Here is a 56,394-nt window from a genome sequence, read left to right as displayed (position 1 = left end):
AGCTAAGCTTGCGGGTGTGCAGCCCGAATTAGCGAAAATGCTCAACGAGCCATTGAAAATCTGGTTTATTTCGGTGGATCCACAGCGTGATACACCTAAGCAAATTAACGAGTACGTCAATTATTTTCAGCAACCGGCATTGTTAGGTGTTACGGCAGGACACGATCAGCTGTTTCCGTTTGTTCGAAATATTGGTTTGATGTACGCCATGAGCAGTAATGCTGAAGGCAATTATCTGGTTGATCATAGTGCTTCGGTAGTGCTATTGAATCCACAAGGACAAGTGGTAGCTATGTTTAAACCCGAGATGGTGGTTGGGCAGCCGCCGGTGATTGATCCCGAACAGCTGCTTGCCGATTTCCCGTTGGTGTTAGCGCTACTTAAATAACGTTATTGAGCTTAGCCTGCGTTTAACCAAGGTTGCGAATACCAATAAAAGTAACCTTTTTTACTGAGCGATGGCGCAGTGCAGTTATAGCGACTGCGACCGCGATTCAGGGGTTTACTGGCTTTTACTTCAAAGGTAGTTTCATCTAACCAAAGTGGCTCAAGCACTTCACTGCCTGCATAGCAGCGCAGTTGTTGCCGACGAAAATCCTCTGTTTGCAGGGATAAGCGCAGTGAAGGCGGGTTAGCACTGACTTGCTGATCGGCCATCACATACTCTGTAATAGGAAAGGCCAGCGTACGTAATTTTTGACTGAGATCTTTGAGATCCGCATACTGACCCGCTGCAGGATAACGCGGGATCCGCGTTAATTTTGTTAAAGGGCCAATAGCCCCCGATTGCTGACCAATACCGATAAAGCCCAATTGCTGCACTAAATCTTCTAGTGCATTATTAAATTCGCCATAAGGGTAGGCTAACCATTTATGCTGTTGGCCCGTTTCTTCTTGAATGCGCTGCTCTGCTTGCAGAATACTTTGTTTCATCCGCTCTAACCAAGCCGCTTCTGTTTCATCTTTATTGCGCGTTGCCATATGCTCATGCCACATGGCGTGGTTAGCGATTAACACGCCATCTTCTGACATTTGTTTGATTTGCGGCCAAGTTAGCACCGGCCCGATACGCTGATCAATCGCGCCTGGGCTGATAAAAAGCGTATAGGGGTAGCCGAATTCCTGCAAAATAGGGTGGGCCGTGGTGAAATTGTTTTCATAACTATCATCAAAGGTGATTACCACGGCATTATCGGCAATCGGTTGTCCCGAGGTTAATTGTTGAATTAACACATCAAGGCCAATAACTTGAAAGTTGTTATCGCGAAAATAACTGAGATGGGCGCGAAGTTCATCTGGGGTAACACTGCTCACACGCGGCGTGTCGCTGGCAACATGATGATAAATCAACATTACGGCCGCTTGAGCCGGAGAAAGTATTAACGAAAGTAACAGAAGTATCAGCGCACGCATAAAAAAGCCCCAATAAGGATATCGAGGCTGTTATAGCATAGTTGGTAATAAAATGCTGCTAGCGCACTTAGTAATAAGAGTGTTCGCCGCGCTGGTGCTCTGTAATGTCTTTTACGCCAGACAACTCGCCTTCGAAACGTGCTAATAACTCTTTTTCAATGCCTTCTTTTAACGTTAAGTCGACTTGTGAGCAGCCATTACAGCCACCGCCAAATTGTAAGATTGCCACGCCAGTGGGTGTTAATTCCATCACGCTAACACGGCCACCATGGTTGGCTAATTGCGGATTGATTTCACTATCGATGACATATTGCACGCGTTCCATTAAAGGGGCGTTGTCACTCACCTTACGTACTTTGGCATTCGGCGCTTTTAATGTCAGCTGTGAACCCATCTGATCGGTCACAAAATCGATTTCTGCGTCCACTAAGTAAGGTTTACTTTCTTCATCAACCACCGCGTCAAAGCCGGTAAAGTTCAACGTGATATCGGTTTCTTCAACCGCATCGGGTGGACAATAAGACACGCCACATTCCGCCTGAGCCGTGCCAGGGTTGACCACAAACACCCGAATGTTGGTGCCAGCAGGTTGTTTTTCTAACAGCTTGGCAAAGTGGGTTTGAGCCTGTTCTGAAATTGCAATCATAGTAGTACCTGACTAAATTACTAGGTTATGCCTTATGATACTCTTCCTATTGCAGCGATGCCAGCCCTGCTTGAGTTTTGTGCTGCTTTCTGGCTAACTTGGCCAGGGCTTGTTGACGTTTGTTGTTTAGGTTTTGTTCGTTTGGCGGTGTTTTGCTCGCGAAACGAGAAGTGCAGTTTAGTTATTCTAAATAAACGACGAGAGACAAAGAGCAAAGCATCGCCAGACGAACCCTTCGGGCAGCGTGTGGCTGGCATTTCTACTACGTTATACGAAATATATCCTATATTTCGCTTTCGGCCAGCAGAGCTGTTTCCGTTTGTTCCAGACAAACGGGTCGCTTGTTTATGTAGAATAACTACACGGCACAAGCTCTGCCTTGTATAAATACCAGCCACTCAGCTGAAAAAACAACCAGCAAACGTCAACAAGCCCTAATACTCTAGAGGGAATATAATGAAAAAACTGGCTACAATTATTTTGTTTTTTGCAGTTTGGCAGGTACAGGCCAACTACTTCAACGAAAAAGTCATTAACGACGTGTCCGCACCTGAAGCGGTGTTAGGTTTCAAAGTGGGTGACTGGCATGCGCGACATGATCAAATTCAACGTTATTTTGAAGTGGTCGCAGCTCAATCGGATAGAGCACAACTGGAAGTTATCGGGAAAACTCATGAGCAGCGGCCGTTGCTACAATTGGTTGTTTCTTCTCCTGAAAATTTAGCTAATTTAGAACAAATTCGCTTGCAGCATTTAGCTCAGGTGCAAGGCAATGCTCGCATTACTGCAGATAGCCCAGTGGTCATTTGGTTGGGTTATAGTATCCATGGTAATGAAGCGAGTGGCGCCAACGCAGCCTTGGTTTTAGCGCATTATTTAACGGCAAGCACTAATCCAGAAGTACAGCAGTGGTTAAAGCAGGCAATCATTTTAATTCAGCCCAGTTTAAACCCTGATGGTAATGACCGCTTTGCAAGTTGGGTGAATATGCATCGAGGCAAAGTTGCGGTGACAGATCCACAACATCGTGAGCATATTGAACCCTGGCCGAACGGCCGACCGAATCATTATTGGTTTGATTTAAATCGGGATTGGTTATTACTGCAACATCCGGAAAGTCAGGCGCGTTTAGTGCAATTTCACAAATGGCAGCCGAATATTGTTGGCGATTATCATGAAATGGGTACCAACAGCACGTTTTTCTTCCAGCCCGGCATTCCGTCACGCAATTACCCATTAACACCTGAGCGCAACTTTGAGCTGACTAAAATGATGGCGGGTTTTCATGCGCAAGCCTTTAATCAACGAGGCGCACTGTATTACACGCAAGAAAGCTTCGATGATTTTTATATCGGTAAAGGCTCAACCTATCCGGATATCAATGGCAGTGTCGGCATCTTATTTGAACAAGCCAGTAGCCGTGGCCATGCCCAAGAGTCGATTAATGGTGTCTTAGCTTTTGCTGATGCGATTAAAAACCAGTTTGATGCCTCGTTATCAACTATTCGTGGTGCTGTAACCAATCGGCAACAGCTATTAACCTATCAACAAGCGTTTTTCGAGTCTGCCGCGCAGCAAGCCCGCAGTGATCGCGCTAAAGGCTATATCTTAACGGAATCGCAAGATCAAAGTCGTTTAACGGACTTATTGCGTTTATTAGCACAGCATCAGATCACGGTATATCCATTAGAGCAAGATTGGCAATATGAGCAACAACAGTTTAAAGCCGGTCAAAGTTATTATGTGCCATTACAACAGGCGCAGTATCGGTTATTAAAAGCGGCCTTTAGTACCGATAAGTCCTTTAATGACAACACGTTTTATGATGTGTCGGCTTGGACCCTGCCTTATGCTTATAACATTGATTTTGTTCAGGTCAACCGCGAGCCTGGCCGTGCCTTAGCTGAACAACCTTGGCAATGGCAGCCTCGGGCACCGCAACAAACGCCAGAAGCAGAAGGTTATGCCTACGTATTAAATTGGCAGGATCAGCAAGCCCCAGTAATGCTGCATGCGATGCTGGCTGAAGGTTTAGTGGTGCGTGCAGCGCTGGGTGATTTTACGGGGACTACCACCAAAGGTAATCGCGGCTTTAAAGCGGGTGCCATGGTTATCCCTGCGGGTTTACAGCCACATGCAGATTGGTTTTTCCGCTTACAAAAAATACAAGAGCGCTTTAATTTACCCATCTATACCCTCACCACAGGGCTAAACAGTCGTGGTAGTGATCTGGGTAGTAGTAATTTTACGCCTGTTACTTTACCGCAAGTGTTAGTGGTGGCAGGGCCAGGTGTCAATTCCACAGAAGCCGGTGAAGTGTGGTTTAACCTCGAGCGTTTAGCCGGTGTTTCACCCAGTATGATTGAGCCTGATCGCTTATCACGAGTTAATTTAAACCGTTATACCCATATTATTGTGCCAGATGGTAACTATCGCAGCTGGTCTGAGGCAGACATTAATCGTTTACGGCAATGGACCATGCAAGGCGGTATTTTGTGGGGTCATAAAGGTGGCGCCACTCTGTTAGCGCAAGCCAAACTGCTACAAGCTGCGGTGTGGACTGCAGATGATATGGCCGAGCTGATCCCTGCTAATGAATTAACCTATGCTGATAAAGAGGCTTTGGCCGGCAAACGTCGCATTGCTGGGGCTATTTTTAATGCTGAATTGGATTTATCACATCCGTTAACCTTTGGTCTCAATCGTAAAGATATGCCGCTGTTTAAAAACTCTAATGTGTTGTTACAGCCAAGCAAAGCACCCTTTGTTAATGTTGCTAAGTACAGTGCTGAACCCCACTTAGCCGGTTACACCGCAGCAGAATACATACCCCGCATAGCTGAAGGTGCGGCTCTTGTTGCGCATAATTTAGGTCGTGGTCGGGTCATTGGTATGACGGATAACCCGGTGTTCCGTGGCTATTTCCAAGGTTCAAGCCGTTTACTCGTCAACGCACTGTACTTAGGTCATGGTTTTAGCGCTAACGCGGAAGATGAAGAGGATGACGAGTAGTTAAACGCGGGAGTTACCGCCAGCGTCCAAACGCTAACTTGGCTAGCACCATGCTGTTTTAGCAGGCGCGTCAGCTGATTGGCTGTTGCGCCGGTTGTCACAACATCATCAATTAATGCTACATGTGCCGGTAATTTGCCGGCACATGTTATTTGAAACACCCCTTTTAAATTCTGCTGGCGCTGTTGTCGATTTAACCCCACTTGATGTGCGCTGTCTTTGCTGCGTTGTAAAATATCCAACAATGGCAACTGCAAGTTGTTGGCGGCAAGCTCAGCCAGTATTTTGGCTTGATTAAAGCCACGTTTCCGCTCTTTTTTACGCGTCATTGGCACATACACAATCGCGTCGGGCAAGGGATGGCCTGCAGCTTGATAGTGTTTCAGTAGTTGCACAAACTGCTGCTGTAATAATGCGGCCGAATAAGCATCGGCATGAAATTTCCAACGGCGGATCCAATGCTGAAAAGGTAATTGATACCAAGTTAAACTGAGTAAGCGATCAAATTGGCAATCTGTTAAACCATTGCTGACTGCCGGAAGCCAGAGCAGGTTATAATGGCAGAGGGCAAAAGGTAATTGCGGTAAAGCAGCTTGGCAATCAGGGCAAAGCAATTGCTGATGGTTGAGCACTGGCAGGGTGCACCACAAACAGGGAGACGGCAGAAGTTTTTGCCATAGCCAGCGCAGTGTGTCGAGTAGCTGCATAGTCATCAGTGGTTAGTGTAAATGGGATAAGCATGGCAGAAATGAGTAAAAATGCTAAGCCAACCTTGGTGCTATTGCACGGTTGGGGATTGAACAGCGGTGTCTGGCAGCAAGTTAAAGCCACCCTAGCAGAAGATTATCAGGTCGTTACGCCAGATTTACCCGGTTTTGGCATGAATCAACGTTTCCCAAGCGGCTATGCTTTTGACGACGTTGTAACGCAACTGGCGGCGATGGTCCCTGCACAAAGTTATCTATGCGGTTGGTCGTTGGGGGGGCTATTGGCTATTGCCATTGCCGCACGTTATCCCAATAAGGTTGCGCGATTAGGGTTAGTTGCCGCCTCACCGTGTTTTCTGGCGAACGCCAACTGGCCTGGTATGCAAGCGGCAGTACTCGAGCAATTTGCTCAAGCACTGACCCAGAATATTGCGCTGACTATTCAGCGTTTTCTGGCGATCCAGGCGATGGGATCAGAACATGCCCGCGCTGATATTCAACAGCTTAAACAGGCGATTGCCGCCGCACCTTTGCCTGCAGACGAGGCCGTACACGGGGCTTTACGTTTATTAACAGAGCAAGATTTAAGGCACACGTTTAGCACCTTAAGCCAGCCGGTGTATGGTTGCTTTGGTCGGCTTGATTCATTGGTGCCAGTTGCGGTAGTGCCTGAACTACAAACACTTTTGCCAAAAGCGCACTGCACGGTATTAAACAAAGCCTCGCATGCGCCCTTTATTTCTCATCCTAACGAGTTTGTCAGTTGGCTACAGAATGGGTTGTTGGCAAAGGAATAGCTTTCTTTTTCTGGCTTTATGGTTAATAATTAATCAATATAGATCTCATTACGGAAGTCACACTATGCAAATACAATCTGCTTATGCTGCAGGCATGCAAGGTTTGCAGCGCGCGAGTGCCGGGATTACGGAAGAAACCGTTAATATCAATCGGCAAACTCAGCAAAATCGTATTCAAGAGCAAGATGTTGCCGCACAAAACAATCGTGAAGCAACAGCTGCCACAGCATCTGAGCCGGTGCAAGACACAACGCAATCCATAGTTAAAATGGAGCAGCAACAAGTCGCGGCACAAGCGAACGTTCGTTCTTTGCGTACGGCAGATGAAATGCTCGGTAGTATCATCGATATTCGAGTGTAAACTCTATGCAAATCACATCCACCTATCCTAACGTCAGTATCAACACCGCGAATCCGGCAACGGAACAGGCGCGGCGTGATATGCAGCGTCGAGAGTTGGTGGAGCCTGTTCGTGACACTGAAAAGGGCAGTGCTGAACGTGCATTAAATTCAGATGATCGCACCCGTAATGGCAATGCGAACAGCAATGTCACTTTGTACGACCGTAATGGTAAAGAAACCGAAACCCAACAAGCGGTAGAAGGGCGGCAGCAACAGTCTTCCGATCAGCAATCTTCTGAACAACAGGCTTCAGAGCAAAAATCTTCCGAGCGGCAAGCCGCTGAACAGGCAGAACAACAAGCCCAAACCGAGCAAAATGAAGTGCGTGAGTTACAAGCGCGCGATCAAGAAGTGCGGGCACACGAGCAAGCGCATGCCACCATTGGCGGTCGTTATGCCGGTAGCCCCAGTTACGATTATCAACAAGGCCCTGATGGTCGTCGTTATGCTGTCGGTGGCGAAGTGCAAATTGATCTCAGTCCTGTGCCAGGTGATCCGCAAGAGACTATTCGTAAAATGCAGCAGGTTAAAGCGGCGGCATTAGCGCCTGCTGAACCTTCGGGGGCAGATCGCAGTATTGCGGCGGCAGCGAGTCAGCGTGCGCAACAGGCCCAGGCAGAATTAATAGCACAAAATGCCGAAAAGCTGATTGAAGCTGCGGCCAGTTCAACAGCTAATAGTGAAACAACTGCTTCGTTGAATGCTGCGACGGCAACAGACACCCCTCAGCAAGTAGAGTCGGCACCGGTTGCCGGTATTGTATTACCGCAGCGTGAGCGCCTAGAAATAAACTCCATGATGCAGACACGTACTAAAGTGATTCAAAACTTCTACCAGTTGGCGACAGAGCCACAACAGCGGCCACTGCGCCAACAAGCCTAAGTTTCAGCCCATCGCTACTTTTTGGTTTTCGCTAATGCGGCGGCAAAGGCCTGTCCCATTGCCGCGTTTGCGCTCTCGGGTTGCGGTTTTACCTTGGCTGTTTTAGTGGTTACGGGTTTTTGACCACTCGCTGCCGTTGTCGCCTGCTGTGTAGGTTCGTTTAATTTCATGGTAAGAGCAATACGTTTGCGCGCCGCATCCACTTCTAACACCTTAACCTGCACAATATCCCCAGCTTTAACAACCTGATGCGGGTCACTGACAAATTTATCGGCTAAAGCTGAGATATGCACTAAACCATCTTGATGCACACCGACATCGACAAAGGCACCAAAGTTGGTGACGTTAGTTACGACGCCTTCTAAACGCATGCCGACTTTTAAATCCGCTAAGGTTTCCACGCCCTCTTTAAAATGCGCCATTTGAAATTCTGGCCGCGGGTCGCGCCCTGGTTTATCGAGCTCTTTGATTAAATCGGCGATGGTCAATAAACCAAAATGTTCATCAACAAAGCGAGCCGGATCAAGCTGCTGTAAAAAGCTGCTATTGCCAATAATTTGCTCCACGCTTTTTTGGTGTGCCGCTAAGATTTTTTCCACTAAAGGATAGGCTTCAGGATGCACACCAGAGGCATCTAACGGGTTTTCGCCATTGTTGATGCGTAAAAAGCCAGCCGCTTGTTCATAGGCTTTAGGGCCAAGGCGTGGCACTTTCAATAGTTGTTTACGTGTGTTGAAGCGACCATGCTCATCGCGATATTGCACAATATTTTGTGCCAAAGTTTTATTCAGGCCCGCCACTCTGGCTAACAAGGCGGCAGAAGCGGTATTCAGATCAACACCAACAGCGTTTACGCAATCCTCGACTACGGCATCGAGCGATTTGGTTAATAAACTCTGATTGACATCATGTTGATATTGGCCAACACCGATGGCCTTGGGTTCAATTTTGACCAGTTCGGCAAGCGGATCTTGTAAGCGACGGCCGATTGAGACTGCGCCACGAATTGAGACATCGAGATCGGGAAATTCTAAGGCCGCTAATTCAGATGCTGAATAAACCGAAGCGCCGGCTTCCGACACCATGACTTTGCTGATACGTTGTTGTGGTAAGGCTTTTATCACTTCAGCGGCCAGTTTATCGGTTTCTCGTGAGGCGGTACCATTACCCACCGCAATTAATTCAATCTGATACTGTTTAGATAGGGCAATCAGCGCTTGTAATGATTTGTCCCATTGATTAGTTGGTGCATGAGGATAGATAGTCGTGTGATTAAGCACCTTGCCTGTTTCATCAATGGCGGTCACTTTAACGCCGGTACGTAGGCCAGGATCGAGCGCGAGTGTAGGGCGCATACCGGCAGGCGCGGCCATTAGCAGATCTTTTAGATTACGCGCAAACACCTTGATGGCTTCGGCGTCAGAGCGCTCACGCAATTCGCTAAGTAAGTCATTTTCTAGGTGAAGTTGCAGTTTCACTTTCCAAGTCCATTGCACCACTGTGCGTAAAAACGCATCGGCAGGGCGATCAAGCTGGCGCAATTTAAAGTGATTCGCCACCATTTGCTCACAGATAGCATGCGGTTGCTCAGCGTTAGCATCGGGGATCAATTGTAATTGTAAGATACCTTCGTTTCGTCCACGAAACATCGCTAAGGCGCGGTGTGAAGGAACATGTTTCAGCGGTTCGGTATGTGAAAAATAATCACTAAATTTAGCGCCTTCCGCTTCTTTACCGTTAACTACTGTGCTTTGTAATTGCGCATTGGCAGTAAGGTATTCACGTAGTCGAGCTAACAAATCCGCATCTTCAGCAAATTGCTCCATTAAGATATATTTGGCCCCATCTAGTACCGCTTTCACATCGGTATAGCCGGCATCAGCATTGATATACGCTGCGGCGGCTTGCTCAGGTTGCAGCATCGCATTGGCTAATAATGCCTCCGCTAGCGGCAAGATCCCCGCTTCAATAGCTAATTGGCCTTTGGTACGGCGCTTGGTTTTATAAGGCAGGTATAAATCTTCTAAACGGGTTTTATTATCGGCGGCTAATAATGCCTGCTCTAGCGCAGTGGTTAATTTGCCTTGCTCAGCAATGGTTTTTAAGATCACTTGCCGACGCTCTTCTAACTCGCGCAAATAGGTTAAACGCTGATCTAAGGTGCGAAGTTGAGTGTCGTCTAAAGCGCCTGTCACTTCTTTGCGGTAACGGGCAATAAAGGGCACTGTCGCTCCTTCATCTAATAAAGCGATGGCTGCGGCAACTTGCTCTGGACGAGCAGCAATTTCGGCGGCAATTTGTTTAACAATGATAGACATAATAGCTTCCTGTCTGCATTGTGCAGTAACCACGAGGCAGACGTTGGTGAGTTAAATGAGTATAGGCTAAGGCCTTAACGAGAAAATAATAGCGTGACATTTTACAATGCTGCATCGGGGTAATGGATAGCAACGATATACCAGTCTTTTAGTCCGGTCGGTGTTTGCACTGTGGCCATATCATCAACTTGTTTTTTGAGTAAGGCGCGGGCCATCGGAGCATCGATAGAAATGTAATCGTTGCGACCATAAATTTCATCTGGGCCGACAATCCGAAAGGATAACGTTTGACCATCATCATCTTCAATTACAACCGATGCGCCAAAGAAAACACGACCTTCTTGCTGTGGCGAATAATCGACAATACTGAGCGTATCTAAGCGCTTTCGTAAAAAACGGATACGGCTATCGATCTGTCGCAATAAACGTTTATTGTACTGATAATCCGCATTTTCTGAGCGATCCCCAAGGCTGGCAGCCCAGCTAACAATACGGGTGACTTCGGGCCTTTTTTTAAACCACAGTTCATCATGTTCGTTTTTTAATTGCTGATATCCGGCGCGCGTGATCAATGTTGTTTTACTGCTGGTTCTTTTCACGAGAAGTAACAAGCCTTGTTAAAAAAAGCATAAAGTGTTGGGCGATGTTGCCAGTTGCTAGTGCTGATTATCAATCAAAGCCGTTGTTGGCGTAAAGCCTTTTAGGGGCCTACCGCGCTACATCATCAGCTCTTTTAGAATAAAGGAGCTGCCTTGTCTTAGTGATGGCGTGTTCGTTTGAAAAGTTTTGTAACATTGTTTGTGCTTAAGGCTTGATGCAAAGCCAGTGATTTCGTTTATAGTGAGGAAAATGCAGCACAAAGGACAAGGCAGTGGTCACAGAGACAACAAAAATCCTAGTAGTGGATGATGACTTACGTTTACGCTCATTATTAGAGCGTTATCTGGTCGAGCAAGGTTATCAGGTACGCAGTGTGGCAAATTTTGAGCAAATGCAGCGCTTAATGGAGCGTGAGCATTTTCACCTGCTGGTGCTCGATCTGATGTTACCTGGTGAAGATGGTTTATCTATCTGCCGTAAATTGCGTCAACAAGAAAACGATATTGCCATTATTATGCTAACGGCAAAAGGGGATGAGGTTGATCGGATTATCGGCTTAGAAATGGGCGCAGATGATTATTTACCGAAGCCTTTCAATCCCCGTGAATTACTGGCTCGTATTCGTGCAGTGCTGCGCCGTAAAAACAAAGACGTGCCTGGTGCGCCAAGCCAAGAAGAAACCATTGTCACTTTCGGTCCTTTTCGTTTTAACCTTGCTACCCGTGAAATGTTTAAAGGTGATACCGTTTTACCGTTAACCAGCGGCGAATATGCGGTGCTTAAAGTGTTGGTGAATCATCCCCGTGAGCCGCTCTCACGAGACAAATTGATGAATCAAGCGCGTGGTCGTGATTATTCAGCGATGGAGCGCAGTATCGATGTGCAGGTGTCGCGCTTACGTCGTATGTTAGAAGATGATGCAACTAACCCTCGCTATATTCAAACAGTATGGGGTTTAGGCTATGTGTTTGTACCCGATGGTCGGTTGAATTAATGCCGTTTTTACCGAAAAGTGCCTTTGGCCAAACGGTTTTCTTAATTGGTTTTTTGCTGCTGATCAATCAATTAGTGTCGTATTTCTCGGTGGCGTTTTATGTAATTAAACCCAGCACGCAACAAATAAGCTATCTGATTGCTCGCCAAGTTAACTTACTGATCCCAAAAACGGATGTGTCGGCAGAAGCCAATGCGATATTGCGTCAGCATGTCGAAAGCATCACCGGCGCTCAACTGTTCTCGGAAGCCGAAGCACAAGAGCAAGGCTTAGCGAATGCCAGTTATTATCGTTATTTTTCACAACTGATGTCGAAAGAGTTACAAACTGATACCGAAGTTCGTATTTCGCAAACAGAAAACTTTGTATTTTGGGTGCGTTCAAGCACTGCTCCCGAGTATTGGGTCCGCGTACCACTCACCGGTTTAGAAGAAACTAGCTTTCCGTTATTAACCTTTTATTTATTAATGATTGGTGTCCTCAGTGTTATTGGTGGCTGGTTGCTAGCACGTCATCTAAATCGGCCTTTACAGGGGCTACAGCACGCAGCGATTCAAGTTGGTAGAGGTGAATTTCCACCACCATTGTCAGAAAAAACCGGTGCAAGGGAGATTACAGCAGTAACCAAAGCGTTCAATTACATGGCAAAAGGGATCCAGCAGCTTGAACAAGACCGTGCGCTATTGATGGCTGGTGTGTCACATGATTTGCGCACACCGCTTACACGGATCCGTTTGGCTTCTGAGATGATGAGTGAGCCAGATAGCTGGATCAGAGAGGGCATTATTAACGATATTGAAGATATGAATGCCATAATCGATCAGTTTATTGATTATTTGCGCCATCACAAACAAGAAGAGCTACAACAGGTTGCGTTAAATGAATTGCTGCTGGAAACCGTGCAAGCGGAATATGTGCAGCAACGGCAGTTGATAACACGTTTAGATCCGCACTTGCCATTATTGTGGCTGCGCCGCATTGCGATAAAACGGTTATTAAATAATTTATTGGAAAATGCACTGCGCTACAGTGACGGCGCTATTGAAATTAGTAGTGGCTATCAGCGCCAAAAGAAATTGGTTTACTTTGAAATCCGGGATCACGGCCCAGGTATCCCAGAAGATAAAATGCAGGCTATGTTTACGCCATTTGTGCAAGGTGATGAAGCGCGAGGCAGTGGCGGCTCTGGCTTAGGCTTGGCCATTATCAAAAAAATTATTGATACGCACTCAGGCGAGGTTCGATTAAGTAACCATGCGCAGGGGGGCTTAGTCGTAACTGTATTTTTCCCCTTGCAAAAACCGCATTAGTTTTTTTGTAACATTTGTCAACCATTCTTGACGCAAAGTTTAAATATACACATCTCTTTACACTTATTTTGTCTCTAACATCATTACATTTGTATGAAGCTGTGGTAAAAACAGTAAGGAAGCCGTTAAAACGTACTTGGCTTTAATTATAAAAACAACATTCTCGCGGTGATGCCCATCACAAACCTAGTGAAAGGTGTTAACGCTGGTTAATAAGAGCGTTTAACGATAAATAAACGCCAGCATAATGATATAAAAACAATAGTTTTAAGGAGCAACACCTTGGTGAACATGAAAAAAGCCCTACTGGCATCGGCCATCAGCATAGCGATCTCAGGCTCTGCGCAGGCCGGTATTCAGCAATTAAAAGCGGCCAATGGCCAAAGCGTACATGAAGTTTATGGTGCTGTGTCAGCTTCTATTGACGAGCAAGCTCAAACGCCTAGCGCATGGTACGTATTATTAAATGCCCCTGCCACTACCGAAGCATTAAGCGGTCAACAATATAATGTGCAACTTGCGCAGCAAATTACCGCTCAAGTTGAAACTTTACAACAAGACATCACAGCGCAGTTATCAGTATTAGATGCAGATGCACAAGTTTTAGCAACGACTAAAAACTTAGCAGCCGGTCTCGTTGTGCAGGCTAGCCCAGAAGCTTTAGTTGCACTGCGTGCGAATCCTGCCGTGGTTGATATTATGCCTATTTATGACAGCGAATTGCATGTCGCAGATAGTGCGCCTTACATCAAAGCGAAACAAATTGTCGACGCTGGCTTAGCCACGGGCGCGAATACTCGAGTGGCTATTTTAGATACCGGTATCGACTATACACATAGCCTGTTAGGCGGCCCTGGCACAGCAGAGGCTTATAGCGCTGCTATTGCTGCCTCTGCACAAAGCACGGCTCCAGCTTGGCCACAAGGCAGCGTTATTGGTGGTTTTGATTTTATTAATAATGATCCAAACCCAATTGACCCTGCGGCCGAAGGCCATGGTACTTGGGTAGCTAGCGCCGTAAATGGTATTGCCCCAGATACTTCTTTTTACGGTTATAAAGTGTGTGCGCCCGCACCGGTCAACTGTACGGGTGTGGCACAACTTCGTGCTTTAGAAGCTTCGATGGATCCCAATGGTGATGGTAACTTAGAAGACCGCGTTGATATTATCAACATGTCTTTAGGTGGTCAGTTTGGTTCAACTCAAACAACATCGGGTACGCAATTCTTAATTCAACGTGCAGTGAATTTAGGTGTGAACGTGGTGATTTCTGCCGGTAATGACGGCAATATTCCATTTCGCGTTGGTGGCCCAAGTACCACACCAAATGCTTTATCAGTTGGCGCGATGACCAACCCAGCAACCTCAGTGGGTGTATTTGAAAGTGCTGAGATTGATGGTGAAGATGTCGTTATGGTTGCAGCAGGTTTTAACAAAACCTTTGATTTTAGTTTTAATTCAAGCACGACACCTTTAGTGGTAATCCCGGGAAGTTACACTGCCTGTGATCCTTTAGCTGAAGATGTGGATTTAACGGGTAAAGCGGTATTGCTGTCGCGTGGTACCTGTGGCTTCGTAGTAAAAGCCAAAGTAGCACAAGATCGCGGAGCAGCGTTTGTGATCATTGCTAACAGCAACCCAGGTGAAGCACCGATTGTTGCTGGTGGTACAGACGACTCTGTAACAGTACCAACGATTATGATTACCAAAGAAGTGGGCGATGCTCTGAAAGCCAAGTTAGATGCTGGCGATATGGTAGATTATTCTATCTCGTCTGTTGCTAAATCAGGTGCGGGTGCGACAGCTGACTTTACATCACGTGGGCCATCGATGGATGGTTTATTAAAACCTGAAATTACTGCGCCAGGCGTACAAATTGAAATGGCACGAACCGGCACAGGAACAGGTACGTCAAGGGCGAATGGTACTTCTTTCTCTGCGCCAATCACCGCAGGTGGTGTGGCCTTAGTTCGTGAGTTACTGCCAGAGCGTAATGCTTCTGAAATTAAAGCAACGTTAATGAATACGGCCAATATGGACGTGTACTTAACGCCAAAAGCCATTAATCCAGACGCGAAATTAGCGCCGATCAGCCTGATTGGTGCCGGTTTAGTGGATGTGGAAAAGGCAGTAAGTTCGCCAGTGGCTGCTTGGGTACATGATACCGCTTTTGATACCAAACAAGCGGCATTATCTTTTGGCTTACAGACGCTGGACAGTGTCAGTTCAATGACGAAAACGGTTACGGTTAAGAACTTTAGTTCTGACGCAAAAACCTACCAGTTAAGCACTCAAGCGCGTTATGCTGACAAGGCTGAAACGGGTGCATTAAGTTGGAACATGCCAGCCAGTATTACTGTGCCAGCAGGTCAAACTGTTAACTTTGATGTGACCTTGACGATTGACCCAGCTAAATTACCGGCATTTACATTAAGCAATGGCGTGTATTACAGCCCGTTGATGGCAGCAGCTCAGCTAGATACTGCTGAATATGATGGTGCTATTGTTTTCAACGATGCTGCAACCAGCACAGCGAACGACTTACATTTGGTTTATCACATCATCCCGAAAGCCGCAGCTAAACTTCGCTTAGAAGGTGAATTAGTCAGTGGTAAAGCGGCAACAAAAATTACTAACACCGGTGTTGTTGATGTTGAACCTTTTGCTTCAACCTTAGTGGCAGCTTCGCCAGTCAACGCGGCCTTGAATCCTAAGCATGATATTCGTGCAGTAACCTTGGATATTGCAGAGGCGGGTTTCTGTGGTTCAGGTTATGCAGTATACCCGACGATTCACTTAGAAGGTGGCGTTAATCACTTATTACAAGGCAACTATTCAGTTGATTTGGATGTGAATAACGATGGTGCTTATGACTTTACAATGAATACTTTACTCATCACACGTTTTGGTGCGGCGTATGCGGCTTCGCCTGGTGTGTTTGTATCGTTTAATACTCGCTTTGGTACTTTATCTGGTCCATTTGGTGATGTAATCCACTATGCTGGTGGTAAACAAGTGACGCTTGAGGCTTGTTTTGAGTCTGTTGGCTTATCTGCCATGGATTTAGGTCGCACAGTGAATGCACGTGTTAGAACAAGTAGTGATTCTTACTCACTGACAGCAACGAACATTGCTGATTCACTGACCACTACGATGACTATTGCACCATCACCAGCGGTAACCTTATCAAGCAGCGCTGAAACAGCACCTGCTCCAACGGGTGCTGAAACGACAGCAGCAGATGACGACACTACTGTAACGATGTTACAACCAGGCGAGTCAGCTTATGTGATGCGTCCAGAGGGTGATGATCGTAGCTTTGTGATGATTTCTGCTGCAGCAGAAGCGATTGCCGTAGCCGATTACTCAGCCCCAATGGCAGCGCCAACCGTTACCGCAAACCAAACCTTCTCCGTGAATGAAAACACAGCGACAGGTACAGTGATTGGTACCATTGATGCAGAAAGTGATTTCCGCTCTGCCGTAGCCGAGTTTGTTGTTCTGGGCAGTTCTTCTTCGGTCATCAAAGTAGAGAGCAACGGTGACATCGTTGTCGCTAATGCAGCTTTATTGGATTATGAAGCGGGTCTGACGTCAGTACAATTTGAAGTTGCTGCAATGGATACTTCAGGTAGTGTCTCTAGCCCAGCTAGCGTAACAGTAAATGTGGTTAACGTTGCAGATGCTATGCCGACCTTGACGGCCACGGTGAGTATGGCAACCTTAGCGTCGGGTACTGCTGCTGGTACAGTTGTGGGTTCTGTTGCTGCGCAAGCAAACGAATCGGGTGCCACGATCAGCTCGGTAACCACAAACAATTCATTGTTTGCGGTACAAAATGGCCAGTTAATTCTGACGCGTTCACCGAGCCGTGATGATGCGAAAACACATAGCATCGTGATCACCGCTCGTGACTCTGCAGGCTTACAAGCTACGGCTAACGCCAGTGTTACTGTAACGCATAAGAGCTCAGGTGCTTTCGGACTGTTTGGCCTGTTATTAGTGCCAGTGCTGTTTATCCGTCGCCGCTTTGCTAAAAAAGCGTAATTAAGCGTTCGCTTTAAACTAAAAAAACCTCCGACTTGTCGGAGGTTTTTTTATAGGTTAAACGAAAAGTTTAAAGTTTATCGTGGATAGCTTGCAGATCATCTACGCTAAAGTGATAAGACTTATTACAGTATTCGCATGACATATCCAGCCCACCTAGGGCTTGCTGTTCTGCCACTACATCACGGCCTAAGCTAAATAAAGCGCTTTCACACTTTTGCTTCGAGCAACCACAGACAAAGCTAATCGTTTGGCTAGGAAACACTTCAACCTGTTCTTGATGGTACAAGCGATAGAGCATGTCATTAGGCGGCAGGTCTAACAGCTCCGTTGCGGTAATCGTATCGGAAAGGGTGACTAAATCTTGAAAATCCGCTCGCGCTTTATCAGGCTCAACCGGTAATACTTGTAACATAAGTCCGGCGGCACGGCTTTTCTCGCCAATATCGGTGAATAAATAGAGGCGGGTAGGCAACTGCTCTGATTGATGAAAATACGCTTCTAATGTTTCGGTGAGGCTATTCCCTGTCAACGGAATAATGCCCTGGTAGCGTTCGCCTTGAGTGGGAGTGATGGTGACTATTAGATAGCCATGCCCAATCAGTTCGTTAAAGCTGTCGCCTTGTAATTCCGCTTGCATTCGCACTACACCACGGAACTGTTGAAGGTGATTGCCGTTTACCGCGGCGAATTTAACTGGGCCATCACCTTGCAGCTGAACAGCAATTTCGCCTTCAAACTTTAAGGTAGCGGTGAGTAAGCTGGTCGCCATAACCAGTTCTGCCAGTAATTGCTTAACGGGTAATGGATATTGGTGATGTTCTAACATGTGTTCTAGGCTGTCACTCGCATAAGCTAATTCACCGCGAACATGTTTTTGTTGAAATAAAAAACGTATCAATGCATCCGAAGCCATGCTGGTTTCTCTCACTGCTGGGATTTTAATAATAATAATTGCCGCCGCTCTTTCTTATCAGGTTTGGTATCCGGATGCGGTGCAAATAAAGAGTTAGTTTTACGTAATTCCGCGCGTTCTGCGCGCCGCTGCGTACTTTCAGCGGTTTCTTCATAAAGTTGTTGTGCCAAAGGTGCGGCTAAACGCTTTTCAGTTAAGCCGGTCACGATCACAATTTTTTCATCTACACCTTGCGCTAAACGAATGGTTGCACCAATCTCAACTTGACGACTTGATTTACAGCGTTGGCCATTGTAATGAACCTTTCCACCGTCGATCATGTCTTTAGCTAACGCGCGTGTTTTATAAAAGCGGCAGCCCCATAACCACTTGTCTAAGCGAATGTTCTGCGGCGCTTTTTTATCAGTGTGATGTTGAGTTGTCATCTTTTACCTGTAAATTGTTCGACCATGGTAGATTATTTTACGTATAGACAAAGGTTATCACGAGTTGAGTTGACTAAAAACCATAGCTACCCTGATGGTCGGTTTGGCTATTATAGTGGAAAAGTTCCTTTTGGCTTACAATCAGCGTTATTTTTATGGTTATAAGTTTGTAAATAAGCACGGCAAAGCTTGTTGATGCCGTTGCAACTCAGTAAGATGCCTTAAGCTTAATATCAGGATGAGAGTATAAATTTGAGTTTCTCAATGTCCCTTCTTCAGTTGCCTACGCAGTTAAAAAAGCTGCCGTTACGGCCGTTTCGCAGTGCCTTGAATCTGTTGCTGCTGTTGATATTAGCATGGCTTCTCGCAAAATTGAGTTGGCAGTTACTGCCATCGCCCACCTCGCCCGCTTTAATGGTGTCGAGCAGTGCTAGTAACGGCAACGTTAATCATGAAGTACCGCAAGATTTAAACAATTTAACGCGCTACGCGCTATTTGGTGAGGCGGCACCCGAAACAGCCGCGCCAGTGGCGGTTGTCACGGAGGCGCCAAAAACACAATTAAATGCCAAATTAACGGGCTTAGTGGCTGTGCCCGCTAAGCCTGAAGCCGGGAGTGCCATTATTGAGCAACGCGGCACAGAGGTAACTTATGCTGTTGGTGATAATCTTGAGGGTACCCGTGCTAAATTGCACCAAGTGTTAGATGATCGCGTATTGCTGGAAATTAATGGCCGCTATGAAACGTTAATGCTGGATGGTGTCGAATTTACGCGCATCGCGCAAGCAAATGCCGGCTTAGGCCGTGAAGATAATGCCGATGCCTATGCCGTAGAAGAGCCCATAGTGTTAGCGCAACCTATTGCGACAGGGTTTAATACACCTGAAGTGCAGGCTCGCCGTGACGAGATTATGGCTGAGCCGATGAAGTTTTTCGATTATGTGCGGGTGACACCGGTACAACGAGATGGACAGCTTGCGGGTTATCGATTGATGCCAGGCAAAGATATTGCCATCTTCCAACAGCTTGGTTTTTTAGAAGGCGACCTGGCTGTTGAGATTAATGGTGTGGCGCTAAACGATATGCAACAAGCGTTGCGTGTAATAAATGATATCCGCGATGCCACTGAAGCATCGGTAAAGGTTGAACGAGATGGCGAAATCAGAGATATTCTGTTTAGTCTGTCACAATAATATAATGATAAAAATTGGTTAATCTCTCATGAAATCAGGCTTTTTCCTCAGGAACAAAGGGCGCACTCTTGCCAGTATGATGTTAGCTGCGTTGCTCAGCTTTTCAGTGGCTGCAGATAGTGACATTAAGTACTCGCCAAACTTTAAAGGCACCGACATTAATGAGTTTATTAATATCGTCGGTATGAATCTGAAAAAAACCATTATTGTTGACCCGCAAGTGCGGGGTCGGATCAATGTGCGTAGTTACGATATGCTGACCGAAGAGCAGTATTATCAATTCTTCCTCAATGTGCTGGAAGTATACGGCTTTGCTGTTGTCGAAATGGACAGCGGCATTATGAAAGTCGTGCGCAACAAAGATGCGAAGACATCCAATATACCGGTAGTGGGGGATGATGACCCTGGCTTTGGTGATGAAATGGTGACGCGGGTGGTTCCGGTGCGTAACGTCTCGGTTCGCGAATTAGCCCCCTTGCTACGGCAGTTTGTTAACCAGGGTGGTGGTGGCCACGTGGTAAACTACGACCCTTCTAATGTTATTATGATGACGGGCCCTGCTGCCCTCGTGGCGCGCTTGGTTGATATTATTCAACGCGTGGATAAAGCGGGCGATCAGGAATTAGAAATCCTGAAATTGAATTATGCCTCTGCTGCCGAAATCGTTCGTATTTTAGAAAATATCTATCGTTCACAGAATCGTGGTGAACAACCTGATTTCCTTGTGCCGAAAATTGTCGCAGATGAGCGTACTAATAGCGTTATTGTCAGCGGCGAAGCGCAAGCCCGTGAGCGCGTGATTGCGTTGGCCAAACGTTTGGATGCGGAATTACAAACCAGCGGTAATACCCGAGTGTTGTATCTGAAATACGCCAAAGCTGAAGATCTCGTGCCAGTGTTAAAAGGCGTAAGTGATTCTATTGTCGCTGAAGCGCAAGGTGCACAGCAACCGACACCGCAAACGGCACGACGCAGTGGCGGTCGTGAAATCAGTATTGAAGCGCATCCAGATAGCAATTCTTTAGTGATAACAGCGCAACCCGATATGATGCGCTCTCTCGAAGATGTCGTAAGGCAATTGGATATTCGCCGTGCGCAGGTGCTAGTTGAAGCGATTATAGTCGAAGTGTTTGATGGCACGGGCACCGATTTTGGTGTGCAATGGTTAAATGAAAATGGCGGTGGCACCAACTTTACCGGCACGAATACGATTCCAATCGTGAATATTGCAGCGGGTGCGGCACAAGCGTCACAAATTACTCGCGGAAATACCACACAATCTCGTGATCCTACCACCGGTGAATTAATTACTACCACAACTGCTGATACTAATCGTGACTATACACAGCTAGCCACTGCTTTGCAGAGCCTGAATGGCGCTTTGTTAGGGTTTTATAACGGTAACTGGGCTGCTATTTTACAGGCCGTTCGCACCAGTACTAACTCTAACGTTCTGGCCACGCCACATATCACTACCATGGACAACCAAGAAGCGATTTTCTTAGTCGGTCAAGAAGTACCGGTGATTACAGGTTCAACCGTTGGCTCTAACAATACTAATCCTTTTCAACAAGTACAGCGCCAAGAAGTAGGTATCAAGTTAAAAGTTACCCCACAAATTAACGAAGGCGATGCGGTACAGTTAGTGATTGAGCAAGAAGTATCCAGTATTGGCGGTACTACCGCGGTTGATATCACGATTAACAAGCGTGAAATTAAAACTACCGTGATGGCCGATGACGGCGCCACCATTGTACTGGGTGGGTTAATTGACGAAGACGTGCAAGAAAGTGAATCAAAAGTTCCGCTGTTAGGCGACATACCTATTCTGGGGCATTTATTCAAATCAACCAGTGTCAGTAAGCGTAAACGAAACCTAATGGTATTTATTAAAGCGACCATTGTCCGTGACGGTAGCGCTATCAGTGGCATTAGTAAGCAAAAATATAACTTTATTCGTGCTGAGCAATTAAAGCGCGAAGAAGAAGGTATTCGCTTAATGCCGCTGACTAATCAAGCTGTGCTGCCTGAATGGGACGAGTCGTTAAAATTACCGCCCAGTTTTAACGAATATATTGAGCAGCAAAACCGATCTGCTGTTGATGGGAAGAAAGAACAATGATGAGCGATGTCGCCGACCTGGAAATAACACCGGTCAGCAGCAAAATCCGCTTACCGTTCGGATTTGCTAAACGCTATGGTGTGTTATTGCAGCAACAATCGCAAAATTGGGTGCTGTATGTGCAGCCGACAACGACGCCACAAGCTTTGCTTGAGGTGCGCCGTTTGTTGGCAGAGCCTTTTACAGTACAAAAGCTGGATGCTGCAGCCTTCGAGGCATTGCTCGAAGCTTCTTATCAGCGCGATTCTTCCGAAGCACAGCAATTGATGGAGGATATTGGTAACGAGGTCGATTTGGCTTCACTTGCTGATGAAATTCCTGAAACAGAAGATTTGCTAGAAAACGAAGATGACGCACCGATCATTAAATTAATTAACGCGATGCTCGGTGAGGCCATCAAGCTAGGCGCGTCAGATATTCATGTAGAAACCTTCGAAAAAGCCTTAATTATTCGCTTTCGGGTTGATGGGTTATTGCGGGAAGTGCTGCGACCACATCGGCGTTTATCCAGCTTATTGGTATCGCGCATTAAAGTTATGGCCAAGTTAGACATTGCTGAAAAGCGTTTGCCTCAAGATGGTCGTATTAGTTTACGTATTGCCGGTCGCGCAGTGGATGTGCGCGTATCCACCATGCCATCGAGTCATGGCGAGCGTGTGGTACTGCGTTTACTTGACAAAAATAACTCGCATCTGAACTTAGCCGATCTGGGAATGACCCCTGCGGTAGAGCAGCTATTCTCGCAACTTATTTTAAAACCGCATGGCATTATTTTGGTCACCGGCCCTACGGGTTCCGGTAAAAGTACTACGCTGTATGCCGGTTTAACCGAAATTAACACTAAAGATCGGAATATTCTTACGGTAGAAGATCCGATTGAATATGAATTAGAGGGTATTGGCCAAACTCAGGTGAATAGCAAAGTGAATATGACCTTTGCTCGCGGTTTGCGTGCGATTTTACGACAAGATCCCGATGTGGTGATGGTTGGTGAAATTCGCGATCTTGAAACGGCACAAATTGCCGTACAAGCCAGCTTAACCGGTCACTTGGTCTTGTCGACTTTACACACCAACACCGCTGCAGGTGCAATAACGCGTCTTGAAGATATGGGTATTGAAGCCTTTTTACTGTCTTCGAGTTTACTCGGCGTGCTCGCGCAGCGACTGGTTCGTACTTTATGTCCGCACTGTAAAGCTGAGCATGTGCCAGATAAAGAAGAACGTCATTTACTCTCGGCCAATAAAAAAGAAGACTTGCTAATTTATCGTGCCACCGGCTGTGAGCACTGTAACTTTAGTGGTTACAAAGGCCGTACCGGCATCCATGAACTGATTGTGGTTGATGATCAGATGCGAGAGATGGTACATAACGGCAAGGGCGAGCAACATATTGAAAAATATGCACGACAATTCAGCCCCAGTATCCGCAGCGATGGCTTTAGTAAGGTGTTAGCCGGTATTACAACGTTAGAAGAAGTACTGCGGGTTACCCGTGAGGATCTGTAATGGCGGCCTTTGAATATCAAGCCTTAGATGCATTTGGTAAAAAAGCCAAGGGGGTATTAGAAGCTGATAATGCTCGTCAGGCGCGACAGCTGTTGCGTGAGCGTAAGCTAACGCCTTTGACCGTTGAAGTGGCCTCACAGCAAGAAAAAATGCTCGCGAGCGGTAAAAGTTGGTTGAAACGCAAAATATCAGCAGCCGAGCTGGCACTGATCACACGGCAAATTGCGACCTTAATTGCTGCAGCCTTGCCGATTGAAAGTGCCTTATTGGCGGTTGCCGAGCAGTGTGAAAAGCCGCGTTTAAAAAATATGATGATGTCGGTGCGCTCTAAAGTTGTCGAGGGTTATAGCCTCGCCGAGGGCTTAGCCGAATTTCCACACGTGTTTGACCATCTCTACCGCTCAATGGTGGCGGCGGGCGAAAAATCTGGGCATTTGGACCAGGTACTTAATCGCTTAGCTGATTATACCGAGCAGCGGCAACATATGCGTAATCAGATCATTATGGCTTCGGTTTATCCGATCGTTATGGTCGTGGTGTCTTTGCTGGTTATCGGTATTTTATTGGCCGCAGTCGTCCCCAAAATTACTGAGCAATTCGAATATATGGGGCAACAATTGCCTGCCCTGACCCGATTTATGATTAATGCCAGTGAGTTTACCCAAAGTTACGGTGTGATTATTGTCGTAGCGCTGTTGTTGTTACTGGTAGGTTGGCAACGATTATTACAACGGCCTGCATTTCGGTTGCGCTATGATCGGCGTATTCTTAGGGTTAAAGTGATTGGCCGCATCGTCAACAGTGTAAACACTGCGCGGTTTGCTCGTACGCTCAGTATCTTAAATGCCAGCGGCGTGCCGTTGTTAGATGCTATGCGCATTAGTGCTGATGTGTTAGCCAACAGTTACATGAAGCAAAGCGTGGCCGAAGCTGCGGCGAGAGTGCGTGAGGGGACATCATTAAAGTCAGCTTTAGAGCAAACTAAACTGTTTCCACCGATGATGCTGCATATGATTGCCAGTGGTGAAAAAAGCGGTCAACTAGATTCAATGCTAGGCCGTGCCGCTGATACTTTAGATCGTGAATTTGAAATGACCATGACCGTATCGTTAGAGATTTTTAAACCTTTAGTGGTTATCGTGCTAGCGGTGGTGGTGTTTCTGATTGTATTGGCAATTTTATTGCCGATTTTAGAGCTTAATAACATGGTAGGAAAATACTAAATGAAAAAGAGTGCCGGTTTTACCTTGCTGGAAGTGATGGTGGTTATCGTCATCCTAGGATTGCTTGCCAGCTTTGTCGTGCCAAATTTAATGGGTAATCAAGAAGAAGCTGCTCGTCAAAAAGTTGTGGTGGACATTCAACAATTAGAAAATGCCCTAGATATGTACCGCTTGCGCAATAGCTTCTATCCCACCACGGAGCAAGGGTTAGAGGCCTTGGTCACAGCACCCACCTCGCAACCGGTGCCACGTTCTTACCCTGAAGATGGCTTTATTCGTCGTTTACCCAAAGATCCTTGGGGTGAAGAGTATATTTTGATTAGCCCTGGCCAAATGGGTCGCTTAGATGTGTTTAGTAAAGGACCCGATCGAGTTACTGGTACGGATGACGATATCGGTAATTGGAATTTAGACGGTAGCAATTCAGGCAATAATTAATGCGGCGTGCTGCGGGCTTTACTTTATTGGAAGTGATGCTGGTGATACTGTTAATCGGCATCCTGGTATCAACGGTAGTACTGAGTTTTGGTAATGACTCAGTGCAAGACCGTTTAGACAAAGAGGTAAATCGCTTTCAACAAGTGTTTCAGCACTTTGCTGAAACGGCTGAATTGCAGCAGCAAGAATGGGGCCTAGTAGTCACAGAAAACAGTTACGCTTTTGTGTTATACAGCGATGATGGTTGGCAGTGGGTTGAAACCCCGACGGCTGCGGCAGCCTATCAATTACCTAGCGGCCTGTTATTGCAGTTAGAGCTAGAGGGTTTGCCGGGCGCTGAGCAAAATTTGTTGAGTGAGTTAGAGTTTGACACGCCTGAGTTAACAGAATTAGCTGAAACGGCGGCTGAGCCACCGCTACCCAAGGTTTTTATGTTGTCGTCCGGCGAAATCAGCCCGTTTCGATTACAGTTTCGATGGCGTGAAAATGGTGAAACCTTAGAGCAAACGGTCGGCACCGATTTTAGTATTCCGTTAATACGTTTTGAATTAGGTAATCGTTAATGCGCCAGCGTGGTTTTACTTTATTAGAGCTCTTAGTCGCGCTAGTGATTTTTGCCACCGCGGGTGTGGCGATTATGCAAGCTAGCACAAATCACATGCGCGCTTTACTGCAATTAGAAGAGTTAACCATTGCCAGTTATGTCGCGAACAATCAATTGCAACAAGCACAATTTTCGCGTACTTGGCCTCCGCGTGAGTTAGAACAAGGCGAAGTCGAGATGGCAAACCGCACCTGGCGTTGGCAAATGCGTGCCACCACAGTGCCGGATCAAGACTTGCGGGAGTTGACGGTCAGTGTACGTTTAGAGCAGCAGCCCGACGTGGTGATATATCAGCTGAAAACCTATGTTGGACGGCTTGATGAATAACCGTGGATTCACGTTTTTAGAAATGTTGTTGGTGATGGCGCTTTTTGCCATCGTCGGTTTATCTTCCGTAGCCGTTTTAAGCACCGTGACGCAAAGCGATGCTGTCTCTAAGTTATCTATCGCCCGTTTGCAACAATTACAACGCGCGATGCTGTTGCTAGAGCGCGACATTATGCAGATCAGCCCTCGCTATGTGCGCATTGAAGGTGATGCACCGCAGCAAGAGCGGTTGTGGGGTGAGCAGTATTTGCTTGAAAGTGAAGATCATGGCGTTAGTTTTACGCAGCAAGGTTGGCGTAATCCGGGTATGTTATTACCGCGCAGTGAAGTGCAAGCGGTGGCTTATCGTTTACAAGATGGTCAGTTACAACGCTTGTTTAATGTCTATGTCGATGCCGTTAATAATACCGAGCCACAACAACAAAATTTATTAGCAGAGGTTGAGCAATTTCAACTGACGTATTATAGCGCAGGCGAGTGGGAAGAGCGCTGGCAGCATCAATATTTGCCAGAAGCGATAAAAGTACGCATTAAGCAACGCGATTTAGGTGAGTTAGAGCGGATCTTTGTGTTACCCAATGCGCTGTGGCGCAAGGGGGGATTATGAGCAAATGCCAATCGCAACAGGGCGTTGCTTTAGTCACCGTTATTATGATTGTGGCCATCATCACTGTGCTGGCCGTTGGCATGAGTAGCCGTTTGCAATTGCAATTGCAACGTCAGCAAAATTTACAACAACAACAACAAGCTTTTTGGTATGGCATGGGCGCAGAAGCCTTTGCCCGCGTGTTGTTACGTCGCTCCTTAGCGGGCGCGGAGACGGTGCATTTAGGCCAAGATTGGGCTGCGCAGGGCGCCAGTTTTATGGTTGAAGATGGTCAAATTGCCGGTGAAATACAAGACTTACATAGTTGTTTTAATTTAAATGCTTTGCAACAGCAACCGGATCGAACTCAGCCAGGCCAATTGCAGCAAACGTTAGCTCAGCGTAGTTTTCAACGTTTGTTAGAACAAGTCGTGCCAGAGCTGAGTATGCCTGCAGAATATTTAACGGCTCGGGTGAGTGATTGGTTAGATGCCGATAGTTTGCTCAATACCGCTGGCGGTGCTGAGCAAGATGATTATGCCAGTTTAGCTTTTCCCTATTACACCGCGAATAGTTTGTTTGTGTCGGTATCCGAGTTGCGATTGATGCTTGATTTAACACCGGCAGATTATCAGTTACTGCTGCCTTATGTTTGTGTTGTGCCAGAGCAAGCTGAATGGTTGTTAAACGTGAATACCTTAACCGAAGAGCGCGCGGCCTTATTAATGGCGTTGCTACCGGAGTTAACTGAAGCACAAGCACAAGAAGCCATCTTATCGCGACCAGAAGAGGGTTACACTGATGTGGACAGCTTTTTGCAAAGCAGCGCCTTGGCCGGTTTAACTGTGCCAGATGATGTGAAAAAAGTACTGACCGTTAAGTCTGATCACTTTACACTGCTAGCAACCACTGCCTACCTAGAAACCGGTTTTCGGCTGACTGTGGTATTCAAACGAGAAGAAAATAATGCAATCAAGGTATTGGCTCGGCGTTTTGGAGGCCAGGGATGAATGAACACATAATTATCAGGCTGGGTAGTCAGCCTGAGCAAAGCATCAGTTGGTTGGTCTGGGCGCCGTTAACGCAAGAAGTGATCGCGAGTGGCGAAATTGCTGCTGTCAGTGAATTACCGCAACTCGCTGCAAGGCTGGGCTCTGCTCGTGCCGTGGTGGCTCTGGTACCTGCGGCCGATGTGTTACTGAAAAAAGTAGCGTTACCAGCAAAACCGAACAAGCAACTGCTCCAAGCTTTGCCTTATATGCTAGAAGAAGAGCAAGCCGAAGATATTGATAAACTTTATATTGCGCTGGGTAAGGTAGAACAGCTAGCCGAACAATATTGGCAACAAGTGGCCATTTGTCAGCGACATCGACTAGAGCAATGGCTAGGTTGGTTACAAGAGGCTGGCTTTAAGGTAGTGCGCTTGGTGCCTGATGCTTTATTGCTGCCCGCTACCCGATTACCTTGTTGTATTGAGTTACAGCAACAATGGTTACTGCGGCAAGATGAGTGGCAGGCAACCTCAATTGAAAGCGGTTGGTGGCCAGATTATTTGGCTTTAGCTCAATTGCCGCAAGTGCTCAGCTATAGCCCATGGCCAGCACATGTGCAGCATTTGCATGATACAGCAGCGCCTGAGCTACCTTTAGCCTTGCTCGCCAAAGGCCTAAACGAAACCGATTTTAATCTGTTGCAAGGTTCATATGCACCAAAGCGTGCACAGAATCGTTATTGGCAACAATGGAAATTAACGGCGATGATCGGCGGCCTATGTTGTTTACTGTATTTTGTGCAGCTTGGCACAGAAGTATATCAACAAAAACAACAGTTAGCGGCGACAGAGCAGCAACTGCGTGCCTTGTATCTCGAGACTTTCCCGAATGATCGCATTGTCAATTTGTCTAGGCAAGTACGGCAGAAACTGCAAACCGTAGGTGCTGGTAAGCAAGAGCCGCATTTCTTAAATTTATTAGCGGTTCTACAGCAGCGGTTAGAAAAGCTTCCTGATTTGAAATTAGATTCGCTTCGCTACGATGCATCTCGGCAAGAATTACGTTTTGGTGCCAGTGCCGCCGGCTTTCAGAGTTTTGAGCAATTAAAATCGCAACTAGAGCAGGCCGGCTATCAAGTCGAACAAGGCGCACTGAGTAACGATGGTAATCGGGTACAAGGCTCAGTTGTGATGCGAGGTGCAGTATGAAGCAACGCTTTTTTCAATGGTGGTATGGCTTAGCGTCACGTGAACAACGCTTAGTATTAATTGCAGTGCCTTTAGTAATACTGGGGGTTTTTTATTGGTTAATCTGGCAACCGTTACATCAGGCTAAGCAGCAAAATGTGGTTGCTTTACAACAAATGCAACAACAGTTGATCGCTTTACAACAAGCTAAGCCGCTATTACAGCTGGGCGATACCAGCCCAGAACGCGTGGGGGGCAGTTTAGCGCAGATTATTAGTAATAGTGCACGTAGTTTTAATATTCGGGTCAGTCGGATGCAACCGCAAAATGATCAGTTGCAATTGGTGCTAGATGATATTGCTTACGCACAATTATTACCGTGGTTACACCAATTACAGTATCAAAATGCGGTGCGTTTAGTCAGTTTAGACATCGGCGTCACTGATAAACCAGGTATCGTTCGCGTGCGCAGAATGGTTATTGAGTAGTATGAAAAAATATTGGAAGTATGTTTTAGTTTGTTTGCTGGCTTATAGTGTTTTTATGTTAGTTCTAACGCCAGCCAGTTGGTGGCTACGCTTAGTGCCCTTACCGGCTAATGTGCAGCTAGGCACGGTTACTGGCACATTATGGCGCGGCGAAGTACAAGGTATCGCTTATCAAAACCTCGTGTTGCCGACATTAGAATGGCAACTCGCGCCATGGTCATTATTCACGCTGCGAGCCAAAGTTAGCTTTCAAGCCGGCAGTGTGCAGCAAGAGCAACAGCCTTACATGCAAGGCACTTTGATTGCAGGTTTTAGCGAGATGCAATTGCAGCAATCCTTATTAAAAATGCCTGTGGCAACCGTGGTGCCGATGTTGCAATTACCGCTACCCGTGCAAGCGACGGGGAATTTGCTGTTGCAAATAGACCAACTTAATTTAAAACAAGGTGCGTGTCAGCAATTGCAGGGCCAAGCGTCATGGCTTGATGCCAAGTTACAACCGCTAACAGGGCAATGGCTAGATTTACAGCAATTGCATGCTGATCTCAGCTGTGAGCAGGATCTGCCGGTGCTGGTAACCGATGCCAATAACGTGCTGTCTTTAGATATTCGCGCGAGTATCAAGCCAAGTGGTCGTTTGACGGTACAGGGCAGCCTAAAACCGTCGGCCGACTTACCCGAAGAGGTGCATCAAGCGATGCGCTTTGTCGGGCAGCCGGATGCGAATGGCCGTTATTCATTAAACTTTTGATGGCGGCTCTCATAAATAGCCGGTAGCAGTTGGTGGTAATCGGTAACCGCAGCATAGTCACTGAAGTTATTATGCGGTTTTTGACTGTCTGGGTTAGCCACCGCCAATAGATGCTTAATACCAAACTGCTCTGCGGCTTGTAAAATGACTAAGCTGTCATCGACGAATAAGGTTCGATTAACATCAAAACCTAACCGTTGTTGCAGTTTTTGCCAGAGCAGTTGGCTTTCTTTCGTTACGCTAAACTCATGCGTCGAGATTAACTCTTCAATGTAGTTAGCAAGCTCAGTGCGTTCGAGCTTTAAAGACAAGCTGTCCGGATGCGCATTAGTCACCAGCACAATATGTCGCCCGGTGGCTTTTAGGGCAGTGAGAAAAGCCGGCACATCTGCGCGCATTTGGATTTTATTGATAATTTCACGCTTTAATTCGGTGATCGGTAATTGCAGTCTTTTGCCCCAATAGTCGAGGCAGTACCATTCTAGTTTACCTTGCAAACGTTGGTATTCTTCTGCCAATTCAGCCGCCGCTTGCTGAGGGCTGATACCGCTAATTTCAGCCCAGCGCAGGGGTAAATGCTGTTGCCAAAAGTAGTTATCAAAGTGCAAATCGAGCAGGGTGCCATCCATATCGAGCAAGACGGTGTCGATTTCTGACCATTGCAGCATAGGTTTTTCCTATTAATCGTTTTATAGTAGTGTCTGATGTTAAGTTTACCAGAGAGCCCAGTATGACGCAGCGTAACAGCGACAAACAAAAACCAGAAATTCTTGCGCAGGAAATTGTCGCTCAAAGTCGATTGTTTAAAATTGAACAATTAGAGTTACGGTTTAGCAATGGCGTAGAACGCACTTACGAAAGAATGCGTGGAAGTAATCGTGGTGCAGTAATGATTATTGCTTGCCCTGATCCCAATAACTTTTATCTGGTCCGTGAATACTCAGCAGGCACCCATGACTATCAACTTGGTTTCCCCAAAGGCTTGATTGATCCTGGTGAAGACGTGGTAACAGCGGCTAATCGTGAACTCAAAGAAGAGATTGGTTTTGGCGCGAAGCGCTTCGTGCAATTAAAATCTCTGGCTTTAGCCCCAGGCTATTTTAATGCTACAATGCACATAGTATTAGCCTTCGATTTATATGTGGAGCGTCTGGCTGGCGATGAGCCAGAGCCACTGGAGCTAGTGAGCTGGTCACGTCAGCAAACGGATTTATTGCTGCAACAGGCCGATTTTACCGAAGCACGCAGCGTAGCTGCCTTGTTGCTGGCACAACAGTATTTGGAAGCGAATCCGGATGTTTTTAAGCAAACTGCTGGAACCTGTAAAAACGACAGCCCGTGAAGCGGGCGCTATTTTGTGGGAAATGTACCAAACTGGTAATTTTACCGAACAACAAAAAAGTGACAGCAGTCCGGTCACCACCGCTGATTTGGCGGCTAATGCCCATATCATTGCACAACTATCGGCCTTAACGCCCGATATCCCGATCATCTCAGAAGAAACACATCTGGTTCCTTTAGCGCAGCGTTCTGATTGGCCACGTTATTGGTTAATTGATCCTATGGACGGTACGCAAGAATTTGTGGCTCGTAGTGGCGATTTTGCCGTGAGCATCGCTTTAGTAGAACACGGCTGGCCAGCGCTAGGGGTGATTTACTGGCCAAAAGAAGACGTTATTTATTATGCAACGCGCGGCAATGGTGCTTTTAAGCAGCAGGCAAACTTAATTAAACGCATCGCTGTACATCAACATCAAGCCGGTGAACAGCTGCGTATTGCGGTAAGTCGACGCCAACCACGACAACCGATAATTGATTTGCTCAGTGTGACACAACAGGTCGAGTATATCCCGTTAGGTAGCTGCTCTTTAAAAAGCTGTTTGGTTGCTGAAGGAAAAGCCGATTGTTATTTACGGTTAGGCCCAACCGGTGAATGGGATACGGGCGCGGTGCATGTCATCGTTGAAGAGGCCGGTGGTAAAATCCTCGACAGTCAATTTGCACCGCTGAGTTACAATCAGCGTGAAACACTGGCCAATCCGGATTTTATGGTGATAGGTCAAGCTGCGGCTCCTTGGTCAGACTTAATCCGCGCAAAAAGTACTACGCGGATCCTGTAATTAAATTACCAAATCCTGTAAGTAAGCAACAGGCTGCAGCCCTTGCTGTTATTGGCTTACAGCCCGATTGCTTGTCAATAATCGCTATCTTTTATGTTTGAAAAACGCTATGCTAATCAGGTGTTTTTTGAACAAATTTCAGCCGTTTGTTCAAAACGCAACAAAATTTAAATAGTCCGCTAGAGACGCACCTTTACCTACAGTACCCTAGGAGTCAACAACATGTCCGATCTGGATCTGGGCCAATACGGCATCACGGATGTCGCGGAAGTCATTTACAACCCTTCATATGATTTACTATTCGCGGAAGAAACACGTAGTGATTTAACTGGGTATGAAAAAGGTAAACTCACAGAGTCAGGCGCCGTATCAGTTGATACGGGAATTTTTACTGGTCGTTCTCCTAAAGATAAATACATCGTTCGAGATGACACTACACGCGATACGGTTTGGTGGTCTGATCAAGGTAAAAATGACAACAAGCCTATTAGCACTGAAGTATGGACCGACTTAAAAGCGCTGGTCACCAAGCAATTATCAGGTAAGCGTTTATTTGTTGTTGATACCTACTGTGGTGCGAATGCCGATACTCGCTTAGCCGTTCGTTTTATCACTGAAGTGGCGTGGCAAGCGCATTTCGTTAAAAACATGTTTATTCGCCCAACAGACGCTGAGTTAGTGACGTACAAGCCTGATTTTATTGTGATGAATGGCGCGAAATGTACTAATCCTGATTGGCAAAAGCATGGCTTAAATTCAGAAAACTTTGTGGCTTTTAACTTAACTGAGCGTATTCAGTTAATTGGTGGCACATGGTACGGCGGCGAAATGAAAAAAGGTATGTTCTCTATGATGAACTACTTTTTACCGCTGCAAGGTATCGCTTCGATGCACTGTTCGGCCAACGTGGGTGCGGCAGGCGATGTTGCTGTCTTCTTCGGGTTATCAGGCACGGGTAAAACAACGTTATCAACTGATCCAAAACGTCAATTAATTGGTGACGATGAACACGGTTGGGATGACGCTGGTGTATTTAACTTTGAAGGCGGCTGTTACGCGAAAACGATCAACCTGTCGAAAGAGAATGAACCTGATATCTTTAATGCTATCCGTCGTGATGCCTTGTTAGAGAACGTCACGGTCTCACCTGACGGTAAGATTGATTACAACGATGGTTCTAAAACCGAAAACACGCGTGTCTCTTATCCGATTTATCATATCGATAATATCGTGACCCCTGTATCTAAAGCGGGTCATGCGAAAAAAGTCATTTTCTTAACGGCTGATGCCTTTGGTGTGTTACCACCGGTATCAAAATTAACCAAAGAACAAGCGAAGTACCACTTCTTGTCAGGTTTTACGGCGAAACTGGCAGGCACCGAGCGTGGCATTACTGAGCCAACGCCAACCTTCTCTAGCTGTTTTGGTGCGGCTTTCTTAAGCCTACACCCAACGCAATATGCGGAAGTATTAGGTAAGCGGATGGCAGCATCAGGCGCTGAAGCTTATTTAGTGAATACCGGTTGGAATGGTTCAGGCAAGCGCATTTCGATTAAAGCGACGCGAGCTATTATCGACGCTATCCTAGATGGCAGTATCGAGAACGCGGAGTTTGTGCAATTGCCTTACTTTAATTTAGCCATGCCAAAACATTTGCACGATGTTGAAGATGGTATTTTGGATCCGCGCATGACGTATGCCAATGCGGCTGATTGGGAAGTGAAAGCTCAAGATCTGGCTAGCCGTTTTGTTAAGAACTTTGAAAAGTTTACTGACAATGCCGAAGGTAAAGCCTTAGTTGCTGCTGGCCCACAGCTGTAATTATTGCGTGCTATTAAAAAAGCCAACCTCGTGAGGTTGGCTTTTTGCTTTGTAAGCCGCAGGTTCTGGTTTGTATTGCACAAGTCATCGCGGCTTTCTTTGTCTCATTAATCACATTGATGCAAAGTTGGCGCTATGTCACCGTTGCTGCGATTGGGAATGGCAGAAGACGATTATGACTTCGCGCGCTTGGCAATACCGTGAAAATGCGTTGGGCCGCCGGGCATCGTGGGATCCATTTGAAAGTCGATATCGATAATCTCCCAACCTTCTTCACCTAATGTATTTAAGTAAGCTTCAGCTTGCTCTACCGTTCGCCCTCTAAGAAAGCCAGTTTTTCCAGCGTTGGCAGAATCAATAATTTTATATTCCCACATAATTGTTTATCGCTCCTTTATTGCGGTATCGGCTAGGTTCTACATTGAGCCGTCAGCAGCTTGTTGTTGCATAAAATGTTGCTTAGACATCAGGTTAACTGTTTCGTCTAACTCAGAATAGACAATCAAAACCTCGCCTGCTTTTAGTTGCCGCCGGATAGCTTGTACCTTGGCTGCTAAGGACACTTCTTGCTCACCGTAATCGGTGCCTTCGCGCAGTACAAAGCTTTCAATTAAGTTATCTAACGTGGTGGGGTCGATATCGGTATAAGAAATAATCATAGGTTTAGTTGCTGCTTAATGAAGGCGGGGATCCGCTGGTTAAGCCAGAATACCGGTTTAAATGGGTTGCTACCCGTCACAAAGCCCACATGTCCACCATGTTGGCTCAGTTCGTAGTGTACACTGGCGCTTAAGTCTGTTGGTTTAGGGATAACGGCATCACTTAAAAAAGGATCGTCATGGGCATGGATCACCAAGGTGGGAATTTGAATATGCCGCAAAAACGCTTTGCCACTGGCTTTTTGATAATAATCTTGTGCATCACGAAAACCATGTATTGGTGCAGTATAATGCTGATCAAACTGTTCAATGCTGCTAAAACTGCGAATTTGCTCAAGGGTTAGCGGTAAGGGAAAGTTAGCATGAGACGCCAGTTTCTGCTCGGTACTGGCTTTTAAACGGCTTAATAAATAGCGTTGGTACACCTTGCTGCTGCCGCTATTGATCCGTTTGGCACTGGCAGATAACGCTAAGGGCGGGCAAATGGCCACCGCAGCTTTAAGTAAATTCGCCCCACCTTGCTCACCACAATATTTGACTAACACATTGGCGCCGAGCGAAAAGCCGACAGCGCTGATCGGCATTAGCGGAAAGCGTTGCTGTATTTGCGTGATGACTTCGGCAAAGTCACCGGTATCACCACTATGATAAGCGCGTGGCAATTTATTAGGTTGGCCATGGCAGCCACGAAAATGCATTAACACGGCAGGCCAATTGCGCTGTTTTAGTTCTGTGAGTAAGCCTTGAATATAATGGCTATCGATATTGCCCGCTAAACCGTGTAAGAGCACCACTAAAGGCCGCGTATCCGTCGCCTTGGGTAATTCTGTCCAATTTAATTGCAGTTCATCGCCATCACTGAGGGTAAATAATTCTGCTTGGCTACTGAGCCGAGCTTTTGGGCTCAAGTACTTAGCGAAAATGGTTTGCAGGTGAGCATGCTTTAGCCACCACGGTGCTTTAAAGCTGCTGGTATAAACTGGTCTGATCTGAGCTTGCAAAAGGCGGTATCCTGGTAAACAATGAATCATTAATGATATTAAGGTGCAGCACTATGCAACGAAGACAATTTATTTTATCCGGTATCGCTATCGCTGCTGCATCAAGCCTAGGAATTGGCGTTTGGGGTTGGCAGCACAGCTTTACCCCAAACCATGCTAACCGAGATCTTGTGCTATCAGCGTTATTACCGGCTTTATTATTGGGAGCCTTACCCACAGCTGCGACTTTAGCAGAAGCGGAGCTGATACGCACTAAAACGGCCATTGCCGATTTCATCCCTTTCTTGCCGTTACGCCAGCAACAAGAATTACATCAGTTGTTTAATCTGCTTGCCCAGCGCCTAACTCAGCTGGGTTTAACCGGGCATCTTAGCCGTTTAACGAGTTTATCCTTGCCACAACGTTTGAGCCTGCTAGCGGCTTGGCGTGATAGTTACTTGCAATTGTTACAGCAAGCTTATCATGGACTAAGAGAGCTGTTATACGGCGCTTACTATGGTCAACCCGAGCATTGGGTCGCGCTGCCTTATCATGCCCCGAGATTTCGCTAATGACAGTGAAACATATTGATGCCAGTACTTTAACGCACGATCAGCATTATAGTGCAGATGTAGTGATTATCGGCTCTGGTGCAGGCGGTGGCATTGCCGCCGAGCAACTTACCGCAGCCGGTTTTCAGGTGTTGTTAGTGGAGGAGGGCGCATGGTATCAGCGTGAAGATTTTGTCATGGAAGAGCGCTGGGCTTATCCGCAACTTTATCAAGAAGGTGCGGCTCGTAAAACGCGTGACCAAGCGATCAGTATTTTACAAGGTCGTACGGTGGGAGGATCAACCACAGTCAATTGGACATCGTCATTTCGTACGCCAGCAGCCACTCTAGATTACTGGCAACAGCAATTTGGTTTAGCGTTTCAAGCGGATCAAAGTCTGATCCCTTTTTTTGCTTTAGCGGAACAGCGTTTAAATATGCGGCCTTGGTCGCTGGCACCTAATGCGAACAATCAGCAGTTGCAGAGAGGTTGCACGGCATTAGGTTGGCACTCTGGTGTTATTAGTCGAAATGTGAATGGTTGCGCGAATCTTGGCTATTGTGGTTTTGGTTGCCCGATAAACGCCAAACAATCGATGTTGGTTAGCACTATTCCTGCAGCGCTGGCGCAAGGGGCAACATTACTCTCTCGTTTGTCGGTAAGGCAATTAAACTGGCAAGGAAACAAAATACACAGTCTCAGTGCATTGCCGGTTAATGCTTATTTTCAGCCGCAAAAAGGCATTAACGTCACGATCAGTGCCAAGCATTATATTGTTGCGGCGGGGGCCATAGGTTCACCGGCGTTGTTACTTCGCTCGAAGGTACCCGATCCTTCGAAACGGTTGGGTAAGCATACTTATTTACATCCGAGTGTCATTTCGGGTGCCATATTTGACGAGCGTATTGCTGGTCATCAAGGCGCGCCGCAATCTATTTATTCTGATCAATTTGTTTGGCCACAAGATAAAGAACACATCGGTTATAAACTAGAAGTGCCGCCCGTACATCCGGTTTTAATGGCAACGAAGTTAACGGGTTTCGCCGAGCAGCATGCGCAATTAATGCAGCAATTTGACCATCTTCAAGTCACCATTGCGTTGTTACGCGACGGCTTTCACCCAGATAGCCAAGGGGGGCATGTCCAATTAGATCAATTTGATCAGCCATTGCTGGATTACCCAATCAGTGATTACCTATGGCAGGGGATGCGCAAGGCGTTATTATCGATGGCCGAGTTACAATTCGCCGCCGGTGCCAAACAGGTTTTGCCTATCCACCATGACGCGCAAGCTTATCGTAGCTGGTCAGAGGCGCGGCAAGCTATTCACAATTTAGCGTTAAAACCACTGAAACAAACCGTGGTATCCGCCCATGTGATGGGAGGATGTAATATGAGCGCAAAAGAGCAGGATGGGGTAGTTGATAGTTTTGGCCGACATTTTCAACTGGACAACCTGTCGATATTTGATGGCTCTATTTTACCCAGCAGTTTGGGGGTTAATCCGCAACTGACTATTTACGCGTTGGTTTGGCGTAATTGTCAGCAGTTAATTCAGCAGTTAACCTAGCTTGAATTTTTAAGGGTATAGGGCTTAACTATTTTTGTTTTTAGCATCGACTTTAATCTTAAGATTAAACGGAATTGTGTTAGGCTAATTACCGATTATAGATTGTTTTATGAGCGGTTATGACTTCTCCTTTGTACACTGCGTTAAGTCACTACATCGATTTATTACTCGATGCGGTTTGTGCTGTTGATCAGCATGGATGTTTTGAGTTTTTAAGTCAGGGCGCCGAGCGTATTTTTGGTTATAAGCCAGAGGAAATGCTTGGAAAGTCAATGTTCAACTTTATTCATCCTGATGATCGGCAAAAAACCCTAGACGCAGCGCAAGCTATTAACCAAGGCCAAGTCGTTATCGACTTTGAAAACCGTTATATTCGTAAAGATGGTCAAGTGGTCTATCTGTTATGGTCGGCGCGTTGGTCTGGTGAAAAACAACAGCGAGTGGCCGTAGCGCGTGATATCACTCAATTAAAGCAGACTGAAGCACGGCAAGCGGCCATGTATGCTATTTCAGAAGCCGCTTTTACGGCCGATGATCTGTTAGCCCTCTATCAACAGTTGCAACACATTATATCCAGTCTAATGCCTTTACGCAGTATTGTTATTGCCCGAGGTGCCAACGCCGCTGAATTGTACCTACCCTACATAAATTTAGAGCAAAATAACGCAGCTAAGCAGGCTGGTGCTGAACAATTTTGTTGTGGCGTGCTGCAACAAAGCACTGCACCGCATCAGCAATTAGTACCCGATCAGCAGGGTTGGTTAGGGGTGCGGTTAAAAGCGTCGGCTAAAACATTAGGTGTGCTAGCGGTACAACTGCCAACAGAGCCTGGGGCCACCGGTTTTGCCGATAGTGAACTGTTTGACTTTATTGGTCAGCATATTGCTATCGCCATCGAGCGAAAAGAATTATTGTCGCGTTTACATTACAGTGCTTTATACGATGAGCTAACCCAGCTTCCTAAACGCGAACTGTTTAAAGATCGCTGCCAACAAGCTTTAGCGGCATTGCCTCGACATAATGGCTGTTTAGCCTTGTTTTATCTCGACTTAGACAATTTCAAACCCATCAATGATCAATTAGGTCATGCGGCGGGTGATAGCGTGTTGCAGGAAGTAGCAAAACGCATTCAACGCTGTATTCGGCATAGCGATACGGTGGCGCGTTTTGGTGGCGATGAATTTGTTATCTTGTTATCAAAGTTAGATGAGTACAACGTGGTGTTCGCTATTGCTGAGCAAATACGGCTTGCTTTAGCGAAACCTATCTTGTTTAAACAGCATGCGATTCATGTCACCAGTAGTATTGGGGTGGCTTTGTATCCTAGCTGCGGCGCCAACACCGAACAGCTGATGGCCACAGCAGACCAAGCGATGTATCAAGCAAAGCGGCAGGGTGGCAATCGCTGGTTAGAAGCTAAGCCTAACTAAGCATGGCTGGCCAGCATTAAGCTGGCGCCAAGTTGTTTAAAGTAACTGAGCCAGTAATGGCTTAATGCTACGGTTAAAGTGGCATCTGGATAAATACCAAGCTTCGCTGCAGCACTTTTCTGCGTACCAGACACCAAAAAACTGTTCTTAAGTGGCTGGCTTTGCAGCACTGTTTCAAAAGCACGAGCGGCCATTTCTTCTGGCAAAGCCAAATAAGCACGTTGCCGGGCTTGATCCAATTGATGGCAATGTTGAAAAAACGCGCTAGGGTTTTGTTTGTCTTGGCTGAGGTACAGTAACTGAAAGGCCTCTTCAAGCAACAGGGTTAATGGATGCACTTTTAAGGGGAGGTTATCTAGCCACATACGACTGGCAAAGCGGCCTGTTGGCGCGGCCACGCTAAAGCTTTTTGCCGCAACGAAATGATCAAAAGCATGAAACCACTCATGGGCTAAACTGCCACCACCGGCATTTTTAGCCAGTGCCAAGATACGGCCTTGTGGTTGATAAAAAGCGGCCACACCGGGTTGGCCACCAATGCCAAACGTCAGTGCCAAACTTCCTTTTAATGAAATGACTTCAGCAGGAACTTGCAGTATTTGCTGTAAATCACAAAAGGCATCAAAGAATAAGTTGGCAGCGAGCTGTTGCTCTGCCGCGGTAACCCAGCGGCCGATATGGATACTGTTAAAACCAAATATGGCTACGAGATCGGCAAAGCTAACATCAGCGCCACTGCGATGCGGTGGGCCGTTACGATAATATTGGCGTTGAATTCGGGGAGATACTGGCATGTCGTTAGTTTAACGACTGCTAGCACCGTGTTGCAATAAAAAAGCGGGCCACCTTGCTCGGAGAAACACAGCAGCCCGCATACCTGAAAGGTTAAGCGTATAAACTATCGAAAATACTTAAAAAGGTCGGTTGTTGGCGGATAGCCACTGGCATTTTTAAGCGGCGTGCTAAATCTTGAGCATGGATCAAACCACGAATATGATGTTGGTCACGGTCAACCACCACGCAATATTGTTCCCCGCTAGATTGCAGCGTATTGATAATATCGGCAATGGTGCAGTTTTGCAGCTGTTGATACGCCAAGGCCTTGATGCGATCTCGTGGCCGCATTAAATCGCGAATTTTTAACTCACGCCGATCTGCACCTAAAATTACCTGACGCATAATGGCTTGTTCAGATAACTGCTCAATATGGATCAAGCCAGTCAGTTCATTGCGATCATCCACCACCAGTTTTAACGGGCTACGTTCTTGTTGCATCATCAGAAATGCATCAGCAGCAGTGGTATCACCGGCAATGATGGTCGGCTCGCTGTGTTTAAAGTCAGTAAATACGCTGGTGGCAGGTGATTGCAGCGTCGCTTGGGCGAAGTCGGCTGGTTGCATTAAATGATCGACGTTTTCTAAATTAAATAAGGCTAATTTTTTCATGATAAATACTCACACATAGAGGCACGCAGAGGCCGCGCCGAATTAATAACAGAAATAAACTATTAAAATCAGATGTGGAGTAAAGCGGGGGGAGCGCGAGCGGTATCTGGGCTGCTCGTAAATGCAATCCAGGGCGCAGAGTAACTTAGGTTTGGTGTTGATGGGTTTACGGGGCTTAAAAATTGAAGATCGACACAATTAATGTCAACTTCGTCAGGCTCTGGTTCAGCGTTATTTAGTGCTTGTGGATGGTTGAATAACTGCGGGCTAACTGCTTGAAATTGACTGTCAGCCAAAGGTGATAAACGCTGATCATGCGCATGGCTTGTTTCTGTTGTTAACAACAGACTCAAGTACAATAGTGCGATGAAAGCATTTAGCAGCGGCATTAATGACTACAGTAAAATTTTAATAAGATAAGATGATAATGATAGCTAACGCCACAAAGCACAAGTAGCTAACTAAAAAATAATTATTATCCTCTTTAATTATCGTACGGGTAAAGTGTCTACTTTCCCTAGTGTTCGTTTTTTTTCGCTAGCTTCTACGGCCACGAATTAATCTTATCGCTAATATCACTACTGCTAATACTAGTAAGGTATGGGTAAAGCCCAGGGTGAGATTACGAGTGGTCATTTAATCACCACACTCATGCCAGCTTCCAACACCGCATCAAGATAAGCCTCATTCATCAATGCCTGACGCTGCTTTCTTCTGATACTCATTTTTCGCTTCTCAGCGCGTAACATATTCAAGCCGAAGTGTCGCATCGTGGCAAGATTGGCTGCTGCATTACCACGGTATATCTGGCACGCATCCTCACTTAAGCTCACATCCAGCACCCAGTGCAGCTGGTTTTCAATACACCAATGCTCGCGTACTGCCTGGGACAGCCTTTCTGCGGTAAGGTCGGCTGAGCTGATAAAATAACGTTGCTCTAACACCGCACGCTTGTGCTTTTCCACCCGGTAAGTCGTTGCCATGCCTAAGGTTGTCAGCGCTGGCCAGGCAGCTTTGAGTTTTTCCGGTAATTCGCTGGCCGGACAGACCTGGAATTCACGGTACTCTAGACGCCCACGGTTCTTTTCCAGTGACTGCGCTGCACTATCTTTATGCGCTTTACCCGCAAAGACTTGTTTTACTGCATCGTGCAGATGACCTTGGTTGCCTTTAACCGTCAACAGGTAATCAGCTTTTTTATCTACTATCTGCTGCGCTATCTCTTTCTGGCATCCCATTGCATCCAAACTGACCAGGCATCCTTTAAGCTCCAGCAAGTTAAGTAGCTGAGGTATCGCCGTAATTTCGTTGCTCTTCTCGTCCGTTTTAACCTGGCCCATTACCACACCATTGGCGCTGGCAAAGGCGCTAACCATATGAATAGAAGAGCAGCGGTCTTCCCGGTTGTAGGAGCCGCGAAGCGTTTTGCCGTCGATTGCGACCACCTGACCATCGGTAAGCTCTGTACAAGCCTGCATCCAACTGGCAAAGCAGCGCTGCAAGGCTTCGCTGTCCAGCAGTGACATCACCCGCGCGATGGTGTCGTGTACCGGCAAACCCAGTTTAAAAAAGCCATGTTCTTGCAGCCAGTCAAAGCGGTTTTCGCCGAAATCTTCAATATCTTCCCAGCCCTCACAGCCAGCAATGACTGCGCAAAGCGTTAAAAACACTACGTCAAACAAGGGGTAAACGACCTTAGCGGCTTGCCTTGGGTCTTCTAATTCTGAAAAGTGCTCTGCAAAAATATCGATGTTCATAAACTGGCTCCGCGTAAAAGCCAGTATCTGATCACAGCTGAAGATCGGGGTCAATCAGTTATGCTAAAGTGCGTACTAAATGTTCGTGATCTTGCCCTGGGGTAAAGCCCCCCAATGTAACAGAAAACACCAATCCTAAGCCCCACAAAATAATCAGCACAACAATCAGAGTTTCTAACATAACGCTTTCCTATTATCGGGAGAAACCGAATTAGAATGCAGCGAAGCATTTAGTCTGTTTGTACGTTAGGCAGCATAGGCACTTTATTAGGATGCCTTGCATTAAGATAAGGTGTTTAATTTTGCTTGCATGCTTAACATATCCAGCGCCAATGCTTCGGCCACTTTAATGCCGTCGATGGCGGCTGATAAGATACCACCCGCATAGCCTGCACCTTCGCCGGCTGGATATAAACCCTTAATATTAACGCTTTGGAAATCGGCACCTCGCTTAATACAGATGGGTGAGGAGGTGCGTGTCTCCACTGCTGTTAACAAACCATCTGCCTTAGCAAAGCCACGAATTTGCTGCTCAAAAGCGGGGATCGCTTCACGAATGGCAGCGGTGGCATAGTCGGGCAGTAAGCCCGCTAAATCGGTTAGTTTTATGCCCGGGGTATAAGACGGTTGTACTTCACCCAATTCAGCAGACGATTGGCCTTTTAAGAAATCGCCAATTAATTGCGCTGGCGCCCGATAATCTTCACCGCCCAGTTTAAACGCGGCTTGTTCTAACTTACGCTGCAAATCGATACCGGCCAATGGATGCCCAGGATAATCTTGCTCGGGATGAATACCGACCACGATAGCACTGTTGGCATTGCGTTCATGCCGCGAGTATTGGCTCATGCCATTGGTCACAACTCCGCCTGTTTCAGACGCCGCAGCGACTACAGTGCCACCAGGACACATACAGAAACTGTAAACGGTGCGTCCGTTTTGACAATGATGCACCAACTTATAGTCAGCCGCGCCTAAGATAGGGTGGCCTGCGCTAGGGCCCCAACGACAGGAGTCGATCATAGATTGTTCATGCTCAATGCGAAAGCCAACCGAAAACGGCTTGGCTTCAACATACACTCCCGCATCATACAGCATTTGAAAGGTGTCACGCGCGCTGTGGCCGATAGCCAATATCAAATGCTGACACGCTAAGTAATCACCGTTATTCAGAGTGACACCCTCTAGTTGCTCATCAGTGATATGCAACTGCTCGACTCGGCTGTTAAAGCGGATCTCGCCACCCAGTGCAATAATGCTCGCACGCATTTTTTCGACCACACCCACCAGTTTGTAGGTACCGATGTGCGGTTTACTGACATACATAATTTCTTCGGGTGCACCTGCTGTAACAAATTCAGTTAACACTTTACGACCGTAATGTTTCGGATCTTTGACTTGGCTATACAGTTTACCATCAGAAAAAGTACCGGCTCCGCCTTCACCATATTGCACATTCGACTCAGGGTTAAGCTCTTGACCGCGCCAAAAACCAAAAGTGTCTTTAGTGCGTTCACGTACTGCTTTGCCACGTTCCAAAATAATCGGTTTAAAGCCCATTTGTGCTAATAATAACCCCGCAAATAAACCACAAGGGCCTAAACCCACTACGATAGGGCGTGAGCTGAGTTCAGCAGGAGCCTCTGCCACAAATTTGTATTGAGTATCGGGTGTGGGTCGAACATGCGGATCTTTGCTAAAGCGCGCCAATAAAGCAGCTTCTTTTGCTACATCAATATCCAGCGTATAGGTCAGTTGGATCGCCATTTTTTTGCGAGCATCAATTCCGCGCTTAAAGACCGTGATGTGTCGCACATCAGCATCAGCCACGCCCAATTTAGTGAGTACGGCAGTACGTAACTCGGCGTTTTCATCCTGATGGTGCAAAGGTATTTTAATTTCGGTTAAACGCAACATAACAATCCTGCTGATAATCGCTGAAAGTCTAAGCAAGGCAAAGTGCCAGCTAAAAAGTGTTATTTTACGTGATCTCGGCTCGGTTGTCCGTATTCGTTTGCGATTGTCTTGCGTTGCTCAGTTGTTTTTCGCGGCTGCTGCAGTATGATCAGCATCTGTTTTAGTAAGAGGGGTGTGACATGGCATTTGTGGTAGGCGAAAACTGTATCAAATGTAAATTTACAGACTGTGTGGCGGTGTGCCCAGTAGATGCTTTTTTTGAAGGGCCGAATTTGTTAGTTATTAGCCCAACCATATGTATTGATTGTGGTTTGTGTGAGCCAGAATGCCCCGCGAACGCGATTTTTCAAGAAGAGAAAGTACCGACCGAGCAGCGCGACTTTATTGCCCTAAATGCAGCATTAGCTGAGGTTTGGCCAAATATTCGCACGGTAAAAGCGGCACCAGCCGATGCGGATGCCTGGAATGGTGTAGCCGACAAATTACAATATTTGGAAACCTAGGCAACGGGTAAATTATTCTTCAGCAGTTTCAATTTTATAAATAAAATAAACCGCATAAAAAATGCATAAACCAACAACAATGGCTAACCCTGCAAAAGAAATAAAAACTACCGGATCGTTTAGAAACTCATGCCAAATGTTCATCTGAAAACCCTCTTTGCTTGTGACAAACAAAGTGTAGTTTTGGCTATCTAGGCCAGCTGTGATCTGGATCAAGCTTTAAGACAAGCTCGCCACGAACTGTGCGCTGGCTTGACGTAGATCAATTAATTCACGCCTTAATTGCGCTGATGAAGGTACCTGTAATTGCTGCAGGTAATCACTGAGGTTATCGGCATTACGTTGGGTATGAAAGCGTAGCTGCGCCACTAACAGTTGTTGCTCTAGTTGTTCGGCCACTAATTCGGCTTGCAGCAAGCCTTGTTTTAATTGTTGCTGTTGCGCTGCGCTGAGGCCTAAACAGGCTAATTGACTACGCTGCTGGCGCAAGCCTTCGGTAATTTGGCTGTTTAATGGGGTTAACGCCTTAAGCGCTGCTGCTAGGCTAAACGAAGTCAGCTGCCAGTGTTGCTGCTCGGCTAAACTTAACGCCAACAGTACATTGATGTTGGCGTCATAGTCATTTTGCCAGCGTAAGCAAAGCGTTTTTAGCTGTGGATAAACGGCCAGGCTAAATTGCCAGAGCAGGGCACTGTCTAGGCTAAGTAACGGCTCGTCTAAGGGCTTATTGACCATTTGCTGCCCAGAAGCTACTGGTTTGTTGTTCCCATTGCTCTTGTGCCATAAACCATTGCTCTTCTACTTGGTCTTGCTCGGCACTGGCGCTGCTTTGTTTGCTAAGTAACGCGGTAAGCTGGGCTTTTTGCTCTGCATCATAAATGGCCGGATCGGCCAGTTGTTGTTCTATCTCAGCAAGTAGGGCGGCAAGTTGTTGCTGGCGTTGTTCTAATTTGTCGATTTGTTGCTTTAATGGCCGCAGTACATTACGAAGTTCAGCTTCTAAGCGTTTTGTGTCTTTGCGCTGCACCGCACTATTGCTGGTTGGTGCGTTATTATCCAGTGCGGCGGCTTGGGTTTGCCGGGCATCTTGTTGCATCCACTGGTAATAGTCTTGCAAATCGCCTTCAAATGGCGCCACTTTGCCATGTGCTACCAAATAAAACTCATCGGTGGTGCTGCTCAGTAAATGCCGATCATGCGACACCACAACAATGGCCCCAGCAAAGTCTTGTAACGCCATAACGATGGCTTCGCGCATTTCTAAGTCTAAGTGGTTGGTGGGTTCATCAAGTAACAATAAGTTAGGTCGTTGATAGACTAACAGTGCCAACACTAAACGGGCTTTTTCGCCGCCAGAGAAGGGCGCACAGGCTTCTAAGGCTTTATCGCCATGAAAACCAAAGCCACCCAGAAAATCGCGGAGCTTTTGTTCGGGTACTAAGGGGTCTAACCGCACCAGATGTTGCAGCGGCGAATCTTGTGGTCTAAGCGTTTCTAGTTGATGCTGCGCAAAGTAGCCTAAGCTAACGCCATTGGCATACCACACTTCACCACTTTTCGGTGTTAGCTCGCCGGAAAGCATTTTAATCAGGGTCGATTTACCCGCACCATTGCGACCCAGTAAACCAATACGACTGCCAGGCAATAGCTGAAAATTAATATTACTTAAAATAACCTTGTCACTGTAGCCGGCTTGCACGTTTTCCATTTTCAGTAACGGATTAGGTAAGGCTTTAGGATCGCGAAAACTAAAGTTAAACGGTGAATCAATATGGGCAGGTGCCAACATGGTCATGCGTTCTAGCGCTTTGATGCGGCTTTGCGCTTGGCGTGCTTTAGTGGCTTGAGCTTTAAAACGGTCAATAAATTGTTGTAAGTGAGCAACTTGGCGTTGCTGCTTTTCAAAATTCGATTGATGTTGCGATAATTGTTCGGCTCGCTGGCGCTCAAACTGGCTGTAATTACCTTTGTACAAGGTAACGGTTTGTCGCTCAATATGCACAATGTTGTCGGTTACAGCATCAAGAAAATCGCGGTCGTGGCTGATCAGTAATAAGGTACCCGGATAATTAGTGAGGTACTTTTCTAACCAAAGCACGGCATCTAAATCAAGGTGGTTGGTCGGTTCATCCAGCAAAAGCAGATCCGCAGGTTTCATCAGTGCGCGCGCCAAGTTCATCCGCATACGCCAACCACCCGAAAAAGACTTTACGGGGTGTTGTTGGGCATCGCCACTAAAGCCTAATCCCGCTAACAGGATACCGGCTTTCGCTTCCGCTCGATAACCATCAAGCGCTTCAATTTGTTGATGTACTGCCGCTAAATCGCTTTCACTACACTGACTACGCGCTTTGATTAATAGCGGGAAAAGTTGCTCATCACCTTGCAGCACATAGTCTAGGGCGGAACAATCCAGAGCAGGGGTTTCTTGCGCTACGGTGGCGATAACCCAGCCAGCGGGCAGGTTAACGTTACCACTGTCGGCATGCAGTTTTCCGAGCAATAACGCAAACAGGCTTGATTTACCGCAGCCATTTGCACCGACAATTCCCACCTTTTGTCCTGGAAATACGGTAAGATCGGCCCCACTGAATAACGCATTAATACCGCGGCGTAATTCGACCTGCTGTAACTGGATCATGTTTTTCCTTGTAACAGTGAACTAGGTGGGCAATTTTACGCTATATCCCAGATAAGCCAAGGGCAGTTCGTGAAATTTGCCTTTTACTCTGCCTATAACCCATGAGGATCTAAATGACGCAGCGCAAAAAGAAACGCTTCATCGCTGGCGCAAGTTGCCCACAATGTAAAGCGCAAGACACCATGAGTTTATTTATCGAAAATAATGTTGAGAAGGTGGAATGCGTGGCTTGTGGGCATCAAATGACCCAACCCGAGCAGCAGATCGCAAAATCAACCCGCAGCAACGAGATGGTCATTGGTGTGTTTAAACCAGAATAAGCCGCTTACCAGGCGATTAATAATGCGGCGGTGGCGGCTCTTCTTCAGGACGTAAGATTTCACTGTCTTGCGGTAATTGCTGTAGTTTCTCTGCTAGAGTTAAAATTTGGCGTTGCAATTGATCAATACGTTTTTGATGCGCTAATAATTCTTCGTGTAAGCAGTTAACGGTATCTTCTTGAAAAGCAATTTTGCTCTCCAGTTCAATCAGATGTAACTGAATATCTATAGGTTCACTACTCATTGGTTATTTTCCATACTTCGGCTAAGCCACTGGAGCTTTCGCTAATTATACGCTGTGCATCAAGAAAAGCGACTGCATGCACTACGGCACTTTCTGGTCGGCTGCCAACGCGGGGAGAAACCCGCCAGCGTTGGATCTCGCGACCGGTTTTGACCTCCCATAACACGAGGTTACGTGTTGGCGCGCCGGTTAATAAAAAACGCCCATCAGCGCTAAATCGAACGGCACTGAATACTTGCTGCCTTGTAAGCATTTGCAATTGGCTGACAAGTTGTCCTGTTTGTATATCCCAAATTTGCGCTAAATGTTGGCTATCGGCAGTAAAGGCGAAACGCCCTTGTGGATCCAAGGCGACTTTAGTTACTCGACTGGGATGCGTGAAACTATATCGAATTTGCGCGGTCTGAGTGTCCCACAGGTAGGCATTGTAATCATTGCTACCCGTTAAGGCATAGCGACCGTTTGGTGACATGGCCACGCTATTGATGCGTTCGGTATGACCGATAAAATCTAAGCGACGGCCACTGCTCAGCGTAATGTGTTGCACGGTATTATCGCTTTTGCCAATCAGAAGATGGGCGCCATTGTTCGAAATAGCAATATCGCGAATGCTGTGTTGGTCGGTTTGCCAATATCCAACATTTTGACCATCTGCCGTGCGCCAAAGCGCAAAAGTGTGTTGATCTGCCGTCAATACGTGGCTGTTATCTTCACTTAGTGCCAAATTAAGCACTAAATTGTCACTGGCTTCTTCATGTCGCCATTGATACTTTAAGGCGTTTTGCTGTAGATCCCAAAACGCAATGCCGTCTTGTACGGATGAGACCACCGCATATTTGCCATCTGAAGACAGTGCTGCGGCATAGCTTACGTTGGCAACATGAGGCCATTGCTCCACAGGGGTCGTTTCTACCTTGCTGCAGGCACTGAGTAATAAACTAAGGAAAAGCACAGGATATTTCATCTTAGGTGTTAACCTCATCCAAACAAAGCGTTAGTATAGCGGGGCGAATAGTCCCTTATTAAATCATATTTTAGCAATTGCACTGCTAAACTTTGGAGAAAAGAATGCGCGTTAAAACTAAACTGACTCTGGTTGCTGTAGCGTTGTTAACGCTGAGCGCTTGTAACAAAGAAGAAAAAGCTGAAGTGGCTCCAGTAATGGAAACAGAACAAGCAAAACAAGCTTATAGCTTAGGCGTATCTGCGGGCCGTTATTTACAAAGCACCGTAGATGAATACAGCAAAATTGCTATTCCATTAGACTCTGCGTTAATTTTACGTGGCGTGCAAGATGGTATGGCCGGTAAATCTGAAGTATCGGAAGAAGATATCCAAGCGCTATTAACCGCGTTAGATGAAACGTACCGTGCAGAGCAGGCGAAAATTGCTGAAGCTTCAGCCGCATCAGCGAAAGCCGCAGGTGATGCCTTCTTAGCTGAAAATGCCAAGAAAGAAGGCGTGATGGTAACTGAATCAGGTTTACAGTATGAAGTGATACAAGCTGCTGATGGCGCTAAACCTGTTGCAACTGACACCGTAAAAGTACACTACACCGGTACTTTAACCGACGGTACAGTTTTTGACAGCTCAGTAGAGCGTGGCGAGCCAATTGAGTTCCCATTGAATCGCGTTATTCCAGGTTGGACTGAAGGCGTGCAGTTAATGAATGTAGGCTCTAAGTTCCGTTTCACTATTCCGTCAGAATTAGCTTACGGCGAACGTGATATGGGCACTATTGCACCACATAGCGTATTAGTATTCGAAGTAGAATTATTGGATATCGTCAAAGCACAGTAAGTAGCCCAATAGCAGAAAAAAGCGGCTTAAAGCCGCTTTTTTTATGATATTCAAACTGCGGTGGTATTATCCGCGTGTCTAATATAAAGCGTTTCAATCAGTTTATCTTCTAGCTCAAAGCGCTCTTCTAAAGCTTGGCCTAAAGCCGACAATTCGATATCAAAACTGCCACTGTTACGTGTGCTTAGATGCTCGGCATATTTATCGTTAAACTCTAACGATAAGTCAGTAGAAACGGCAATCTTTGGATATAAGCTATCTGCTAGTCTACGGCTGTCGGTACCATTAACGGCACATTGTGTAACAATTCGTTCGTAAACCTCAAAGTGACCCGCCGATAAGTAGTCCATCAATAGTTGACAAAACTCTCTAATTTTTTCTTGTGAAGGCATGGTATGACGATCTTTTTCAAAAGGTGGCAAACCAGCTAAGCGGCAATAGCAAACAATAATTTGCTGTCTTTCTGCTAGCCAATTATCGATGGCTGTTAGGCTACCGCCCCACTTTTGTTGTGCTTGCTGTACGCGGGTGTACATTAGCTTCTCCTTAGGTGCAGTTACGTTTCTGCATTACTGCCAAATTAAAAGAATTTCATAGCAAAGATCAACCGTTTTTTTATTGGTCTGCTCAGTAACTACCAGTATGATAGCTGCAACATAGCATAGTAGCGCGCGGAATAACCCACTAATGATCAAACACAGTGTTGTATTATCAGCAAAAGAGCAAGCATATTGGTTCATTGTGAACCAAGGCCGGGTATTTTTATCAGCTGAGGGCACATTGCCTTTTGGTAGTCAAAGTCACTTACCGATAGCAAGCCAAGGTACACAGATTTGTTGGATCGGCGAATATCAGCAACATCCCTGTTATTTAATGGTGTTTGATGATCAGGCAACCGATGAAACGCAGTGGCATTCAGCTCGCGTTTTTTTAACGCATGGTGAGGCATTATTTCAATTAGCGGCCAGAGCCACGCAAGTCGCACTGTTTTTACAAACACATCGCTTTTGCGGGCAATGTGGTAGCGCCATGCATTTGGTCAATTGGGAATTAGCCAGCTTATGTCATAAGTGTGGTCATCGCTGTTATCCTCGGATCGCACCTTGTGTATTAGTGGCGATCGTCAATGATGGCAAAATCTTGCTGGCGCGTTCTAGTCGGCATAAAGCCGGTTTTTTTTCGGTGCTAGCCGGTTTTGTTGAGTCTGCCGAAACCTTAGAGCAAGCCGCTATACGTGAAGTAAAAGAAGAAGTGGGCGTTGATATTACGGATTTGCAGTATGTGGGGAGTCAGCCTTGGCCATTTCCGCATTCTTTGATGACTGGTTTTTTAGCCCAGTACGCTGGCGGAGAGATTGTTTGTCAACCGCATGAAATTGAAGAGGCGTATTGGTGTGAGTTGGATAAGTTGCCACAAACGCCAGGTATTGAAACCTTATCAGGACAACTCATTGCTTTAGCACAGCAGTGTTATGGCAGAAAATAAAAAAGCCACAAAATGTGGCTTCAATGGGGAAAGCATGGTCTCGTATAATCGAGCTTCGTATTTGTTGTTTCTTGACTAGCGCAGGGATTTTATAGCAGATAGCGAGCAGCGATACAAGCCCATATGACAAAATAATGAACCTTAGCTGAATATATCGTGAATTTTAGTACGGCCTTAACGCAGCAATTCCGGCCAGAGCATAGAGCTTCGGGCGCTTAGCTGTTAAAATATCGCAACTATTAGCACAGCGGAAAAGTTATGCAATTAAAAAATGATCGTTACCTAAGAGCGCTTATGCGTCAACCTGTCGACCAAACGCCTATTTGGATGATGCGCCAAGCCGGCCGTTATCTACCTGAATATCGCGCCACGCGAAGCGTAGCAGGTGACTTTATGTCGCTGTGCAAAAACCCAGAATTGGCTTGTGAAGTGACAATGCAGCCATTACGCCGTTACCCCTTAGATGCGGCTATTTTGTTCAGTGATATTTTAACGATCCCAGATGCGATGGGTTTAGGATTAACCTTTGGTGTCGGTGAAGGCCCTCGTTTTAGTAAACCGATCCGTGACTTTATGGACGTGGTGCATTTACCTATTCCTGATCCTGAGCAAGAGCTGCGTTATGTAATGGATGCCGTTCGTACTATTCGTCGCGAACTGAACGGCAGTGTGCCCTTGATTGGTTTTTCAGGTAGCCCATGGACTTTGGCAACCTACATGGTTGAAGGCAGTGGTAGCAAGACGTTTAGCATCATTAAAAAGATGATGTACAGCGAGCCAGAGATCCTGCACATGTTATTGGATAAGCTGGCGCAAAGTGTCATTTTATACCTGAATGCGCAAATTGCTGCAGGTGCGCAAGCACTGATGATTTTTGATACCTGGGGTGGAATATTAACACCACGCGATTACAAAGAGTTTTCATTAAGCTATATGCAAACGATCGTCAATGGCCTAACAAGAGAAGCTGACGGTCGTAAAGTGCCCGTCACCTTGTTCACCAAAAACGGTGGTCAATGGCTTGAGACCATGGCAGCAACCGGTTGTGACGGTTTAGGTTTAGATTGGACCACGGATATTGGTCAGGCTCGTGCGCGAGTCGGTGATAAGGTTGCGCTACAGGGTAATATGGATCCTTCTGTTCTGTTAGGTAGCCCAGAGCGGATTCGGCAAGAAGTGCAAGCCATTCTAGACAGCTATGGTCAAGGCACTGGACATGTGTTTAATCTGGGGCATGGAATTACCCCAGACGTGAATCCTGAACATGCCGGTATTTTTATCGAAGCTGTACAAGATTTAAGCCGTACTTACCATCTACAAACAGAGTAGTCATTAGCGTAAGTAAAAAAAGCAGCACGGGTGCTGCTTTTTTCGTTTAGAACAACCGGTTTAAACCGTTGAGTGCGGCTACCCGATAGGCTTCTGCCATGGTCGGATAGTTAAAGGTCGTATGCACAAAGTAATTGAGGTTATTACCGCCATTTTTTTGCATCATAATAGCTTGGCCGATGTGCACAATTTCTGCTGCCCGCTCGCCAAAACAATGGATCCCTAAGATTTCCAACGTATCACGATGAAATAACAGTTTCAGGCTACCGACATTGGTATTAGCAATTTGCGCCCGTGCCAAGTGTTTGAATTGAGCTCTGCCCACCTCGTACGGAATTTTCGCCGCCGTTAACTCTTGCTCGGTTTTACCGACTGAAGACATCTCAGGGATGGTGTAAATACCTGCAGGGATATCCGCAATCAAATGCCCATCTAAGTTACCTTTCACAATAGCTTCACCGGCTAAACGACCTTGGTCGTAGGCAGCACTGGCTAAACTTGGGTAACCAATGACATCGCCGACGGCATAAATATTGTCGATACTGGTTTGATATTGTTTAGTGACTTTTAGTAAGCCACGGCTATCTGCTTCTAACCCCACATTTTTTAATGACAGCGTATCGGTATTCCCAGTACGGCCATTAGCAAATAGGAAACAGTCGGCTTTCATCTTTTTGCCCGATTGTAAATGCAAGATAACGCCATCATCGGTGCCTTCGATATGAGAAAACTCTTCACCGTGGCGGATGGTCATGCCTGAATTCCAGAAATGGTAACTGAGAGAATCAGATATTTCGGCATCCATAAAAGATAACAAACGGTCACGGGTATTCACCAAATCGACACGCACGCCAAGGCCGCGGAAAATGGAGGCATATTCACAACCGATCACACCAGCACCAAAGATAATGATATGCCGTGGATCATGCTGTAACGATAAGATAGTGTCGCTGTCATAAATACGCGGATGACTAAAATCAACATGCGGTGGTCGATAAGGGCGTGAACCACAAGCAATAACAATCGTTTCTGCGCTAATCACATAGTGACTACCGTCAGTTTGAGTGACTTGAATATGGTGGTTATCAATAAAGTTCGCTTCGCCTTGATGCATTTTGACCATGTTGCGATCATAAAAGCCCGCACGCAGTCTTACTTGTTTCCGGATCACGCCAGCGGCATGTTTCAGAATTTGCGAGAATGTCAGGTTTTTTACCTGCTCTTCCATTTGGAACAGTGGGTTTTCATTAAACTCAATCAGTCGGCTAACCGAATGGCGCAATGCTTTAGAGGGGATTGTGCCCCAGTGGGTACAGCCGCCGCCTACTGAAGAGTAACGCTCGATTGCAGCCACCGATTTACCACTTTTGGCTAAATACATGGCGGCACCTTCGCCGCCAGGCCCTGTGCCAATTACAATGGCATCATAGTCATATTTAGGTTTTTTATCTGCCGATTTTGCTGTCACTAGCTGAATTCTCACACCGTTTTACTGTACAAATTAGCATAACAGGTATCAGAGACAAAAAAAGAGGCAAAGCCTCTTTTTTAAATGTCAGCGGGTTGATCCCTTATTGAAATGCCGCAGTTAAACGTTGCCAATGATTTTGTTGCTGCTGCAAATGTTCTTTTAATTCTTGATAACGTTGGGCAAACTCTGAAGCATTGTATTGGTTAACCAAAGCAGCACGACGTTGTTGCAGAAAGTCTTTTTTCAGCTGATAGTAAGCTTGCAACTTAACCATTAACAGTTGGTATTCCTGTTCGAGTAATTGCAATAGCTGTTCTGAGTTCGGCAGTAACATGGCTTTTTGTTGTGCGCGTTTTAATTGCATTTTCGCAACAGCTTGAGCGATACGATCTTCGGGCACGGTGCGTAAATTCCAAGTTAACTTTAACCATGAACAGCTTTTGATCAGCCATTTAGTCGGATCAAACTGCCACCAACGAATACCGTTACGATAATCATATTCAAAAATGTGGTGATAGTTATGATAACCCTCACCGTAAGTTAATAAGGCAAGAATGCCATTATCACGTGCGCTGTTTTGATCGGTATAAGTTTGCTTACCCCAGATATGCGCTAGCGAGTTAATAAAGAAAGTAAAATGATGACTTAATACTAAACGTAACACCCCCACGCTTAATAACATGCCCCACATATTGCCAAAAATAAAACCCAATAAAACGGGTACACCAATATTAGTGAGTAAGGCTAATGATAAATAGTGCTTATGTTGAAAAGCTAAGATTGGGTTTTTCTGCAGATCGCGAACATTATTATAGTTGTTATAAGTGTCGCCTTGATAATCACGTAGCATCCAACCGATATGACTGTACCAAAAGCCTTTGCCTGCCGAGTAGGGATCTTTGTCATTATCATCAACATGCCGGTGATGATCTCGATGATCTGACGCCCAATGGATCACACTGTTTTGCAGAGCAAATGCGCCACCGATAGCAAAAATCCATTGCAAAATAGGATGTGCATCATAGGTTTTATGCGACCATAAACGGTGATAGCCAGCAGTAATAGCAATACCGCAATAACCCATACATAAGATCATGGCGATAATTTCTACTGCCGTAAAGCCAATAGTCAAGGCATAATAGGGAGCCGCGACAGCGGCAACTAAGAAACTAGAACTAAATAACAGTACATTAGTCCAGATAATTGGATTTTTTTTCATGGGACCACACTTTGAGCTTACAACTGTTCGCTAATTTACCGAGCAGTTGCGGGTAGGTCAAGGTAAATCGGTTCTATTACACCAAGATTGGGATGTATCGTGAGCAGAGCAGAACAAAAAGAACGAACCCGCCAAGCCATCATTAATGCGGCGTTTTCACAGTTAAGTGCGGAAAAAAGTTTCGCGAGTTTAAGTTTACGTGAAGTGGCGCGTGAAGCCGGAATTGCACCCACATCTTTTTATCGGCATTTTTCAGATATGGATGAATTAGGGCTAACTCTGGTAGATGAAGCGGGTTTAATGCTCAGGCAACTCATGCGCCAAGCACGGCTTCGCATTGAGAATAATGGCAGTGTTATTAGTACTTCAGTTGAAACCTTTATGGAGTTTGTGACTGAAAACAGTAACGTATTTCGTTTATTACTGCGTGAGCGTTCTGGTACCTCGGCGGCATTTCGGGCAGCGGTAGCACGAGAGATCCAACACTTTTCCGCTGAGTTAGCGCATTATCTTCGTAAGCAAACCGAATGTACGGTTGAGCAAGCACAGTTACAGGCCGATGCCATGGTGACATTAGTGTTCCATACTGGCGCAGATGCCTTAGATGCACCAACCGAACAATGTCGGCAGTTAACACGTCGCACCATTTTGCAATTACGCTGGCTGGCGCATGGCGCAGCCAGTTATGGTCGAAAACTAACGGATTAGTGTGGCAACCGTTTTAACCACACTCCGGTTTCAATATGATGGGTATAAGGGAACTGATCAAACATCGCCACTTTTTGTAATTGATGGGTCTTTTGTAAAAAGGCGAGATTATCGGCCAGTGTCTCAGGATTACATGAGATATATATGATATCGTCAAAACCACTCACTAACGCTAAGGTGGCAGGATCTAAGCCCGCGCGCGGTGGATCAACTAATACCGTATTCAACGCTAAATTTTTCAAATCTAACTGTTTTAGGGTTGTCCCTTCAGCTAAGGCAGCTGCAACATCTTCCGCCGACATTTGTAGCACTTGTAGATTGTCGATCTTATTCAGCGCAATATTAAATTCGGCTGACTTAATAGAACTTCGAGCCAACTCGGTAGCAACCACTTGATTAAAATGTCGAGCAAGAGCTAGAGAAAAATTGCCATTACCACAATACAGTTCGAGTAAATCACCGTTCAGTTCTGCAGCAACACTCGCAGCCCATTGCAACATCTGTTGGTTAACACCGGCATTAGGTTGCGTAAA

General features: G+C 46.2%; 57 protein-coding genes (2 of these 57 cut by a window edge). 32 read left to right on the top strand and 25 right to left on the bottom strand.

Features of this window, described 5'->3' with window-relative positions:
- Positions 1-388: the 3' portion of an SCO family protein gene (locus ACUJFK_RS00315; RefSeq protein WP_445425718.1), read on the top strand. 248 nt of this gene lie to the left of the window's left edge; 388 of the gene's 636 nt are visible here — the last part of the coding sequence; its start codon lies beyond the left edge, outside the window; the stop codon is at positions 386-388.
- Between the two features lie 11 nt (positions 389-399).
- Here the strand turns inward: ACUJFK_RS00315 and ACUJFK_RS00310 are convergent, their stop codons facing one another.
- Entirely contained in the window at positions 400-1,413 is a 1,014-nt protein-coding gene (locus ACUJFK_RS00310; protein ID WP_445425717.1) for a polysaccharide deacetylase family protein, read from the bottom strand.
- Between the two features lie 67 nt (positions 1,414-1,480).
- Complete coding sequence (gene nfuA / locus ACUJFK_RS00305; protein ID WP_226751332.1) at positions 1,481-2,059, bottom strand: Fe-S biogenesis protein NfuA; 579 nt, start codon at positions 2,057-2,059, stop codon at positions 1,481-1,483.
- A 456-nt stretch (positions 2,060-2,515) separates the two neighbouring features.
- On the opposite strand from nfuA, the gene ACUJFK_RS00300 reads away from it, so the two are divergent.
- On the top strand, positions 2,516-5,071 hold the full coding sequence (locus ACUJFK_RS00300; RefSeq protein ID WP_445425716.1) for a M14 family zinc carboxypeptidase: 2,556 nt from the start codon (positions 2,516-2,518) through the stop codon (positions 5,069-5,071).
- Here the strand turns inward: ACUJFK_RS00300 and ACUJFK_RS00295 are convergent.
- On the bottom strand, positions 5,026-5,778 hold the full coding sequence (locus ACUJFK_RS00295; RefSeq protein ID WP_445425715.1) for a ComF family protein: 753 nt from the start codon (positions 5,776-5,778) through the stop codon (positions 5,026-5,028). The two genes, ACUJFK_RS00300 and ACUJFK_RS00295, sit on opposite strands and share 46 nt — an antisense overlap.
- 41 nt (positions 5,779-5,819) lie before the next feature.
- On the opposite strand from ACUJFK_RS00295, the gene bioH reads away from it, so the two are divergent.
- From bioH to ACUJFK_RS00280, 3 genes are all read left to right on the top strand, one after another.
- Positions 5,820-6,575, top strand: a complete 756-nt coding sequence (gene bioH, locus ACUJFK_RS00290; RefSeq protein ID WP_445425714.1) for a pimeloyl-ACP methyl ester esterase BioH — start codon at positions 5,820-5,822, stop codon at positions 6,573-6,575.
- A 64-nt stretch (positions 6,576-6,639) separates the two neighbouring features.
- Positions 6,640-6,936: a hypothetical protein gene (locus ACUJFK_RS00285; protein WP_226751328.1), complete on the top strand. Its 297-nt coding sequence runs from the start codon at positions 6,640-6,642 to the stop codon at positions 6,934-6,936.
- A gap of 5 nt (positions 6,937-6,941) precedes the next feature.
- Positions 6,942-7,859: a putative metalloprotease CJM1_0395 family protein gene (locus ACUJFK_RS00280; protein ID WP_226751327.1), complete on the top strand. Its 918-nt coding sequence runs from the start codon at positions 6,942-6,944 to the stop codon at positions 7,857-7,859.
- A 14-nt stretch (positions 7,860-7,873) separates the two neighbouring features.
- Here ACUJFK_RS00280 and ACUJFK_RS00275 read toward each other — a convergent pair whose 3' ends face one another.
- Together ACUJFK_RS00275 and greB are read right to left on the bottom strand one after the other, a co-directional pair.
- Positions 7,874-10,177: a Tex family protein gene (locus tag ACUJFK_RS00275; protein ID WP_226751326.1), complete on the bottom strand. Its 2,304-nt coding sequence runs from the start codon at positions 10,175-10,177 to the stop codon at positions 7,874-7,876.
- Positions 10,178-10,278: 101 nt separating this feature from the next.
- Positions 10,279-10,776, bottom strand: a complete 498-nt coding sequence (gene greB, locus ACUJFK_RS00270; protein ID WP_226751325.1) for a transcription elongation factor GreB — start codon at positions 10,774-10,776, stop codon at positions 10,279-10,281.
- 272 nt (positions 10,777-11,048) lie between these two features.
- Here greB and ompR point away from each other — a divergent pair, with 272 nt between their 5' ends.
- From ompR to ACUJFK_RS00255, 3 genes are all read left to right on the top strand, one after another.
- Positions 11,049-11,771 carry an osmolarity response regulator transcription factor OmpR gene (gene ompR, locus ACUJFK_RS00265; RefSeq protein WP_226751324.1) on the top strand — a complete coding sequence of 241 codons (723 nt, stop codon included), beginning with the start codon at positions 11,049-11,051 and terminating at the stop codon, positions 11,769-11,771.
- Positions 11,771-13,081 carry a two-component system sensor histidine kinase EnvZ gene (envZ, locus tag ACUJFK_RS00260; protein ID WP_445425713.1) on the top strand — a complete coding sequence of 437 codons (1,311 nt, stop codon included), beginning with the start codon at positions 11,771-11,773 and terminating at the stop codon, positions 13,079-13,081. Before ompR ends, envZ begins: the two co-directional genes overlap by 1 nt.
- A gap of 291 nt (positions 13,082-13,372) precedes the next feature.
- Positions 13,373-17,128: a S8 family serine peptidase gene (locus tag ACUJFK_RS00255; RefSeq protein WP_445426746.1), complete on the top strand. Its 3,756-nt coding sequence runs from the start codon at positions 13,373-13,375 to the stop codon at positions 17,126-17,128.
- A 70-nt stretch (positions 17,129-17,198) separates the two neighbouring features.
- On the opposite strand, the gene hslO is transcribed toward ACUJFK_RS00255, so the two are convergent.
- Both hslO and hslR read right to left on the bottom strand, forming a co-directional pair.
- Positions 17,199-18,044, bottom strand: a complete 846-nt coding sequence (gene hslO / locus ACUJFK_RS00250) for an Hsp33 family molecular chaperone HslO (protein WP_445425712.1) — start codon at positions 18,042-18,044, stop codon at positions 17,199-17,201.
- A gap of 11 nt (positions 18,045-18,055) precedes the next feature.
- The gene (hslR, locus tag ACUJFK_RS00245; RefSeq protein ID WP_226751321.1) at positions 18,056-18,469 is read right to left on the bottom strand and encodes a ribosome-associated heat shock protein Hsp15; all 414 of its coding nucleotides are present in this window, start codon (positions 18,467-18,469) and stop codon (positions 18,056-18,058) included.
- Positions 18,470-18,733: 264 nt separating this feature from the next.
- On the opposite strand from hslR, the gene gspC reads away from it, so the two are divergent.
- Genes gspC through ACUJFK_RS00185 form a run of 12 tightly spaced genes read left to right on the top strand, consistent with a single transcriptional unit; the run spans position 18,734 to position 29,889 of the window.
- Complete coding sequence (gspC, locus tag ACUJFK_RS00240; protein WP_445425711.1) at positions 18,734-19,663, top strand: type II secretion system protein GspC; 930 nt, start codon at positions 18,734-18,736, stop codon at positions 19,661-19,663.
- 28 nt (positions 19,664-19,691) lie between these two features.
- Entirely contained in the window at positions 19,692-21,785 is a 2,094-nt protein-coding gene (gspD, locus tag ACUJFK_RS00235; RefSeq protein ID WP_226751319.1) for a type II secretion system secretin GspD, read from the top strand.
- Positions 21,782-23,293, top strand: coding sequence for a type II secretion system ATPase GspE (gene gspE / locus ACUJFK_RS00230; RefSeq protein WP_371930761.1), 1,512 nt, complete (start codon positions 21,782-21,784; stop codon positions 23,291-23,293). The genes gspD and gspE overlap by 4 nt, the downstream gene beginning before the upstream one ends.
- Positions 23,293-24,516 carry a type II secretion system inner membrane protein GspF gene (gene gspF / locus ACUJFK_RS00225; RefSeq protein WP_306178573.1) on the top strand — a complete coding sequence of 408 codons (1,224 nt, stop codon included), beginning with the start codon at positions 23,293-23,295 and terminating at the stop codon, positions 24,514-24,516. Before gspE ends, gspF begins: the two co-directional genes overlap by 1 nt.
- Positions 24,517-24,954 (top strand): type II secretion system major pseudopilin GspG, encoded by a 438-nt coding sequence (gspG, locus tag ACUJFK_RS00220; protein ID WP_226751317.1) that lies wholly within the window; start codon positions 24,517-24,519, stop codon positions 24,952-24,954.
- Positions 24,954-25,517, top strand: a complete 564-nt coding sequence (gene gspH, locus ACUJFK_RS00215; protein ID WP_445425710.1) for a type II secretion system minor pseudopilin GspH — start codon at positions 24,954-24,956, stop codon at positions 25,515-25,517. The genes gspG and gspH overlap by 1 nt, the downstream gene beginning before the upstream one ends.
- Positions 25,517-25,885 carry a type II secretion system minor pseudopilin GspI gene (gspI, locus tag ACUJFK_RS00210; RefSeq protein WP_226751315.1) on the top strand — a complete coding sequence of 123 codons (369 nt, stop codon included), beginning with the start codon at positions 25,517-25,519 and terminating at the stop codon, positions 25,883-25,885. Before gspH ends, gspI begins: the two co-directional genes overlap by 1 nt.
- Positions 25,878-26,492 carry a type II secretion system minor pseudopilin GspJ gene (gspJ, locus tag ACUJFK_RS00205; RefSeq protein ID WP_445425709.1) on the top strand — a complete coding sequence of 205 codons (615 nt, stop codon included), beginning with the start codon at positions 25,878-25,880 and terminating at the stop codon, positions 26,490-26,492. Before gspI ends, gspJ begins: the two co-directional genes overlap by 8 nt.
- Positions 26,489-27,481, top strand: coding sequence for a type II secretion system minor pseudopilin GspK (gspK, locus tag ACUJFK_RS00200; protein WP_226751313.1), 993 nt, complete (start codon positions 26,489-26,491; stop codon positions 27,479-27,481). Before gspJ ends, gspK begins: the two co-directional genes overlap by 4 nt.
- Positions 27,478-28,671, top strand: coding sequence for a type II secretion system protein GspL (gene gspL / locus ACUJFK_RS00195; protein ID WP_226751312.1), 1,194 nt, complete (start codon positions 27,478-27,480; stop codon positions 28,669-28,671). Before gspK ends, gspL begins: the two co-directional genes overlap by 4 nt.
- The gene (gspM, locus tag ACUJFK_RS00190; protein ID WP_226751311.1) at positions 28,668-29,138 is read left to right on the top strand and encodes a type II secretion system protein GspM; all 471 of its coding nucleotides are present in this window, start codon (positions 28,668-28,670) and stop codon (positions 29,136-29,138) included. Before gspL ends, gspM begins: the two co-directional genes overlap by 4 nt.
- Positions 29,139-29,193: 55 nt before the next feature.
- Positions 29,194-29,889 carry a type II secretion system protein N gene (locus tag ACUJFK_RS00185; RefSeq protein ID WP_445425708.1) on the top strand — a complete coding sequence of 232 codons (696 nt, stop codon included), beginning with the start codon at positions 29,194-29,196 and terminating at the stop codon, positions 29,887-29,889.
- On the opposite strand, the gene yrfG is transcribed toward ACUJFK_RS00185, so the two are convergent.
- A complete protein-coding gene (yrfG, locus tag ACUJFK_RS00180) occupies positions 29,871-30,557 on the bottom strand; it encodes a GMP/IMP nucleotidase (RefSeq protein ID WP_445425707.1) in 687 nt (228 codons plus the stop codon). The two genes, ACUJFK_RS00185 and yrfG, sit on opposite strands and share 19 nt — an antisense overlap.
- Before the next feature lie 62 nt (positions 30,558-30,619).
- Between yrfG and nudE the strand changes: the two genes are divergently transcribed.
- The 3 genes from nudE (at position 30,620) to pckA (ending at position 33,830) form a co-directional block, all read left to right on the top strand.
- On the top strand, positions 30,620-31,231 hold the full coding sequence (nudE, locus tag ACUJFK_RS00175; protein WP_226751308.1) for an ADP compounds hydrolase NudE: 612 nt from the start codon (positions 30,620-30,622) through the stop codon (positions 31,229-31,231).
- The gene (gene cysQ, locus ACUJFK_RS00170) at positions 31,185-32,009 is read left to right on the top strand and encodes a 3'(2'),5'-bisphosphate nucleotidase CysQ (protein ID WP_306178568.1); all 825 of its coding nucleotides are present in this window, start codon (positions 31,185-31,187) and stop codon (positions 32,007-32,009) included. The genes nudE and cysQ overlap by 47 nt, the downstream gene beginning before the upstream one ends.
- 222 nt (positions 32,010-32,231) lie before the next feature.
- On the top strand, positions 32,232-33,830 hold the full coding sequence (gene pckA, locus ACUJFK_RS00165) for a phosphoenolpyruvate carboxykinase (ATP) (RefSeq protein WP_445425706.1): 1,599 nt from the start codon (positions 32,232-32,234) through the stop codon (positions 33,828-33,830).
- A 173-nt stretch (positions 33,831-34,003) separates the two neighbouring features.
- On the opposite strand, the gene ACUJFK_RS00160 is transcribed toward pckA, so the two are convergent.
- Genes ACUJFK_RS00160 through ACUJFK_RS00150 form a run of 3 tightly spaced genes read right to left on the bottom strand, consistent with a single transcriptional unit; the run spans position 34,004 to position 35,490 of the window.
- Entirely contained in the window at positions 34,004-34,207 is a 204-nt protein-coding gene (locus tag ACUJFK_RS00160; RefSeq protein ID WP_445425705.1) for a DUF4177 domain-containing protein, read from the bottom strand.
- A 39-nt stretch (positions 34,208-34,246) separates the two neighbouring features.
- Positions 34,247-34,489, bottom strand: coding sequence for a YheU family protein (locus tag ACUJFK_RS00155; protein ID WP_445425704.1), 243 nt, complete (start codon positions 34,487-34,489; stop codon positions 34,247-34,249).
- Entirely contained in the window at positions 34,486-35,490 is a 1,005-nt protein-coding gene (locus tag ACUJFK_RS00150; protein ID WP_445425703.1) for a hydrolase, read from the bottom strand. Before ACUJFK_RS00150 ends, ACUJFK_RS00155 begins: the two co-directional genes overlap by 4 nt.
- A 53-nt stretch (positions 35,491-35,543) precedes the next feature.
- On the opposite strand from ACUJFK_RS00150, the gene ACUJFK_RS00145 reads away from it, so the two are divergent.
- The 3 genes from ACUJFK_RS00145 (at position 35,544) to ACUJFK_RS00135 (ending at position 39,021) form a co-directional block, all read left to right on the top strand.
- Positions 35,544-36,041, top strand: coding sequence for a hypothetical protein (locus ACUJFK_RS00145; RefSeq protein WP_445425702.1), 498 nt, complete (start codon positions 35,544-35,546; stop codon positions 36,039-36,041).
- A complete protein-coding gene (locus ACUJFK_RS00140; RefSeq protein WP_445425701.1) occupies positions 36,041-37,591 on the top strand; it encodes a GMC family oxidoreductase N-terminal domain-containing protein in 1,551 nt (516 codons plus the stop codon). Before ACUJFK_RS00145 ends, ACUJFK_RS00140 begins: the two co-directional genes overlap by 1 nt.
- Positions 37,592-37,710: 119 nt before the next feature.
- A complete protein-coding gene (locus ACUJFK_RS00135; protein ID WP_445425700.1) occupies positions 37,711-39,021 on the top strand; it encodes a diguanylate cyclase domain-containing protein in 1,311 nt (436 codons plus the stop codon).
- Here ACUJFK_RS00135 and ACUJFK_RS00130 read toward each other — a convergent pair.
- From ACUJFK_RS00130 to ACUJFK_RS00110, 5 genes are all read right to left on the bottom strand, one after another.
- Complete coding sequence (locus ACUJFK_RS00130; protein WP_445425699.1) at positions 39,018-39,815, bottom strand: CLCA_X family protein; 798 nt, start codon at positions 39,813-39,815, stop codon at positions 39,018-39,020. The two genes, ACUJFK_RS00135 and ACUJFK_RS00130, sit on opposite strands and share 4 nt — an antisense overlap.
- Positions 39,816-39,906: 91 nt before the next feature.
- Complete coding sequence (locus ACUJFK_RS00125; RefSeq protein ID WP_226751298.1) at positions 39,907-40,467, bottom strand: CBS domain-containing protein; 561 nt, start codon at positions 40,465-40,467, stop codon at positions 39,907-39,909.
- 632 nt (positions 40,468-41,099) lie between these two features.
- Positions 41,100-42,224 carry an ISAs1 family transposase gene (locus tag ACUJFK_RS00120; protein WP_420934092.1) on the bottom strand — a complete coding sequence of 375 codons (1,125 nt, stop codon included), beginning with the start codon at positions 42,222-42,224 and terminating at the stop codon, positions 41,100-41,102.
- Between the two features lie 58 nt (positions 42,225-42,282).
- The gene (locus ACUJFK_RS00115; RefSeq protein ID WP_445425698.1) at positions 42,283-42,405 is read right to left on the bottom strand and encodes a hypothetical protein; all 123 of its coding nucleotides are present in this window, start codon (positions 42,403-42,405) and stop codon (positions 42,283-42,285) included.
- 101 nt (positions 42,406-42,506) lie between these two features.
- Entirely contained in the window at positions 42,507-44,141 is a 1,635-nt protein-coding gene (locus tag ACUJFK_RS00110; RefSeq protein WP_445425697.1) for an NAD(P)/FAD-dependent oxidoreductase, read from the bottom strand.
- Between the two features lie 179 nt (positions 44,142-44,320).
- Here ACUJFK_RS00110 and fdxA point away from each other — a divergent pair, with 179 nt between their 5' ends.
- The gene (fdxA, locus tag ACUJFK_RS00105; RefSeq protein ID WP_226751295.1) at positions 44,321-44,644 is read left to right on the top strand and encodes a ferredoxin FdxA; all 324 of its coding nucleotides are present in this window, start codon (positions 44,321-44,323) and stop codon (positions 44,642-44,644) included.
- Positions 44,645-44,656: 12 nt separating this feature from the next.
- Here fdxA and ACUJFK_RS00100 read toward each other — a convergent pair whose 3' ends face one another.
- The 3 genes from ACUJFK_RS00100 to ACUJFK_RS00090 all read right to left on the bottom strand — a co-directional run bounded on the left by ACUJFK_RS00100 (position 44,657) and on the right by ACUJFK_RS00090 (position 47,285).
- Positions 44,657-44,788, bottom strand: coding sequence for a DUF3149 domain-containing protein (locus ACUJFK_RS00100; RefSeq protein ID WP_226751294.1), 132 nt, complete (start codon positions 44,786-44,788; stop codon positions 44,657-44,659).
- Positions 44,789-44,863: 75 nt separating this feature from the next.
- Positions 44,864-45,379: a DUF2390 domain-containing protein gene (locus ACUJFK_RS00095; RefSeq protein ID WP_226751293.1), complete on the bottom strand. Its 516-nt coding sequence runs from the start codon at positions 45,377-45,379 to the stop codon at positions 44,864-44,866.
- A complete protein-coding gene (locus ACUJFK_RS00090) occupies positions 45,369-47,285 on the bottom strand; it encodes an ATP-binding cassette domain-containing protein (RefSeq protein ID WP_445425696.1) in 1,917 nt (638 codons plus the stop codon). Before ACUJFK_RS00090 ends, ACUJFK_RS00095 begins: the two co-directional genes overlap by 11 nt.
- A gap of 113 nt (positions 47,286-47,398) precedes the next feature.
- Here ACUJFK_RS00090 and ACUJFK_RS00085 point away from each other — a divergent pair, with 113 nt between their 5' ends.
- Positions 47,399-47,605: a YheV family putative zinc ribbon protein gene (locus ACUJFK_RS00085; protein ID WP_226751291.1), complete on the top strand. Its 207-nt coding sequence runs from the start codon at positions 47,399-47,401 to the stop codon at positions 47,603-47,605.
- 16 nt (positions 47,606-47,621) lie between these two features.
- Here ACUJFK_RS00085 and ACUJFK_RS00080 read toward each other — a convergent pair whose 3' ends face one another.
- Both ACUJFK_RS00080 and ACUJFK_RS00075 read right to left on the bottom strand, forming a co-directional pair.
- A complete protein-coding gene (locus ACUJFK_RS00080; RefSeq protein ID WP_226751290.1) occupies positions 47,622-47,849 on the bottom strand; it encodes a SlyX family protein in 228 nt (75 codons plus the stop codon).
- Positions 47,842-48,813 (bottom strand): WD40 repeat domain-containing protein, encoded by a 972-nt coding sequence (locus tag ACUJFK_RS00075; RefSeq protein WP_236130361.1) that lies wholly within the window; start codon positions 48,811-48,813, stop codon positions 47,842-47,844. The genes ACUJFK_RS00080 and ACUJFK_RS00075 overlap by 8 nt, the downstream gene beginning before the upstream one ends.
- Before the next feature lie 104 nt (positions 48,814-48,917).
- Between ACUJFK_RS00075 and ACUJFK_RS00070 the strand changes: the two genes are divergently transcribed.
- Positions 48,918-49,649 carry an FKBP-type peptidyl-prolyl cis-trans isomerase gene (locus ACUJFK_RS00070; protein WP_304504385.1) on the top strand — a complete coding sequence of 244 codons (732 nt, stop codon included), beginning with the start codon at positions 48,918-48,920 and terminating at the stop codon, positions 49,647-49,649.
- Positions 49,650-49,699: 50 nt separating this feature from the next.
- On the opposite strand, the gene rsd is transcribed toward ACUJFK_RS00070, so the two are convergent.
- Positions 49,700-50,185 carry a sigma D regulator gene (gene rsd, locus ACUJFK_RS00065; RefSeq protein ID WP_226751288.1) on the bottom strand — a complete coding sequence of 162 codons (486 nt, stop codon included), beginning with the start codon at positions 50,183-50,185 and terminating at the stop codon, positions 49,700-49,702.
- Between the two features lie 151 nt (positions 50,186-50,336).
- On the opposite strand from rsd, the gene nudC reads away from it, so the two are divergent.
- Entirely contained in the window at positions 50,337-51,134 is a 798-nt protein-coding gene (nudC, locus tag ACUJFK_RS00060) for an NAD(+) diphosphatase (protein WP_306178556.1), read from the top strand.
- A 258-nt stretch (positions 51,135-51,392) separates the two neighbouring features.
- Positions 51,393-52,463, top strand: coding sequence for a uroporphyrinogen decarboxylase (gene hemE, locus ACUJFK_RS00055; protein ID WP_226751286.1), 1,071 nt, complete (start codon positions 51,393-51,395; stop codon positions 52,461-52,463).
- 46 nt (positions 52,464-52,509) lie between these two features.
- On the opposite strand, the gene sthA is transcribed toward hemE, so the two are convergent.
- Together sthA and ACUJFK_RS00045 are read right to left on the bottom strand one after the other, a co-directional pair.
- Entirely contained in the window at positions 52,510-53,931 is a 1,422-nt protein-coding gene (sthA, locus tag ACUJFK_RS00050; protein ID WP_445425695.1) for a Si-specific NAD(P)(+) transhydrogenase, read from the bottom strand.
- A 103-nt stretch (positions 53,932-54,034) separates the two neighbouring features.
- Positions 54,035-55,153 (bottom strand): acyl-CoA desaturase, encoded by a 1,119-nt coding sequence (locus tag ACUJFK_RS00045; protein ID WP_226751285.1) that lies wholly within the window; start codon positions 55,151-55,153, stop codon positions 54,035-54,037.
- A gap of 99 nt (positions 55,154-55,252) precedes the next feature.
- Between ACUJFK_RS00045 and fabR the strand changes: the two genes are divergently transcribed.
- Positions 55,253-55,861, top strand: a complete 609-nt coding sequence (fabR, locus tag ACUJFK_RS00040) for an HTH-type transcriptional repressor FabR (protein WP_306178554.1) — start codon at positions 55,253-55,255, stop codon at positions 55,859-55,861.
- On the opposite strand, the gene trmA is transcribed toward fabR, so the two are convergent.
- Positions 55,858-56,394, bottom strand: the 3' portion of a protein-coding gene (gene trmA / locus ACUJFK_RS00035; RefSeq protein WP_445425694.1) for a tRNA (uridine(54)-C5)-methyltransferase TrmA. The gene runs 558 nt beyond the window's last position; only the last 537 of its 1,095 coding nucleotides appear in the window; the start codon falls outside the window, past its right edge — the gene reads right to left on this strand; its stop codon occupies positions 55,858-55,860. The two genes, fabR and trmA, sit on opposite strands and share 4 nt — an antisense overlap.

The sequence above is a fragment of the Alishewanella sp. HL-SH06 genome (genome assembly GCF_052656265.1).
Note: the sequence above shows the minus strand (reverse complement) of the source record. Positions and strands in the feature narration are given on the sequence as shown.

Bases quoted from the DNA above. Each gene is read 5' to 3' on its own strand.
- gspF (WP_306178573.1), top strand. From the start codon at position 23,293: ATGGCGGCCTTTGAATATCAAGCCTTAGATGCATTTGGTAAAAAAGCC.
- ACUJFK_RS00095 (WP_226751293.1), bottom strand. From the start codon at position 45,379: ATGGTCAATAAGCCCTTAGACGAGCCGTTACTTAGCCTAGACAGTGCC.
- ACUJFK_RS00280 (WP_226751327.1), top strand. From the start codon at position 6,942: ATGCAAATCACATCCACCTATCCTAACGTCAGTATCAACACCGCGAAT.
- ACUJFK_RS00110 (WP_445425697.1), bottom strand. From the start codon at position 44,141: ATGTTGCGTTTAACCGAAATTAAAATACCTTTGCACCATCAGGATGAA.
- ACUJFK_RS00155 (WP_445425704.1), bottom strand. From the start codon at position 34,489: ATGATTATTTCTTATACCGATATCGACCCCACCACGTTAGATAACTTA.
- gspJ (WP_445425709.1), top strand. From the start codon at position 25,878: ATGAATAACCGTGGATTCACGTTTTTAGAAATGTTGTTGGTGATGGCG.
- gspG (WP_226751317.1), top strand. From the start codon at position 24,517: ATGAAAAAGAGTGCCGGTTTTACCTTGCTGGAAGTGATGGTGGTTATC.
- ACUJFK_RS00080 (WP_226751290.1), bottom strand. From the start codon at position 47,849: ATGAGTAGTGAACCTATAGATATTCAGTTACATCTGATTGAACTGGAG.
- ACUJFK_RS00045 (WP_226751285.1), bottom strand. From the start codon at position 55,153: ATGAAAAAAAATCCAATTATCTGGACTAATGTACTGTTATTTAGTTCT.
- nudC (WP_306178556.1), top strand. From the start codon at position 50,337: ATGATCAAACACAGTGTTGTATTATCAGCAAAAGAGCAAGCATATTGG.
- gspI (WP_226751315.1), top strand. From the start codon at position 25,517: ATGCGCCAGCGTGGTTTTACTTTATTAGAGCTCTTAGTCGCGCTAGTG.
- ACUJFK_RS00120 (WP_420934092.1), bottom strand. From the start codon at position 42,224: ATGAACATCGATATTTTTGCAGAGCACTTTTCAGAATTAGAAGACCCA.
- bioH (WP_445425714.1), top strand. From the start codon at position 5,820: ATGAGTAAAAATGCTAAGCCAACCTTGGTGCTATTGCACGGTTGGGGA.
- ACUJFK_RS00125 (WP_226751298.1), bottom strand. From the start codon at position 40,467: ATGAAAAAATTAGCCTTATTTAATTTAGAAAACGTCGATCATTTAATG.
- nfuA (WP_226751332.1), bottom strand. From the start codon at position 2,059: ATGATTGCAATTTCAGAACAGGCTCAAACCCACTTTGCCAAGCTGTTA.
- gspM (WP_226751311.1), top strand. From the start codon at position 28,668: ATGAAGCAACGCTTTTTTCAATGGTGGTATGGCTTAGCGTCACGTGAA.
- ACUJFK_RS00075 (WP_236130361.1), bottom strand. From the start codon at position 48,813: ATGAAATATCCTGTGCTTTTCCTTAGTTTATTACTCAGTGCCTGCAGC.
- ACUJFK_RS00090 (WP_445425696.1), bottom strand. From the start codon at position 47,285: ATGATCCAGTTACAGCAGGTCGAATTACGCCGCGGTATTAATGCGTTA.
- gspK (WP_226751313.1), top strand. From the start codon at position 26,489: ATGAGCAAATGCCAATCGCAACAGGGCGTTGCTTTAGTCACCGTTATT.
- ACUJFK_RS00135 (WP_445425700.1), top strand. From the start codon at position 37,711: ATGACTTCTCCTTTGTACACTGCGTTAAGTCACTACATCGATTTATTA.
- ACUJFK_RS00285 (WP_226751328.1), top strand. From the start codon at position 6,640: ATGCAAATACAATCTGCTTATGCTGCAGGCATGCAAGGTTTGCAGCGC.
- ACUJFK_RS00275 (WP_226751326.1), bottom strand. From the start codon at position 10,177: ATGTCTATCATTGTTAAACAAATTGCCGCCGAAATTGCTGCTCGTCCA.
- ACUJFK_RS00070 (WP_304504385.1), top strand. From the start codon at position 48,918: ATGCGCGTTAAAACTAAACTGACTCTGGTTGCTGTAGCGTTGTTAACG.
- ACUJFK_RS00115 (WP_445425698.1), bottom strand. From the start codon at position 42,405: ATGTTAGAAACTCTGATTGTTGTGCTGATTATTTTGTGGGGCTTAGGA.
- ACUJFK_RS00145 (WP_445425702.1), top strand. From the start codon at position 35,544: ATGCAACGAAGACAATTTATTTTATCCGGTATCGCTATCGCTGCTGCA.
- ACUJFK_RS00300 (WP_445425716.1), top strand. From the start codon at position 2,516: ATGAAAAAACTGGCTACAATTATTTTGTTTTTTGCAGTTTGGCAGGTA.
- ACUJFK_RS00100 (WP_226751294.1), bottom strand. From the start codon at position 44,788: ATGAACATTTGGCATGAGTTTCTAAACGATCCGGTAGTTTTTATTTCT.
- ACUJFK_RS00140 (WP_445425701.1), top strand. From the start codon at position 36,041: ATGACAGTGAAACATATTGATGCCAGTACTTTAACGCACGATCAGCAT.
- envZ (WP_445425713.1), top strand. From the start codon at position 11,771: ATGCCGTTTTTACCGAAAAGTGCCTTTGGCCAAACGGTTTTCTTAATT.
- hemE (WP_226751286.1), top strand. From the start codon at position 51,393: ATGCAATTAAAAAATGATCGTTACCTAAGAGCGCTTATGCGTCAACCT.
- gspE (WP_371930761.1), top strand. From the start codon at position 21,782: ATGATGAGCGATGTCGCCGACCTGGAAATAACACCGGTCAGCAGCAAA.
- ACUJFK_RS00085 (WP_226751291.1), top strand. From the start codon at position 47,399: ATGACGCAGCGCAAAAAGAAACGCTTCATCGCTGGCGCAAGTTGCCCA.
- hslR (WP_226751321.1), bottom strand. From the start codon at position 18,469: ATGACAACTCAACATCACACTGATAAAAAAGCGCCGCAGAACATTCGC.
- gspL (WP_226751312.1), top strand. From the start codon at position 27,478: ATGAATGAACACATAATTATCAGGCTGGGTAGTCAGCCTGAGCAAAGC.
- cysQ (WP_306178568.1), top strand. From the start codon at position 31,185: ATGTTTTTAAGCAAACTGCTGGAACCTGTAAAAACGACAGCCCGTGAA.
- pckA (WP_445425706.1), top strand. From the start codon at position 32,232: ATGTCCGATCTGGATCTGGGCCAATACGGCATCACGGATGTCGCGGAA.
- ACUJFK_RS00130 (WP_445425699.1), bottom strand. From the start codon at position 39,815: ATGCCAGTATCTCCCCGAATTCAACGCCAATATTATCGTAACGGCCCA.
- nudE (WP_226751308.1), top strand. From the start codon at position 30,620: ATGACGCAGCGTAACAGCGACAAACAAAAACCAGAAATTCTTGCGCAG.
- rsd (WP_226751288.1), bottom strand. From the start codon at position 50,185: ATGTACACCCGCGTACAGCAAGCACAACAAAAGTGGGGCGGTAGCCTA.
- gspH (WP_445425710.1), top strand. From the start codon at position 24,954: ATGCGGCGTGCTGCGGGCTTTACTTTATTGGAAGTGATGCTGGTGATA.
- ACUJFK_RS00255 (WP_445426746.1), top strand. From the start codon at position 13,373: ATGAAAAAAGCCCTACTGGCATCGGCCATCAGCATAGCGATCTCAGGC.
- yrfG (WP_445425707.1), bottom strand. From the start codon at position 30,557: ATGCTGCAATGGTCAGAAATCGACACCGTCTTGCTCGATATGGATGGC.
- ACUJFK_RS00310 (WP_445425717.1), bottom strand. From the start codon at position 1,413: ATGCGTGCGCTGATACTTCTGTTACTTTCGTTAATACTTTCTCCGGCT.
- gspD (WP_226751319.1), top strand. From the start codon at position 19,692: ATGAAATCAGGCTTTTTCCTCAGGAACAAAGGGCGCACTCTTGCCAGT.
- hslO (WP_445425712.1), bottom strand. From the start codon at position 18,044: ATGGCTTCGGATGCATTGATACGTTTTTTATTTCAACAAAAACATGTT.
- gspC (WP_445425711.1), top strand. From the start codon at position 18,734: ATGTCCCTTCTTCAGTTGCCTACGCAGTTAAAAAAGCTGCCGTTACGG.
- ACUJFK_RS00185 (WP_445425708.1), top strand. From the start codon at position 29,194: ATGTTAGTTCTAACGCCAGCCAGTTGGTGGCTACGCTTAGTGCCCTTA.
- fdxA (WP_226751295.1), top strand. From the start codon at position 44,321: ATGGCATTTGTGGTAGGCGAAAACTGTATCAAATGTAAATTTACAGAC.
- ACUJFK_RS00295 (WP_445425715.1), bottom strand. From the start codon at position 5,778: ATGCAGCTACTCGACACACTGCGCTGGCTATGGCAAAAACTTCTGCCG.
- ACUJFK_RS00160 (WP_445425705.1), bottom strand. From the start codon at position 34,207: ATGTGGGAATATAAAATTATTGATTCTGCCAACGCTGGAAAAACTGGC.